Here is a 56,514-nt window from a genome sequence, read left to right on the forward strand (position 1 = left end):
CTCCGCGTCCTGGCGGGAGTTGGCGAGGACGAGGTCGGCTCCGTGCCGCAGGAGCAGACCGTCGGCGAGCTTCTCGTAGACGACGCCGACATAGCCGGTGACGACGACGGGACGCTTCTCGCGGCCCTCCCACACGCGCTTGAGGCCGTGCAGCATCGCCTGGACGCCGCCGCCGACGAGCGCGAGCACGACGATGTCGTACGACTCCTCGGCCATGGCGCGCAGGAACTCGACGGCCGTGACCTCGCGCAGGGAGTCGGCGTGCACCCCCACCTCCGCCAGCTGGCGCGGAGTGGGTGTGGCCCGGCCGCGCAGCAGGAATCCGTCCAGGGCGGGGCCGACTTGCGCGTCGTCGCGCGGTCCGGCTTCCATGGACGGACCGGTCGAGCCGGGAGCGATCCGGCCCGCGGTCAGGGCACCCCATTTCCAGCGGGTGTCGGAGTCCGCGAGGACGGCGATTCGTAGGGGCTTCGTTGTACTTGGCGGCACAACGAAGACGCTAGGAAGCAATTTCTAGGTGCGGCCGAACCGCGAATCAACGAAAAGTTAACAACAGCCCACCGAGAGCCGAACTGGCCCGTGAAAGAGCTGGAAGTACACGTGGTGCACTATTCCGACACATGGAGTTCACCCCCCGTATGTTCACCGGAAAGTTCTCCAGCCGGGCCCGCTCCTAGTGTTTGTCGGGTGCCAAAGCTTTCCGTGATCGTGCCGTTCTACAACGTCCAGCAATACGCACCCGAGACCCTCAGAAGCCTTCGGCGAAACGCCCGGAGCGACTTCGAGTTCATCCTGGTCGACGATAAGTCGACAGATGAAACCCCGGCCATTCTCGAACGGGCTGCCGAGGAACTTTCGGACATCGCCCAGGTGAGACACATTCGCCATGAGAAGAACGGGGGGCTCGCCACCGCGCGCAACACCGGCCTGGACGCGGCGAGCGGGGAGTACCTGACGTTCCTGGACGGCGACGACTGGCTCGCCCCGGGCTACTTCGCCGAACTGGTCTCCTCCATCGAGGAGTTGGGCTGCGACTTCGTCCGTACCGACCACGTACAGGCGACCGCGCGTGCCCGGACCGTGCACCGGGCCCCGGTCGGGCTGCGCGGCCAGGTGCTGAACCCGCGCGAGGCGATCCTGCCCGCCGACCGCACGACCTCCGTGGACTACGCCTACGCCTGGGCCGGCGCCTACCACCGCCGGCTGCTCGACAAGGGCCTGCTGCACTTCACGGACGGGCTGCGGACGGCCGAGGACCGGCCGTGGATCTGGAAGCTGCACCGCGAGGCGGAGTCGTTCGCCGTGGTGAGCCTGCTGGGCGTGTTCTACCGGCGCGGGGTGGCCTCGTCGCTCACCCAGATCGGCGACGCCCGCCAGCTGGACTTCATCCGCGCCTTCGACCAGGTCGTCGAGGAGACGGCGACCGACCCGGACGCCGACAAGCTGCTGCCCAAGGCGGTGCGCACCTACTGCGCGATCATCGCCCACCACCTCGCCGACGAGTCCAAGTGGGAGCCGGCCGTGGCCAAGCAGCTGCGGGCGATGAGCGCGGCGGCCATAAAGCGCATGCCCCAGGAAGCGCTCGGCGACGTCCTGGACACCATGGACTTCAGCCGCTCCTCCAAGCTGCGGCGGCTGCGGCGCCGCGTCACGACAGCGAAGGCGGCCGCCTGATGACCCTTACCAACCCCCGTACCAGCCCTCGTACGACTCAGATCTTCTGCGCCTCGACGCTGTACGGCGCCGCCACCCTCGCCGCCGCGATCGACTCCGACCTCTTCGCGGAGGCGGAGCGCCGGGTGCTGCTGGTGTTCAACAACTCCGCGACGCCGGAGACGACCCCGGCCATCGACGAGATGCCGGGCTTCGAGCCGCTGCGCGACCACTTCGACGCGGTGCTCTCCTGGAACGAGGCCATCCGCCCCTTCCACCCCGGCGCGTGGACCCCCCGCCCCGACGACATCCCGCTCTTCGAGCGCTACCTGCGGCTGCTGTGGGGCCTGGGCGACGACCGCGTCGAACTCGTCCTCGAGTCCATCCAGGTCACCCCGGCCCTGACCGTGGCCCAGCTGTTCACCGGCGCCCCGGTCGACGTCTACGCCGACGGACTGATGAGCTACGGCCCCACCCGCAACAAGCTGGACCCGCTGGTCGGCACGCGCGTCCGCCGCCTGCTGCACCTGGACCTGGTGCCGGGCCTCACGCCGATGCTGCTGACCGAGTTCGAGGTGCCCGCGCAGGTCGTGCCGACGCCGGCGTTCCTGAAGGTGATGGGCGAACTCACCGTATCCGTACCGGAGTTGCCCGTCCTGCCCGACGAATCGGCGCTCCTGCTCGGCCAGTACCTGTCCGCGCTGAACATCCTCTCCGCCAAGGAGGAGGAGGACCTGCACGTGCGGATGATGCGCGGGGCGGTAGAGCGGGGCCACCGCACGATCGTCTTCAAGCCGCACCCCACCGCGCCCGCCCGCTACAGCCGCGCCCTGGAGACCGAGGCCGAGAAGCTCGGCGTCGATCTCACCGTCCTGGACACACCCGTGCTCGCCGAGGTGCTGTTCGAGCAGGCCCGGCCCGCACTGGTCGTCGGCTGCTTCTCGACGGCACTGTTCACGGCTTCCGTGTTCTACGAGCTCCCGGTCGCCCGCATCGGCACGGAGCCGCTCCTGGAGCGTCTGACGCCCTACCAGAACAGCAACCGCGTCCCGGCCGTCCTGGCCGACGCGGTGCTGCCGGACCTGGAGGGGCGCGAGGGCGAGGACACGATCCCCGCAGACGACCTGAACGGCCTGGTCACCGCGGTCGGGTTCACCATGCAGCCGCAGATGCACCACGCCCTGCGCCCGGCGGCGGAACGCTACCTCTCGAAGCACTTCGCCCCGCGCACCCAGCGCTACTTCAAGCGCAAGCGCCTCACCTCGCTCGGCCTGCCCGGCGGGATCCCGGAACGCCTGGCGTTCCTTCCCCGCAACGCGACGGCACGGCGGGTGGTGCGGCGGGCCAAGGCCCTGAAGAAGGCCGTGAAGCGCTGAGGGAAAAGGTCGCCGTGAAACGCTGACCGAAAGGGTCGCCGTGAAGCGCCGAGCGAACCATAAGTGAACACGGCGGGCCTGGAACATGGCCCTCCAGTGGCCCTCCGGAAAAGGCCAGGTCATACCCTGTGATCTGGCCTTTTCAATGTTTTGCAGAGCCTGGGACAAGCCGTGACCGCGGCCCTACCATCGCCGGATGCGTATCCACCAGCTCGATGAAGCCAACGCCCGCATGCTGGCCCACGCACCATCCGTTCGGCCGGTTGCCACCAGCGACATCATCCGCACCCACCGCAAGAAGCACCCGTACCGGGGCTTCGCCGAGATCGACTCCCCCTATTGCCCGCCCTTCGTCATGTTCTGCGTGAACGACGACGCGGTCGCCCTCGACACCCTGTGGAACGGGCAGTTCGGCTACGAGCCCGGCAGCCTCGCCACCTGGGCCCGCCTTGCCGCGAGGAGCGCGACGATCGCCGACGTCGGTGCGCATGTCGGGTACTTCTCGATGATCGCCGCGCTCGCCAACCCGAAGGCGAGGGTCCACGCGTTCGAGCCGGTGGACCAGATCCACGCCCGGCTGTCGGTGAACGTCCGGTCGAACGGCGTCCAGAACGTGAAGCTCTACCAGGCCGGGGTGTCCGGCAAGGCGGGCTGGGCCGACATCAGCGTCCGCTTCTCGGGGAATCTCCTCTCGACGGGATCGTCGTTGGAGCACGCCGCCGACGACGCCCAGCTGAAGCGCATCCAGCTGCTCCCCCTCGACGAGGTGTTCGCCGACAGCAAGCTGGACCTCATGAAGATCGATGTCGAGGGCCACGAGATGTCGGTCCTGGAGGGGGCCCGGCAGGTCCTGAAGCGAGACCGGCCGACCGTGCTGCTCGAGGCACTGGTGGGCGCACCGCTGGACGGGCTCCTCGCCGAGTTCGACCCTCTCGGCTACGACTCCCACTGGGTCACCGAACACGACGGCTCGCTCGTTCCGTCGTCCGCGCCTCGCCCACGCAAGACGCGCAATCTGTTGTTCGTGCCCCGCGGTTAGAACGCGACGGTGTGCCCCGGATCACCCGGCCGGCGAAGGGGACCGTGGACTGGCCGCTATCCGGCCCCTGTCTTCGAACTCCCACCGTCCGCCCGATCACGGGACGTCAGGACACCTAAATGATTCGGACTTGCCCATGAGTCCCCCGAGTTGGTCACGGGTCATGCCCTTGCGAGTACGCAGAATCTGCGGCCGCCGCCCGACACCAACGGGTCGGCGGCGTACGGGTCCGGATTACCCTCTGGAGACATCACGGCCTTGTACTCCTAGCGCTGTTTCATCACTGCCACGGTACGGGGGAAGCCCGCTCCCGCGTGAGGGCATCGGCAGAGATGGGGGCCATACCCGAGGCGGTAGAAGAACGGCCGGTGGTTGACTGCTCCCCTCCCTGAGGGAAGGGATTCCTGGCTCAGGCCGCCTCCCGGAGCAGCGCTCCGGGAGGTCTTACGCCCTCGACACCAGCCGGGTCCAGACCTGCCCGGAGAAGCATCACGCGCGCGGAGTTCTTGTCCCTGGACGAGACGGCTCCGCATGCGGTGCAGGTGTAGGTGCGTTCCGACAGCGGAAGGGCGTGCTTGGTTCTCGCTCCGCACCGTCCGCAGTCCATCGTGGTGTGGGCGGGATGCACCAGACGCACGTCCCGCCCGTGCTTGCGCCCCATCTCCAGTAGGGCCTTCTTCGTCGCGCCGATTGCGGCGTCCGCCGCCTTGCGCGCCATGCTCGTCTTCGCAAGGAACTTCGGCCTGAAGTCCTCCGCCGCGATCACGTCATGATCCCGCACGACGCGTTAGGCCCACTTACCGGCCGTGTCCTGTCGTTGCCGGGCGATCTTCTGGTAGGTCTTCGCCCGCCACCGTTTCGCTTCTCGGTAACCCTTCGACGCCGCCTGCCCCTTCTTCGGCTTGCGGCGGGCCATCATCCGGTCGTAGCGCGACAGCTTCGCCTTGGCCTTCTTGCCATGCTCGGGGTGGGAAAGGTCGTGGGCGTCCGAGGTAGTGGTCGCGATCTCCGCAACACCCCAGTCGACTCCGAGCGCCTGGCCGGTCGTTGGCAGCGGTTCGAGCAGGGCGGGGACGACGAACGAGGCGTACCAGTCACCGGCAGCATCCCGATGCACACGTACGCTCGTCGGTTCGGCGGGCAGGTCACGGGACCATACGACGGTCAGGACGATCCCACCTGCCAGATGCAGCCGCCCGTCTTTGAGCCGGAAACCGCGCCGCGTGTAGTTCAGACTCGGGTCCGCCTCGTGCTTCTTCTTGTAACCAGGCGTCCCCGCCCGTCGTGCGACGGGGAGGCCCTCCTTGATGTCCTTCAGGGCCTTGGCGCGGGACTTGCCGAAGTCGCGGACGAGTTGCTGCTGCGGCACGCTGGCTCCCTCGGTCAGCCAGGGCGTGATCGCACGCGCCTCGGTCAGCATGCGATCCAGCCGAGCCGGACCGCACTCCTCTCCCTCCGCGTGGGCCTTCTTGGAGCGGGCCACGCACTCGTTCCAGACCCACCGGCCCCGCCCCCACTCCCGTAGGAGCATCGCCCGCGCGGTGGACGACACCCGCAGCCGGTACGTGTACCGGACATGTCCCGCTCCATCCGTGTCCTTCGCCACCGTCGCACCGCCCCCTGACGATCGGTCCCGCCTCACCGGAATTACCCGGCCTCCACCGCTGGACCGTATGTGTGACACCCGCACATCCGTCCCAGAATCCGCCACCACCCCAACCAGTGAAAAATGGAACAGGGGTTCACACCCCTCCTGCTCCGCCGCACCGGTGACACGGGAGTATCTGCATACGGGGAACCGGACACGGCGACCCGCGCCCCGCCGTGGCGCGGCTTCGCCTCCGCGGAGGCGTCGCCGGCCACGACGGTCGCCATCGGTCAGCCGCCCAGGATGACCCGCAAGTCGGCCGCGTTCGCCTCGGTGGCCTTCCACAGTTCCTGCTGGCGGCCGTGCACGTCGGCGACCGTCTTGGCGTGGTCGGCGAGGAGGTCCTTCGAGCGCTCCACCAGGCGGGCGGCGAGGTGGCGGTCGTGGACCGAGACACCCCACTCGGGCCGCTCGATGTCGCGCAGGAAGTACGCCATCTTCGGGTGCGAGATCAGGCTGATGATGGGCGTGCCGACGCCGAACGGGATCATGCCGGCGTGGCCGCGCATGCCGATCACCAGCTTGGTGCGGGCGTACAGGTCGCGGATCTCGTCGTTGTCGAAGTCGTACATCGGGATGACGGGCAGCGAGATGCCGTGCACGCGCCGCAGGTCGAAGGCGATCTTCTCGTCGTCGAGGGAGTGCGCCACGCACTTGACCTCGGCGAGCTCGCCCAAGTCCCGTACCGCCTGAGCCATTTGGGCCAGGAAGTAGTCGTAGTCGTGGCCGAAGCGCAGGCCCGCGCGGTCGTAGGCGGCGTTGATGAGGATGGTGTCGTCGCGCACGACCGGGTCCTGCCAGCCGGCCACCAGCTGGCGCATGACGGTGGTGGGGCAGGGCTGGAAGCGCACCTTGTCGTGCAGGCGGGCCGGGAGCATGCCCCGCACCTTCTCGATCGAACCGTGGTTGCGCAGGCCGAAGAAGGCGGAGCGCTCGACGAGTTGCTGCAGCGAGGAGCGGAAACGTCCCGCCCGGTAGGACTGGCCGTCGAAGGCGTTGAAGCCCACGGCGAAGACCGCGATCGGCACGTCGATGCGGTTGAGGAGCTCGTCCGGGACGTTCCACTGCCAGGCGCTGTTGCCGTTGGGCATGGTGTCCGGGATGAACAGGCCGCCGCCGCCGATGACCAGGCCGCGCCGGGCGTTGACGCGCTCCAGGGCCGCCTCGTCGAACAGGCGGTGGGCGTGCACGGAGTGCCAGCGGCGGTTGGTGGTGTCCGGGTTGAAGGCGAGGCGGACGGTCTCCGGGAGGAGCTTGTCGCCCGCGTTGCCCTGCCGGTCCATGTAGAAGGCGACGTGCGCGAGCTGCTCCTCGGCGGCGCCCTGCTCCTGGGCGGGCAGCCCGGAGGCGCGCTGCGCCCACAGGCGGCTGGAGCGGTGCGTGATGTCGACGGAGAGCCCGGCCGAGGCGTACTTGAGCGCCGCGGTGTTGTCGCCGTGCACCCAGGCCATCTGGGCGAGGCGGGCGTAGGCGGTGGCGGCCCGGTTGGGGGCGGCGGTGGCCAGCAGCAGCTGCGTCTTGGCCTCGTCGTAGCGCGAGACGCTCATCAGGGCGTGGCCGAGGACCTCGTGCGGCCAGGCCGCGTCCAGCGGGATGTCCACGCTGCTGAGGACGTCCACGGCGTCCTGGTAGTCGCCGGTCGAGATGTGCGCGGCGGCGACCTTGCGGGCGGCCTCTACGTCACCGGTGCGCCGGACGTGCGGGGTGCCGTAGTGGACGAGCAGGTCGTGGTGCAGGCCGCCCGAGCTGGCAAGGTAGGCCGCGTGGAACTCGGCGTCCTCCAGCTCGAACTCGCGCCAGCGGTCCTCGGCCTGCGTGTAGCCGGCCTCGCCGCCCTGCCAGGGCTTGTGGCGGCCGGTGAAGTGCAGGATCGCGGTGTCCTCGGGGACCGGGAGGTCGCCGGAGAGCCGCCGCTTGACGAAGTTGTAGCGCGGGTCGAGGCGCACGAAGTCGCCGTCCAGGACGGCGTTGAGGATGCCCTGGTCGTGCTTGTCGAGTTCGTAGTCGCCGCTGCGTCCGGTGGCGTCGAGCTTGGCGCAGAACGCGTCGGACAGGTACTCGCGCTGGATGACCAGCAGACCCGAGTTGAGCTTGTGCTGCCCGTAGAAGAACTGCGAGACCGCCGCCAATCCCTCGCGCAGCTCCAGCAGTTCGCTCAGGTCGCCGAGGACCACCATGTCGGTGTCGAGCGTGATGATCGTGTCGTACTCGCGCAGGCGGAAGACGTCGAGGATGAAGTACGCCTTGCGGACCAGGTAGTTGTCCTGGTCGCCCTTCTTGTACGAGTCGTAGTGCGTGTCGCCCACGCGCTTGAGGACGATGCGCGGGTGCAGGGCGCGGATCTTCGCGATCGAGCCGGGGCGCAGGTCGTCGTAGAGGACGACGAAGTCCTCGCACACGCTCGGGTTGGACAGCGCGAGGCTCTTCAGCAGGACGAGGAAGCCGGGGAGGTAGTTCTCGTCGACGTAACTGGCGAAGGCGATACGGCGCTTGCCGGTGAGGGCGTGCGCGCCGGTCGCCGGGGCCTGCGCGGCGGTGGCCTGGGTCAGGGAGGTCGTGGTCATCGCAGGGAGATCCTCATGTCGGTGACGCCCTGGGCCCGTTCCATGACCCATGCCTTCTCGCTGGTGTACTCGTGCACGGACGTGATGGCGAGCTTCATCGCTTCCTGGACGCGGTAGGCGCCGCTCTCGTAGAAGTCGAAGCCGATCAGGTCGAGCGTCGGGCTGACGTCCAGGAAGTCCAGCAGGTAGAGCATGTTGAAGCCGGTGGTCGGGATGCCCGACCAGACGTCGGCGCCGAGCTTGCCGATGTTGCGCACGGGCCAGCGCAGCGACTCGTCGCCGAGGTAGGTCTGGGCGCCGGGCACCAGACGGTTGCGCAGGGAGTACTTCCAGTCGCCGGAGATGCCGCCGAAGACCAGGCGGGTGGTGACCTGCTTCTCCCAGTTGAAGCCGTGCTTGTGGATCGTGGCGTGGATGTCGGTCCTGCTGCCCGTGTTCCTCGGGTCGATCTTGTACGAGTTGAAGCGCACCACGAGGTCGTACGCGTCGATCTCGGCGCCCATCGAACTGGCGCCCACCCGGCCGGAGTTGGCGATCAGACAGACGGACTTGCCGGCGATCTGGTTGCGGAACTCGCCGAGGGTGATCCACTCGACGCCGCCGATGGTCGGCTCGGCGACCGGGCCGCGCATACGGCTGCGGCGCTGCTCGGCGTAGAGCGCGATGGCCTCGGTGAGCGCGGGGAGGTCCGTGCCCTGAGCAGTGCGGAGCTGCAGGTACTGGCTGAGCAGTTCCTGCCGGTCCTGGACCGGGGAGTCGTCGGCGGCGAGGGTGAGGAGCGCACCCACCAGGCGGGGCTCGGCGTACGCCCAGTCGCCGACGGCGTGCGCGGCGAGGCCCTCGGCCCACACGTCGGTGGCGGGGCGGCCGGTGAACTCACGGGCGCCCGGGACCTGCCGCTCGAGCAGGTCGATGAGCTCGCGTTCCTTCTCGCCCGCGACACGCAGGCCGGCGATCCGGGCGCGGACGCCGAAGCCGTCGTCGTCGGTGAGGCCGAGGTACTTCTCGTACGCCTCCAGGGCCTCGGCCTCCTCGCCGAGGGCCTCCAGGAGACGGGCGCGCAGCCGCCAGCCGGCGCGGGAGTTCTTGCGCTGGGCGAGGACGGTGTCGCTTATCACCAGGGCGAGGTTCAGCTCGTCGTCGTAGCCGCACTCAAGTGCCTTGTTGGCGACGGCGAGCAGGGCGTCCAGCAGGTCGCTGCCGATGCCGGCGGCGGGGGTCGCGGCGCCCTTGACGGCCCGCTTGAGCAGGGCGGTCGCGCCGGACGGGGCGGGCGTCGCGGGGGCGGCGGTGGAGCTCGTGCCCCACACCACGAGCAACTTCCGCAGCTGCTCGGAGAGTTCGACGCGGCGGCGGTCGATGCTGCCGACCAGTTTGCCGCTGTGCACCGCGCACGCGCGCAGGCAGTCGTCCAGCTCCCCTCCGCGCACACGCGCCCGTCTGTTCTGGACCCTCGTCATGGCACTCCTGGTATTTGCCGCACCTATGTGGCGCGATATTCGCTCTTTACTAGCACGTGGGGGGAGGTTGATTGAAAATTAGGAACCGAAAGCGAAGTCCAGGTGAATTCGCCGGAACTACCGGGACAACCGTTGGCCAGTTGCCCCATACATCCCTGTGATTAGGACTAATGTCCTGTGGGAGCTCACAGGTTCGCTCGCGCCTCAGCCCGCATCTCAGTCCGCATAGGGGATTTTCGTGACCAGCGTGACCGTCCGGCCGACGGCCGAAACGCCCGAAGCGACCCCGCGTCCGGAGCGGACGGCCCCCCGCGAAACCCGGCTGCGCGCACTCGACGGACTGCGGCTGATCGCCGCGCTGATGGTCGCGGCGTACCACTACGGCGGCCGCGGCGGCGAGATCACCCAGGCCTGGGGAAGTTCCGCGGGGCAGCAGTTCCCCACGCTCCACAACTATTTCGCATACGGCTGTCTCGGCGTCCAGGTCTTTTTCGTGATCAGCGGTTTCGTGATCTGCATGAGCGGCTGGGGCCGGCCGCTGAAGTCGTTCTTCGCCTCCCGCGCTTCCCGGCTGCTACCCGCCTACTGGGCGGCGGTCCTGCTGGTGACGGCGGTGTTCGCGCTGCCGACGGTCGCCTACAAGGCGCTGTCGCCGAGCGACACCCTGGTGAACCTGACGATGCTTCAGTACCCGCTGGGCGTGGACCGGATCCTCGGGGTCTGCTGGACGCTGTGGGCGGAGGTCCGCTTCTACGCGCTGTTCGCACTGTGCGTGGTCCTGCCCGGCGCCTCACGCCGGCGCGTGATCCTGTTCTGCGCGGGCTGGACGCTGGCGGCGGCGATCACGCAGGGCGCCCACATGCCTTTGCTCGACATCGTGTTCATGCCTGAGTACGCCCCCTTCTTCATCGGCGGTGTCGGTCTCTACCTCGTCCACCGCGACCGGCGGGACGTGTACGCGTGGGGCATCGTGGCCGTCAGCTTCCTCATCGGCCAGCACTACGCGGTCCAGTCGCTGTGGAACGCGGGCGACCCGAACGCCTTCGCCCACCGCTCCTCGCTCGGCATCGTCCTCGTCGTCGCCTTCGGCTTCGTCGCGGTCGCGGCGATCGCGCTCGGCTGGCTGAGCTGGGCGAACTGGCGCTGGCTGACGGTGGCCGGGGCGCTGACGTACCCCTTCTACCTCGTCCACGAGCACCTCGGCTGGGTGGTGGTCCACACCCTGCACATCCGCCTAGGCCTGCCCTCGGCGGAGACCTTCGCCCTGACGATCGCGTCGATGCTGCTGCTGGCCTGGCTGCTGAACCGTTACGTCGAGAAGCCGCTGACGCCGCTACTGCGGGCGGCGCTGGCGAAGGCGCGCTGAGCTGTTCACCCAACGTTCAGCCGGTGGCCGGATTGTCCGGGTCTGAGCGAGCAATCTCACCTCATGGTGACTGCACAACCAACCGACAGGAATCCCGGCGAGCTCGATGACGTCCCCGGCTGGTTCCCCCCGCTCGACCAGGTGCTGTTCACATGGCTCCTGGACCGGCAGAAGACGCACGGACTCCACGGCGATCTGCTGGAACTCGGCGCCTACATGGGCAAGAGCGCGATCCTGCTGGGCCGACACCTGGGCGGCGACGAGGAGTTCACGGTCTGCGACCTGTTCGGGAGCGAGGCCCCGGACGGCGCCAACCGGGCGGAGGCGTCGAAGTCGTACGCCTCCCTCACCCGGCAGGCCTTCGAGCGCAACTACCTCTCCTTCCACGACACCCTGCCCAGGGTGATCGAGGGCCCCACCTCGGTGATCTCCAAGGAGGTGGCCGCGGGGACCTGCCGCTTCGTCCACATCGACGCCTCACACCTGTACGAGCACGTGTACGACGACATCGGCGCGGCCCGCGAGATCCTGCTGCCCGAGGGCGTCGTCGTCCTGGACGACTTCCGCTCCGAGCACACCCCCGGCGTCTCCGTCGCCGTATGGGAGGCCGTCCTCAACCGCGGTCTACGGCCGCTCTGCCTCAGCACGCAGAAGCTGTACGGCACCTGGGGTGATCCCGAGCCGCTCCAGGAGGAGCTGCTGGCCATGCTGCGGCAGCGGACCGACGTCGGCCTGAGCGTGCAGTCGGCCGCCGGACACCGGCTGGTGCGGGCGCGGGCCAAGGGGATGCGGCCGCCGCCGTTCCCGCGTTCGCGGCATTACACGGAGCCGGCACCGGAGCCGGCACCGGAGCCGGCACCGGAGCCGGCACCGGAGCCCGCGCCTGCGCCCCGGCGCCGCAGGTCTCCCGCTCGGCGGGTGGTCGTGGATCTGTTGCCGCCGATCGTCACCAGGGCTGTCCGGAAGGTTCGGGCTCGTCAGGTCTGAGTTCGGTGTGCGGGTGCGTGGGGGCTGGTCGCGCCCCGCGGCGGAGCCGCTGGTCGATACAGCCCCGCACCCCTAAAGGGCGTTGCGGTACCGGGTCTCGATTCCATCCAGCACCAGGGCCAGGCCCTCCTCGAAGTGCCGTTCGTAGTCCTCGAAGATCTCCGCGCCCGCCGCGGCCGACAGCGGGAAGTCGGCCATACGGCGGGCGCGCTCCGCCACGTCGAAGCCCTCGCGGCGCTCGCCGGGCAGCGGCTCGACGCCCTGCTCCTCCATGACGAAGCCGAGGGTGTACAGGTACGACGTCGAGGTCGCGCGGACCGCCTGGGTGAGGGTGAAGCCGGCGGCCGTGAAGAGGCTCAGGGTCTCCTCCATCTGCTCCACGTGCACGAGGCCGGTGAAACGCGTGCCGCTGAAGACCTTCGCGCCGTCGCGGTAGCCGAGCAGCGCGGCACGCAGTCCGCGGTTGGCCTTCAGCAGCCGCTCCCGCCAGGTGTCCGCGGGGTCGAGGGCGGACCCGGCGACCATCCGCCGGTACATCTCCGTGGCCATCTCGTCGAGCAGTGCCTGCTTGTCCTTGAAGTGCCAGTACAGGGCGGGCGCCTTGACGTCCAGCTCCTTGGCGATGGCGCGCAGGGTCAGGCCGTCGAGACCGACCTCGTTCAGGAGCCTCAGGGCGGTGTCCGCGACCCGTCGGCGGTCGAGGGGCGCTCGGCGTTCCGTGTTCACGCTTGACAGCTTAACGCCGTTAAGCGCACTCTCGTGGGCGACAGCACTTAACAGCGTTAAGGAGAGTGGTCGTATGGACACCGATGTGTTGATCGTGGGCGCCGGCCCGACCGGACTGGCCCTCGGCATCGACCTGGCCCGGCAGGGCGTGGACGCGCTCGTCGTGGAGAAGGCCGAGGCCCTGTTCCCCGGTTCGCGCGGCAAGGGCATCCAGCCGCGCACGATGGAGGTCTTCGACGACCTGGGCGTGCTGGACGCGATCCGCGCGGCCGGCGGCGACTACCCGGTCGGGATGATCTGGCAGGACGGCGAGCGGGTCGGCGAACACCGGATGTTCGACTCGGCCGGGACGAGCGAGGACTCGCCGTACGGGGAGCCGTGGATGGTGCCGCAGTGGCGGACGCAGGAGGTGCTGTTCGCACGTCTGGAGGAGCTGGGCGGGGAGGTCGCGTTCGGGCGGGAGGTGGTCGGACTCGACCAGGACGACGCGGGGGTGACGGTGCGCTTCGCGACCGGCCCGGACCTCCGCGCCCGGTATCTGGTCGCCGCCGACGGCGGCCGCTCGGCCGTGCGCCGGGCCCTCGGTATCGGCATGACCGGGGAGACGGTCGACCCGAACCCGCTGCTCGTGGCGGACGTACGGATCAGCGGCCTGGACCGCGACAACTGGCACGTCTTCCCGCCGCGCGGGGAGGGCGACGGCTTCCTCGCGATCTGCCCGCTCGCGGGAACGGACGTGTTCCAGGTCGTGGCCCAGTTCCCGGAGGGCACCGAGGTGGACCTCTCCCTCGACGGCATCCGCAAGGTCGTCGCCGCCCGCTCGCACCTCGCCCCCGAGGACGTGACGGAGCTGCGCTGGGCGTCGGACTTCCGCCCTCGTGCCGCCCTCGCGGACCGCTTCCGCTCCGGCCACGTCTTCCTGGCGGGCGACGCGGCCCACGTCCACTCGCCGGCCGGCGGCCAGGGACTGAACACCAGCGTCCAGGACGCGTACAACCTGGGCTGGAAGCTGGGAGCGGTGCTGCGCGCCGGTGCCCCCGCCGCACTCCTGGACACCTACGAGGAGGAACGCCGCCCCATCGCGGCGCACATGCTCGGCCTCTCGACGAGCGTCCACCGGGGCGAGACTCGGCGCGGCGAGGCGACGCGGCAGCTGGGCCTGGGCTACCGGGACTCGTCACTCACGGAGGAGACACGGGCGGCCGGGGGCCAGGTGCGGGCGGGCGACCGCGCCCCCGACGGCAAGCTGGGCGACGTACGCCTCTTCGACGCGTTCCGGGGGCCGCACTGGACGCTGGTGGCGGTGGGGGTGGAGACGCCTCGCGAGCTGCCGGAGTCGGTGCACGTGGTCAGCGGAGAGGAGCAGCCGTCATACGGGAGGGGCCTGTTCCTGGTACGCCCGGACGGCTACGTGGGGTGGGCGGGCGAAACACCGGTCGGCTTGCAGGAGTACGTGGCGGCAGGTTTTTAGGGGCGCGGGGCTGTGTCGATCAGCGGCTCCGCCGCGGGGCGCGACCAGCCCCCACCGGCCCGCAGCCGGGCATCACGCACTGGCCAGAGACAACTTCACCGCAAACCCAAGAAACAACGCCCCGGCAGCCGAAGTAACCCCCGCAGACAACCGCCTACGCCGCCGGAAGGCACCGGCCAACTTCGTCCCACTGAATATCAGCGCACTGAGATACAGGAAGCTGGCCACCTGCGCGAACGCCCCCAGCACCACGAAGGACAGCGCCGGATACGCATACCCCGGATCGACGAACTGCACGAAAAAGGCGACGAAGAACAAGATCGCCTTGGGATTGAACAGGCTGATGACCAGCGCACGACGGTAGGGCCGCTCCCCGGCGACAACAGGCTCGACGGCGTCAGCCACCCGCTCCCGCCGAGTCCGCCACATCCCCCGGGCCGCCCGCAGCATCCCGACCGCCAGCCACGTCAGATACCCGGCCCCGGCGTACTTCACGATCCCGAACAGCACGGCGTTCGCCTGCAGCAGCGAAGCGACCCCCGCGGCCGACAAGGTCATCAGCACGGCGTCCCCGCACCAGACCCCGGCCGCGGCGGTGTACCCGGCGCGAATCCCCTGACGGGCGGCGACGGAAAGGACGTACAGAGAGTTGGGACCGGGCAGCAGGACGATCAGGACGAGGCCTGCCAGATACGTGGGGAGGTCGATGACACCGAACATGGGAACGAGTGTCTCAGAACGCGTCACTCGGGATGTACGTCCCCCAGACCTCCCGAAGGGCGTTGCACACCTCACCCACCGTCGCCCGAGCCCGCAGCGCGTCCTTCATCGGGTACAGGACGTTGTCCGCGCCCTCGGCCGCCTTCTTCAGGGCGTCCAGGGCCGAGTCCACCGCCGCCTGGTCGCGCTCGGCCCGGAGCTTGGCCAGCCGCTCCGCCTGCTGGGCCTCGATGGCCGGGTCCACCCGCAACGGCTCGTACGGCTCCTCCTCGTCGAGCTGGAAACGGTTGACGCCGACGACCACCCGGTCACCGGCGTCGGTCTCCAGGGCGATGCGGTAGGCGGACTGCTCGATCTCGTTCTTCTGGAAGCCGTGCTCGATCGCGGCGACCGCGCCGCCGAGGTCCTCGACCTTCCGCATCAGCTCGACCGCGGCCGCCTCCACATCGTCGGTCATCTTCTCGATGACGTACGAGCCCGCGAAGGGGTCGACGGTGGCGGTGACGTCGGTCTCGTAGGCGAGGACCTGCTGCGTCCGCAGCGCCAGCCGCGCGCTCTTGTCCGTCGGCAGCGCGATCGCCTCGTCGAAGGAGTTGGTGTGGAGGGACTGCGTGCCGCCCAGCACCGCCGACAGGCCCTGCACCGCCACCCGGACCAGGTTCACCTCCGGCTGCTGGGCCGTCAGCTGCACGCCCGCCGTCTGCGTGTGGAAGCGCAGCATCAACGACTTGGGGTTCCGCGCGCCAAACTCCTCCCGCATCACCCGCGCCCAAATACGCCTGGCCGCACGGAACTTGGCGACCTCCTCCAGGATCGTCGTACGGGCGACGAAGAAGAAGGACAGGCGGGGCGCGAAGTCGTCGACGTCCATGCCCGCCGCGACCGCCGTGCGGACGTACTCGATGCCGTCCGCCAGCGTGAACGCGATCTCCTGCGCCGGGGACGCGCCCGCCTCCGCCATGTGGTAACCGGAGATCGAGATCGTGTTCCACTTCGGGATCTCGGCCCTGCAGTACTTGAAGATGTCGGCGATGAGCCGCAGCGACGGCTTCGGCGGGAAGATGTACGTCCCCCGCGCGATGTACTCCTTCAGCACGTCGTTCTGGATCGTGCCCGTCAGCTGGTCCGCGGCCACCCCCTGCTCCTCCGCGACCAGTTGGTACAGCAGAAGCAGCAGAGCCGCCGGCGCGTTGATCGTCATCGACGTGGACACCTTGTCCAGCGGGATCCCGCCGAACAGCACCCGCATGTCGTCGACGGAGTCGATCGCGACTCCCACCTTGCCGACCTCGCCGTGCGCGATCGGGGCGTCGGAGTCGTGGCCCATCTGGGTGGGCAGGTCGAAGGCGACCGACAGGCCCGTGGTGCCGTGGGCGATCAGCTGTTGGTAGCGGGCATTGGACTCCACCGCCGTACCGAAACCGGCGTACTGGCGCATCGTCCACGGCCGGCCGGTGTACATCGACGGGTACACGCCACGGGTGAAGGGATAGGCCCCCGGCTCCCCCAGCTTCTCCACCGGGTCCCAGCCCGCGAGGTCCTCCGGCCCGTAGACCGGCTCGATGGGCAGACCTGACTCCGACTCGCGCGTCATGTCCCCACCATGCCCCTCCGTTCGCAACCAGTCATCCGGGGGCACACATCTCAGGTGACATCGGTGTGCATACGTGAGACGGCGGGGGTCGGCAATGCGTACCAAGGGCATGGGGAGACGGATCGTCGCGGTGCTGGCGCTGGCCGCGCTGAGCGGCTGTACGGTGCAGACCGCGGACGGGAAGCACCGGTCGCCGGTGCGCATAGAGCTGCCCAGCAGGAGTCCGTCCGCGACACCGGACGACGACGGTAAGGGTGACGACAAGCCGAGCCCCACGCCCACCAGGACCTCCGCCCCCGAAGTCCTCTGGTCGCGCGGTGACTCCGGCCGGGACGTGCGTGAGCTCCAGGCCCGGTTGCGGCAGGTCGCGTGGCTCTTCGACGGGCCCACCGGGTCGTACGACGACCTCACGGAGCAGGCGGTCAAGGGCTTCCAGGGCAAGCGCGGGCTGCCGAGGACGGGGAAGACGGACCGCGTCACCTGGCAGCGGCTGCTGAAGATGACGCACGAGCCGGGCAAGTGGGACCTGTACCTGATGGGCGGGCAGCCGGCCGACACGCCGGACGCGCGCTGTATGACCGGTCGCGTGCTGTGCATCAGCAAGACGAGCCGGACCCTGCGCTGGATGATCGACGGGCGGACGGTCAGGACCGTGTCGGTCCGCTTCGGTTCGCAGGGCACTCCGACCCGGGAGGGCGTGTTCCAGGTCTACTGGAAGTCCCGCCACCACGTGTCCACGCTGTACGACTCCCCGATGCCGTACGCGATGTTCTTCAGCGGCGGTCAGGCGGTCCACTACTCGTCCGACTTCGCGGCCAACGGCTATGCCGGCGCCTCGCACGGCTGCGTCAACGTACGGGACGAGGCGGCGATCGCGGATCTGTTCGCGCAGGTGAGCAACGGCGACAAGGTCGTCGTCCACTGGTGAGTCCCGAAAGGGACGAGAGGGAGACGTGCGGGGCGCGGGCGGGACCGGGGGAACGTGTCCCGCCCGCGCCGAGGTGCACGAGCCGTGGGTACGGGGGGAACCCCGGCTCTGTGCGACGGCCGATGACCAGTCGGCTCATTCATTACTGCGCCCCAGCGGCCGAAAACGTCACACCCGCCGCGGAGAGTCCGCAGAAGCGCAGGTCAACGGCGTGATCACCGGGCTGCCAGGCTCGCGCAGACGCCGAGGACGACGGCTGCCGTCGTGAGCAGAACCACGACCAGGCGGGCGGTCGGGTTGTCCCGCTCGATCGCGATCCGGATCGTCCGCCAGAATTCCCGTCCCATGGCGCCTCCTTGGCTTCGCGGGCTTCGAGGCCCGGAGACCAGTCGGCTCACTCATTGCTGCGCGGCACCGGCGGAAAACGTCACACCCGCCGCGGCAAAGGGCACGGCGGGTGCGGAAGCCCTGGATTCGGGGTCAGAGCGCGCTGTACGTCGGGCTCGGCATCGGGCTCTCCGACATCGTTGCCCGGCCGGAGAGCAGGGAGAGCAGCGGGGTGTCGCCGGCGCCGTCGGCGCGGTCGTGGGAGGTGCCGCCGGGGGCCATGAAGCGGCTGTTCTGGCCCGCGCCCTGGGTCCCCTGGTCGTCCTTGTCGCCCTGGCCGTTCTCGTCGGTCTGGCCGCTCTCGCCGTCGGAGTCGCCGGTGTCGCTGCGGTCCCCGCCCCGGTCGTTGGCGTCCTCGCCGGTGGTGTCGGTGTCGGCCAGGACGCCCTTGCAGTACTTCCACACATGCGTGGAGCCGCCCGCCGCACCCTGCAGGTCGCGCATGCGGTCGGCGGTGAGGTCCTTGCCGTCGCGTACGTCGCGGCAGGCCGAGGCGGCTCCGCTCCAGTCGTGGCCGACGTCCTCGCGGGCGGAACCGGTGCCGGGGTCGGTGGCCGTACCGCCGCGTGCCGTGTCGCGCGGGCTGCCCGCGCCGGCGGAGGAGCCGCTGGTGGCGCCGTCGGGCGTGGGCTCGCTCTCGGGGGCCATGGGCGACGGCGAGGCGAGCGGGCGGTCCGGTGTCACGGCGGCCGAGACCGAGGCGACCGGGTCCGGTTCGCCGTCGCCGAAGGGCGTCGGCAGCACTCCGGTTCCGGCCGCGACCGCCACGCCGCCGACCATGCCGACGGCCAGCGTGGCGACCAGTGCGAACCGGGCGGGGCGGCGCCGGCGGGGGCGCGGGTCGTCCGCGTCCGGGCCGCCGGCACGGTCGATACGGACGAGTCCCGCGTCGGAGGAGTGGGGACGGGCGCGGTGCCGACCGCGGGTCCGCTCGCCGGCCCAGTCACCGACCCAGTCGTCCGCACGCTCCGCGCGCACCTTCCGGAACGCGGCCAACGCGGCTGCCTCGCCGGGGAGTTCGCCGCTGGTCGGCGGGGTTTCGGCGGTCAGCGCACCCAGGGTCGTGGCGAGCCGTTCGGCCCGGTCGCGGTCGGCCGCGTCGACAGCTTCGAGTGACTCTCCGCACAGCAAACGCTCCGCTGTTTCGCGGTCCAGCCACTTGTACTGCTCGTCGGCCATCACATGTCCTTCTGCGTCCGCGCGCGCGTATCCGTCACACTCGCGGACGTCACCGCACGGCTGTGCGGTTCTCGCTGGGGCGGCAGGGCTCCGAGCCTGCCCGCCGATTCCGGATCGTCGTCGAGGAGTTCGGCGAGCCGTTTCAGACCCCGGTGCGCGGCCGTCCGTACGGCACCGGGCCGTTTGCCGAGCGTCTCGGCGGCGGTCTTCGCGTCGAGGCCCACGACCACCCGCAGGACGACGGCCTCGGCCTGGTCCTGCGGCAGCCGGGCGATGAGGGAGAGGGTGCGGTCGGTGGCCAGGGCCTCGATGGCCTCGCCCGCGGTGTCCGACTCGGCGGGCTTCCCGGTCAGCTCGGTCTCGTCGCCGCCGATCGCGGGGCGGCGGCCACGCATGCGCAGGTGGTCCAGGGCGCGGTTGCGGGCTATCCGGGCGGCCCAGCCGCGGAAGCGGTCCGCGTCCCCGCTGAACCGGTCCAGGTCACGGGCTATCTGCAGCCAGGACTCGGACGCCACGTCCTCGGCGTCCGGGTCGCCGACCAGCGTCCGGACGTAGCCGAGCAGCCGCGGGTGCACGGCGCGGTACACAGTCCGGAAAGCGGTCTCGTCCCCGTCCTGTGCCGCAAGCACCGCGGCCGTCAGCTCCGCGTCGTCCCCCAGCACCCGTGAATCCTCAATACATGGTCGAGTCGATGGTCGCGGCTTCGGGCCGTAGATGGTTGCGGTGATCATTCAACTTCCGCGCCCGGCGCGAAAGGCACGTTACGACCTGAAACCGCTGCTCGTCCATGTCCGTACAAAACGCAACTACCTTGTGACGCCATGACCGGCCCGGCGAGGTGTGACAGAAAACGCACTCATGGCGCTGAAGAAAGTACGGGCCGCCGCGCGGCCCGTGCCGCGCGACGGCCGGGGCCTCTCCTGTGGGGGGTGGCGGCCCCGGCCGTTGCCTCGGCAACGCGCCCGTGGGGCCCGTGAGCAGACCGGGGCGGACAGGACTACTGCTTCTTTTCCTGGGCCTTGTCGGCTTCTACGGCTTTGTCCTTGCCGTTGTCGGAGCTGTTGCCGGTGTCGCCGCCTGCGGGCTTGGCGGTCTTGTCCGGCTTGCTCCCGGTTGCCGCCGGCCGACCCAGCTGCCCGGCGCAGTAAGCGCTGACCTTCGCCTCGCCGCCCGCGGCCGCGACGAGCCGCTGCCAGGCCGTGGCGTCGAGCGCCCCGCTGCCCTTCGCGGCCTTCTGCTCGTAGGCACGGCAGTGGGCCTCGGTGTCCTTGGCGGTGGCCGGACGGTCCTTCGGGGCGGAGGCGGCGGGGGAGGCCGAGGGCTCCTCGCCGGGCCGGTCCGGGGCACTCGCGGAACCGGGGCGACCGCCCTGGTCACCGGCGTCGTCCTTCGCCGGTCCCGTCGAGCCGATCGCCGCGAACGCGACCCCGCCCAGCGTGAGGCTCGCGACGAACACCGACAGCGTCGCCTTCAGCGAGCGTGCCGTACGCCGCTGCTCCCGGGGCCGCCAGTCGTCCCGCCGCCGGGTACGCGCCCGGTGCGCCCCCGCGTCCCGAGCCGCCCGGAACGCGGCCACCGCCCGCTGCTCCGCCCCGGAGTCGAGACCGTCACCGCGCATGGCGGCGGCCAGCAGCGCTTCCAGCGTTTCGTCCCGCCCGGCCACGGTGTTCTCCGGGCGCACATGCCGACGGTCGGATGTCCCGCCGCCGCTGTGGTGTTCACCCATGCCGTGTCCGTCCCTGTCCCCGTCGCGCCGTCCGCGCCGCCGTCCGTCCTCGCCTGTCATGTCGACTCCCCCAGCGTCCGGGGCCCCTCATCCGTCACACCCTCGCCGCCCAGCTGCCGTGCCAGCCGCTTCAGACCCCGGTGCGCCGCTGTGCGCACCGCGCCGGGCCGCTTGCCGAGAACGCGGGCGGCGCCGGGTCCGTCGAGACCGACGACGACCCGCAGCAGTACGGCCTCGGCCTGGTCGCGCGGCAGCCCTCGGACCAGCTCCAGGGCGTACTCGGTGGAGAGCGACTCCAGCGCCTGGTCGTGGGTGCTGTGCGGGCCGGGCAGGTCCAGCATGTCCTGTTCCAGCGCCGCCGACCGGGGCCGTACCTTCTGCCGGCGCAGATGGTCCAGCGCCCGGTGCCGGGCGATGGTCGCGCTCCAGCCGCGGAACCCGGCCCCGTCGCCCTTGAACCGGCCCAGGTCCCGGGAGATCTCCAGCCAGGCGTCGGACGCCACGTCCTCGGCGTCGTCGCCGACCAGCCCGCGCAGATAACCGAGCAGTCCGGGCTGCACAAGCCGGTAGGCGACCGCGAAGGCGGCCTCGTCACCCTCCTGGGCCCGCGCTACGGCCGCGCCCAGTTCCCCGTCGTACGCCTTGACGCGGCGGGGTTCCCCTCCGTGGCCCAAGAACTGTCCTGTCCGTGCTGGTTCATGGCGATTCCATACCGTTCTGGGCGGTCGCTCTGGCCCAAGCCCCTCCACGACCACCAGCGTCGGACTCCGCGGAAGTGTCACAGCCGGTCAGACCATTACCTGAACATCACCTGTGACGTCTGGTCACTTCCGTACGCTGTGTAAGTGCCACCTGTGGGACAGGTGGTGTTTCTGTGACCAGTTTCCAGGGGTGGGGTAGTGAGTTCACGCAAGTCCCGTGCGTACAGACCGCTGAGCATGAAGAGACGGGCGTGGCTCACGCTCGGCGCGGTGGTGGTGGGAGCCGGCGGCGTGGCGACCTACGCCGCCGCCAGCCCGTCCACCGACGCGTCCGCGGCCGGGCGCGACAAGCGGCCCGTGAAGGTCTACGACCTCACGCTGAAGGCTCCCGAGACCGGCGAGCGTGAGCTGCCGCGCACCGAGACCAAGCAGTTCTCGCTGCTCGGTGTCTCCTGGACGGGGGCGACCAAGCACCTCGACGGCAAGGCCCAGGTGCGCACCCGGAGCCTCGACACCGGCGAGTGGACGGCCTGGCAGGACCTGGAGACGAACGTCGACCCGGTGGAGGACCCCGAGGAGCGTGCCGACGCGCGCGGCGCCTCGGAGCCGCTGTGGGTCGGCGCCTCGGACGGCGTGGAGGTGCAGGTCGTCCACGAGGACGGCTCCACCAGCTCCGGCCTGCCCAAGGGGCTGGAGGTCAACCTGGTCGACCCGGGTGTCGTGACCGCCGCCGAGACGAAGAGCACCGGGACCGAGCCGGCCGCCTACGCGGCGGACGTGACCCCGAGCCCCTCGGCCACCACACCGACCGCGCCGGCGTCCACGGTTCCCGAGCCGCCGATCACCTCGCGGGCCGGCTGGGGCGCCGACGAGTCGATCAGCCCCGACCCGTCGGAGTACAACGCCGACGTGAAGGCGGTCTTCGTCCACCACACGGCCGGGAGCAACGACTACTCCTGCGCCGACTCGGCGTCGATCGTCCGCGGCATCTACGCGTACCACGTGCAGACCAACGGCTGGAACGACATCGGCTACAACTTCCTGGTCGACAAGTGCGGCACGATCTTCGAGGGCCGCAAGGGCGGCGTCGACCTGCCGGTCCTGGGCGCGCACACCTACGGCTGGAACCGCGAGTCCACGGGCATCGCGGTGCTCGGTGAGTACACCTCCGCCGGCGCCTCGAACGCGGCCCTGGCGTCGGTCTCCCGTATCGCGGCCTGGAAGCTGGGCCAGTACGGCGTCGACCCCAACTCGACCGTCCAGCTCAAGGCGGGCGCGACCCAGAAGAACCTCGCCGGTACGAGCTTCACCTCGGGCGAGTCCTACACCTTCAACCGGATCTCCGGCCACCGCGACGGCTACGCCACCGAGTGCCCCGGCAACTCCCTCTACGCCCAGCTGCCGACCATCCGCGCCTGGGCGTCCGGACCGGTGAAGGGCCTGAAGCTCACCTCGCTCGACGGCGCGGCCCTGTCGGGCACGAAGTACTACACCAAGGGCGCGATCACCGCCCACTGGTCGGCCACGACCCCGGCCTCGCTGATCTCCAAGTTCGAACTACTGGTGGACGGCAACGTCGTGGCCACCGCCGCCGGTTCGGCCACCTCGGTCGGCACCACCGTGGCAGCGGGGAGCCACACCGTCGCCGTACGGGCCGTGCACCAGTCGGGCAAGCCGGCGACGACCGCCGCGCTGACCGTCGTGGGGGACACGACCGCGCCGGTCTTCTCGACCACGCCGAAGATATCCATGCGTACCGGCACCGTCAGCACCACCGCCGTCCCGGTCACCCTCGGCTGGAAGGCGACCGACGCCCAGGCCCTGAAGCAGGTGAAGCTGCTCGCCCCGACGACGGCCACCTTCGCCCCGACCACGACCAGCTCCCAGCGCACGGCCAAGTCGGGCACCGCCACCACCTGGAAGATGCGGGCCTACGACTTCGCGGGCAACTACCGCACCTCGGAACCCGCCTACACACCGGTGATCCTGCAGGAGACCTCGGCCACCAAGTCCGGTACCTGGACGAGCCGTTCCTCCTCCAGCTACCTCGGCGGGAAGTCGTACTCCAGCAGTTCGAAGGGCGCGAGCCTCACCTGGACGTTCACCGGCCGGTCCGCCTCCTGGGTGGTCTCGCGGGCGTCCAGCTCGGGGCAGGCGTACGTCTATGTCGACGGCACCAAGGTCGCGACCGTCGACCTGAAGTCCTCGACCACCAAGTACCGCCAGGCGATCTGGACGAAGTCCTGGTCCAGCAGCGCCAAGCACACGGTGAAGATCGTGGTGGTCGGTACCAGCGGCCGCCCGACGATCACGACGGACGGCCTGGTCTACATCAAGTAGCCGTTCACAAAGCGGTATCCACCGGCTCGGGCGTCCGCTCCCCCACACCCTGGGGAGTGGGCGCCCGTTCCGCGTCGATGACGATCCCCGCGACCAGCGCGGCCAGCAGCAGCGCGCCGAACGCCCACCAGGTGGCCACGTTGAAGCCGTGCACCGTGGCCTGCGCGGCGAGCAGTTGCTTGTCCACGCCGGGTCCGGCGTGCGCGGTCAGATAGGTCGAGGTCACGCTCGCAGCGATCGTGTTCAGCAACGCCGTACCGATCGAACCGCCCACCTGCTGGGCGGTGTTGAAGGTCGCCGAGGCCGCCCCCGCGTCCTGCGGCGCGACGCTCCCGGTGGCCAGCGAGACGGACGTCATCATCGCCGTACTCATGCCGAGGCCGAGCATCAGCATGCCGGGCAGGACGTGCGAGGCGTACGCCGGCTCCACGCCCACCTGCGCGATGATCGCCAGCCCGCCGGCGGCCACCAGCAGCCCTGGCACGATCAGGAACCTGGGCTGCACCCTGCCCAGCAGCCGCGCGGCGATCTGCGTCGAGCCGACGATCATCGCGACCGTCATCGGCAGATACGCGCACCCGGTCTTCAGCGGCGACCATCCGAGGACGCCCTGCAGGTAGTACGTCAGGAAGAGGAAGACGCCGAACATGCCGATCGTCACGAGCAGCACGGTCAGGAAAGCGCCGACCCGCTGACGGTCCTTCACGACGGTCATCGGCAGCAACGGCACCCGTGCCCGGGTCTGCCACAGGCCGAAGGCGCCCAGGAGTACGACACCGCCGGCCAGCAGCGTCACCACCAGGCCGTCGCTCCAACCGCGCGACTCCGCCTCGGAGAAGCCGTAGACGATCGACAGCATCCCGGCCGAGCCGAGCAGTGCGCCCGGCACGTCGAGGTGCGCGTCGGGGTGCCGCTCCCCGCGGGCGAGGATGACCCAGGCGCCCGCGAACGCGACCAGCGCGACGGGCACGTTGACGTACAGGCACCAGCGCCAGTCCAGGTACTCGGTGAGCAGTCCGCCCGCGAGCAGGCCGATCGCCGCGCCCGCCCCGACGATCGCCCCGAACACCCCGAAGGCCTTCGCGCGGTCCTTGGGATCGGTGAACGTCGTCGTGAGCAGCGACAGCGCGGAGGGCGCGAGCAGCGCGGCGAAGACGCCCTGCAGGGCCCGTGCCCCGAACAGCATCCCCTCGCCCGTCGCGGCCCCGCCGAGCGCGGAGGCGGCGGCGAAACCGAGGAGCCCGATCATGAAGGTGGTCCGGCGCCCCACAAGGTCCGAGACCCGCCCGCCGAGCAGCAGCAGCCCGCCGAAGGCGAGGGTGTAGGCGGTGATGACCCACTGCCGGTTCCCGTCCGACATGTTCAGGTCGGCCTGGGCGGACGGCAGAGCGATATTGACGATGGTCATGTCCAGCACGACCATCAACTGGGCGAGCGCGATGACTACCAGGGCCCACCAACGACGGTTGTCTGCCATGACTCCATCGTGCTCCCACCCGGCCCGGGTTGGGAACGCAAGCGTCTCTTATTACGGCCTTTTTACCGCCCTCATACCGACCCCGGACCCGGACCCGACCCCGTCGCGTCCCGGCACAGCAACCGCAGCGACCCGTCCCCGGCGAAGCACCGGCGGGCCTCATCGATGGGATCCCACAGCTTGCCGTCGGGCGTGCGCACCCAGTGGTCACCGCCGCCCGCCCACCACTCGGCACCGGTCTGCCGGACGACCACCTCACCGGCGTACGCCCCGAGCCCGCGCAGCACGCTCTCCACGGCGGCGTACGGCGCTCCCTCCCGCCGTATCTCGTCGATCATCCGGTCGACGCGCCACAGGCTCTGCGCCGAGTAGTCGAGTCGCACCCGCGCCCCCTCGCGCAGGGTCGCCACCGCGTCCGCCGCCCACCTCACCGGCTTCGTCGCAGCTGAGGGCCTGGTTTCCTGCTGAGTCGTCACATTCAAGAGAGCGTCACGGCGCGGAGTTTCGTCACCCCTGATCGGGGCGTTTTCCGGGACCGGCGCAGGACCGCCCCGGCTTCCCCGCATCCGCCGCACGACGGTCACAGGACTCCCCCAGTCGCGAGGGTTGACGCGGGAGTGACGGTTCGGCGCTCCCGTGCGCTCCAGTCACTGATGAACACGTACCTCCATCTCCGCGCGGTCCATCCCTCAGCGCTGCGCAACAGCACGACCTGGCTGCAACGGCTGTTCGAGGACGACTGGGACACCGTGCGGCACCGCATCGACCGGCATCGCGAGGAGATGCTGGACGGGCACTACCTCGACCACGAACTCCTCTACGCGGGCGCCCAGGTGGTCCTCGGCGGCCATCCGGTGTCCCATCCGGATCCGAAGACATCGCCGTTTCTGCTGCTCACCGCGGCCCAGGTGACCCGGGTCGCCGAGTTCCTGACGGACGCCGACTTCGAGGCCCTGTGGCAGGAGGCGCGCGAGGAACTGCTCAAGCCGTACGGTGACACGGCGACGGAACCGGAGGTACAGGGTGCCTTCGCGGCCGCGCACCGGGATCTGACCGCGTTCTACGAACGGACGGCGCTGTACGGGGACGCGGTGGTCAAGTGGCTGATCCAGTAAGCCAATGGGCCACTCGGTGGAGAACTCAGTGGACCAGTCAGTGGCTCAGCCAGTGAGTGGCCTAGGTGGATCAGCCAGTGAGCCACTGGCTGACCAGTTGGCCGGGTGGCTCAGCCACCGAACCTCACCCCCGCCGCCGGCTCCGCCGCGACACCACCGCCCGCAGCACCCGCCGCCCCTCCGTCGACACCGCCAGCGCGGGGCGCAGTCCGGCCTCGCCGTGGCCCGCGAGGAGTTCCAGGACGCTGACCTGGCGCCGCAGTTCGGCGGCGACGAGGGGTGACATGCCCTCCGTACGGCCCTCCCGGCGGGCGTCGATCGAGGACGCCCCGTCCTTCTGGTCCGTCAGCGGGTCGAGGATCCGGTGGATCTGCAGTGCGGCGACGGAGCAGGCGTCGGCCCACACGCGCATCTCGCCGGCGGACGGTTCGGCCGGCGCGGCGGCGAGCATCCGGCGGGCAAGCAGTACGGCCTGGTCCTCACCTGAGCCCTCGTCACCGGAGAGCTTGCCGCGCACCTGCTCCAGCCGCTCGCCCCAGTCACCGGCGCAGGCGTCCTCCGCGAGGCCCGCCCACAGCGGCCGCAGGATCTCGTCGTCGCCGCCCAGCAGGGGCACGCACCGATCCAAACAAGCCAACCCGCTGGCGGCCAGTCCGCGTTCGTCGGCCTGCGCGATCAGATCCACCAGGCTCATCCACGCCTCCCTCGCCAGGCGGTCTCCCCTTACGGAACCCGCGCTTCCCCTTACTGCGTGCGACGACCCGGGAGTGTCACAGGGGCACCACACCGAGCCGGTCGAGCATACGGAAGAAGAGGTTTTCGGCCAACGGTTCCGGCTCGGACGTCAGTACGTCGAGGAGCGGCTCCTCGGGCACGGTGTGACCCGCCTCCGCGGCCCAGGCGACGGCCCGCTCGGCGGCGTCCCGGGGCTCGAGGAAGTAGTCCTCGAGGGTGAGCCCCTCCTGGTCGGCCCCCAGGTACTTGGCCATGGCGGCCCGGGCCAGACAGGTCGTCCACGTCCCGCTCTCCGGCGCCGCCGCCTCCACGACCACCGAGGCGCTGTCCATGACGTATCCGAAGAGCGCGGGCGAACCGGTCTCCAGGGCCAGGCCGTTCATGCTCCCGACGTCGCCCTCGCCGCTCGCGTACTCCCAGACCTGCCATCCGTCCGGCGCCGATTCGCGCAGGACCATTCCCTCGGCGCCCGACAGCGCGTCCAGCTCGTTCAGCGGCCGCTCCTCGCGGCCCACGACGAAATACCCCCAGTAGCCCATCCCGTTCCCCCACGACAATCTCGGCTGCGGCTCGGGCCGAATACACCACAGTCGTAAGGAAGTTCGCAGCCGGATGGGCCAACTCGGTCAAGCCCGGTCAGGCCGCGACGGGCACCGGTCCCTGGTGGGCCTTCTCGTCCTGCATCCGGGTCAGCCGCAGCACGACGAGGACGGCGAACAGGGCGGCCCAGAGGTCGAGGGCGTCCGCGAACATCGCCTGAACCGTCGCGTCGTGGATCTCCTGGGCGGTGTCGGCCCGCTGGTACGCGCTGTACCCGACCCGGCCGGCGAAGAGCGCGACAATCCACAGCGTCCACCAGGTGTTGACCAGCCCGTGCCCGCGAGGCTTCCCCCACGGGCTGCTCGCGTCCCAGATGTCGAGGGCGATCCGGCGCGGGAACCAGAGGTTCACGATCGGCACGAACCAGGCCCAGATCGTCCAGCCGCGCTTCTTGCTGTGCCCGGACGAGTCGAACGCCTCGGCGTTGACCCGCACCCGCTGGAACCAGTTCAGGTACACGATGGCGCAGGCGATCAGCGTGACCGACTGGGCTGCGCTGGCCACGGTGTAGAGCACGTCCGCCTGATCGGCCCGCCGCACGACGGCGTCCCCGAAGTCGCCCGCGGCCAGGTCGCCCGAGGCGTCGTACATCAGGGCGCCCGCCCCGAGGGAGAACAGGTCGGCGGCGGCGACCAGTCCCAGCATCACGGCGGCGGCCCGCCCGAGCCCGACCGGCGAGCGCAGCCAGGCGGTCGGCGCGGCACCGGCCGGCAGGGCCTGGAACCCCGTGGGGGCGGCGCACTGGGTGCACAGGACGCCGTCGGGTGCCGCTTCGAAGTGATGGCAGCGCGTGCAGAGCATGACGGACGTCCCCCCGAGGTGTGGATGATCAGCAGACCGCGCCCGGCTCTCCCCAGAACCTCACGCGCGGCATGCGGAACATACGGTTCACCAGCCCCGTACGTCTACTGGGAAACCGTCGCCGGAATCCCTCAGCCCAGCCGGTCCGCCAGCGCCCTGAACTCCGTCCAGGACAGCGCCGGCTTCCCGGGATCCCACAGCTTCTGGACCGTTGCCCTGAGCGGCATCCTGATCCCCGCCGCGACCTGGTTCTGCGTCTGGGAGTCCGCGAGGTCGCACCACACCGCGAAGGACCCACCGAGGATCTGGTCGTCGTACTTCGAGGACACCGCCTGGGTGCCGCGTACGACGAGCGGCGTCCACTGCTCGTAGATCCGCTGTCCGGTCGGGTAGACGAAGGCGTTCGGCTGCCCAAGGACGTAGTACAGGAACTCGTCGTTGTAGTTGACGACCTTCCGCCCCGCGCTCAGGTACTCGACCGGCTGCCGCGCGCCGATCTCCTTGCCCGTCCAGTACCCGACCTGGATGTCCTCGTCGGGCTGCACGGACGTACCGCGGAAGAAGCCGTCGTTCCAGGCGCGGGGGATCTTGTCGTGGTCGCGGACGACGGCGGCGCGGTCGTTGAGCCAGCCCGTCGTCAGGTCGGCGACGCTCGCGCCGGAGCCGTAGGCCTCCCTGGCGGCGGTGGCGAGCTGCGGATAGGACGTCTCGGGGCTGGAGACCATCAGCGCCCGGTACTCGTCGCCGCCGAGGTTCCAGAAGGCGCCGGGGAACAGGTCGGCGTACTCGTTCAGCAGATCGTCGACGATCTCGGCGGACGCGTCCTTGGAGATGTCGACCGCGCCACGGGCGGCGACCCCCTGCGCGTTGCGGAGCTGCAGCTCGGGATGCGCGGCGATGACCGCGCCCAGATGCCCGGGTGAGTCGATCTCCGGCACCACACTGATGTGCCGGCTCTCCGCCAGCGCGACGATCTTCTTCACCTGCGCCTTGGTGAGGTGCTCCTTGGACACGATCTCGGGATGCGAGTCGGACTCGATCCGAAAGCCCTGGTCGTCGGAGAAGTGAAGGCCGATCTGGTTGAACTTGAGATCGCCCAGCTCCCGGACCCGGTCCTCGATCCAGTCGGCCGTGAAGTGCTTGCGCGCGATGTCCAGCATGAACCCGCGCACCGGCTTGGCCGGCTCGTCGCGCACGACGCCCTCCGGCGCCGTACCGCCGCCGTGCACCTCCTGCTTGAGCGTGCGGGTGCCGTAGAACACGCCCGAATCGTCCGGCCCGCTGATGTTCACCCGCCCGCCGCGCACGGTCATGGTGTACGACTCCGAGTCCGCCCCTTCGTCGTCGTTCAGCGCCAGTCGTACGTCCCCGGCGCGCACGTCGTCCTTCTCGCCCGCGTACGTCAGCCCCAGCTCACCGGCGAGCAGCCGCCCCTCGTCGGCGAGGTCGGCGTCGTTCACGACGACGCGCTCACCGGAGGCGGGACGCCAGCCCGGACCGCGCGCGGGGGTGTGCTCGCGCACGGCGGGGATGGTGCGGGGGGTCTTGGAGAGGGCGTAGGAGCGGGTCGGGCTGGGCGTCGGGGTCGGGGAGGGGTCCGGCGAGAGCGCGGACCTGCCACCGGACGGCGACTGCGCCGACCCGGTCGGCTCGCTGTCGTCCCCGGCCCACAGACCGAGTCCCACACCCGCCGCGACGGTCACGGCGACCGCCCCGATGATCAACCCCCGGGTCTGCCCCACCTGCAGCTTCCCCCGGCCCTGCCCCTGGCGCTGTCCCTGCCGTTTCCTGTGCTGGCTCACAGCGTCAACCTAGGGCCTCGAGAGAACGGGCGTTGTCCACCACGCGTTCCGAAACTCTCCCGTGCGGGTGAAATTCGGGCATCCGTCGGACAGGTCATGTCCACTCTCGATAACGTGGCGTCACATCTCTCACAGCTTCCTCTGCCGAAACACACGTGACGCCCACACACCTTCCTGGCCGAGTCGCCATACCCGAGCAGACCCGCGGCACACCGTCCCAGTCCCACCTGGACCGGTTCAACTCCGCATCCGCCGACGACCTCCAGCGCACCCTCCTCGCCTGCCTGCGCAGCCTCCGCTGGTCCCGCCGTATCACCGACCACCGCCCCTACCCGACCCTCGACGCCCTACTCGCGGCATCGGACGAGGCGGCCTACGACCTGACGCCGGTCGACCTGTCGGAGGCACTGGCAGGCGAGACGCTGCCCGCGCTGCCCGACGGCACCTACTCGGCCGCCCACATGGCCATGGATGCAGCACACGCCGCATACGAGGCCAAGTTCGGTCATTCCTTCGTCATCTGCCTGGACGGCCTGCCCCCGGAGGAGGCCCTGGACCAGGTCCTGGCAGGCATCCGGTCACGATTGACGAACGACCCGGAGGAGGAACGGGTGGTTGCGGCGGAGGAGCTCCGGCGCCTCGCAAGGGGACGCTTGGTGGACGCACTCAGGGGCGCGGGGCTGTGACATGTGCGGCTCCGCCGCGGGGCGCGACCAGCCCCAACGGCGCCGCACCCGGCACACAACGGGACACCCCACCCCAGAAGCCGCAACGCTAACCCATACGCGTGCCACTTTGATCACACCAGTAGGCCCCCCGTAAGCATCCCGACAACACGTCGCTACGATGCTGGGGGCCGGTGGACCGTACCCGGCCGGGCCCGACCGACATCCAAAAGCCGGCGCGGCCCTAATCCCCGCTCCCGGAGGGCTTCCGTGCCGGCTGGAACGCTGTACCGCGGCCGGGAAGGAATGTGGTCCTGGGTGGCTCATCGAGTCACCGGCGTCCTCATCTTCTTCTTCCTGTTCGTTCACGTGCTCGACACCGCACTCGTCCGTGTCTCCCCCGAGGACTACGACAAGGTCGTAGCCACGTACAAGACCCCGCTCGTCGCGTGCCTGGAGTACGGCCTCGTCGCCGCCATCCTGTTCCACGCTCTCAACGGCCTTCGGGTCATCGCCGTCGACTTCTGGTCGAAGGGCCCGCGCTACCAGAAGCAGATGCTCTGGTCCGTCGTAGGCCTGTGGGTCGTGCTGATGATCGGGGCGATCTACCCCGTCCTCGGCCACGCCGCTCGTGAACTGTTCGGGAGCTGAGACCGATGGCCACCACTGAATCCACCGCCTCCGGCGTCGGCCCCGTGGAGGGCGAGTCCCTCTACGACGTCGACAACCCGGCCCCCCTCATCGAGGCCCCGCGCCAGCGCACCAAGAAGACCCCGAAGTCCACGCGGGGCAACTTCGAGATGTACGGCTGGCTGTTCATGCGCCTGTCCGGCATCGTCCTGGTCGTCCTGGTCCTCGGCCACCTGCTGATCCAGCTGGTGCTCGACGGCGGCGTGTCGAAGATCGGTTTCGCCTTCGTGGCGGGCCGCTGGGCTTCGCCGTTCTGGCAGGTCTGGGACCTGTTGATGCTCTGGCTGGCGATGCTGCACGGCGCCAACGGCCTGCGCACGGTCATCAACGACTACGCGGAGCGCGCGAACACCAGGCTGTGGCTCAAGGGTCTGCTCTACACCGCCACGGTGTTCACCATCCTGCTGGGCACGCTGGTGATCTTCACCTTCGACCCGAACATCCGCTAGGCCACGGGGCTGAGGAATTCCTGATGAAGATCCACAAGTACGACACCGTCATCGTCGGCGCGGGTGGCGCCGGCATGCGCGCGGCCATCGAGTCGACGAAGCGCAGCCGCACCGCCGTGCTGACCAAGCTCTACCCCACCCGCTCCCACACGGGCGCCGCGCAGGGCGGCATGGCCGCCGCGCTGGCCAACGTGGAGGAGGACAACTGGGAGTGGCACACCTTCGACACGGTCAAGGGCGGTGACTACCTGGTCGACCAGGACGCCGCCGAGATCCTGGCGAAGGAGGCCATCGACTCGGTCCTCGACCTGGAGAAGATGGGCCTGCCGTTCAACCGCACCCCGAACGGCACGATCGACCAGCGCCGCTTCGGCGGTCACTCCCGCAACCACGGCGAGGCCCCGGTCCGCCGGTCCTGCTACGCCGCGGACCGCACCGGCCACATGATCCTCCAGACGCTGTACCAGAACTGCGTCAAGGAGGGCGTGGAGTTCTTCAACGAGTTCTACGTCCTGGACCAGCTGATCACCGAGGTGGATGGTGTGAAGCGGTCCGCAGGCGTCGTCGCCTACGAACTGGCGACCGGCGAGATCCACGTCTTCCAGGCGAAGGCCGTGATCTACGCGTCCGGCGGCACCGGCAAGTTCTTCAAGGTGACGTCCAACGCGCACACGCTGACCGGTGACGGCCAGGCCGCCGTCTACCGTCGCGGCCTGCCGCTGGAGGACATGGAGTTCTTCCAGTTCCACCCGACCGGCATCTGGCGCATGGGCATCCTGCTGACGGAGGGCGCCCGTGGTGAGGGCGGCATCCTCCGCAACAAGGACGGCGAGCGCTTCATGGAGAAGTACGCGCCGGTGATGAAGGACCTGGCGAGCCGGGACGTCGTATCCCGCTCGATCTACACGGAGATCCGCGAGGGCCGTGGTTGCGGCCCCGAGGGCGACCACGTGTACCTGGACCTGACCCACCTTCCCCCGGAGCAGCTGGACGCGAAGCTCCCGGACATCACCGAGTTCGCGCGCACCTACCTCGGTATCGAGCCGTACACGGACCCGATCCCGATCCAGCCCACCGCGCACTACGCGATGGGCGGCATCCCGACGAACGTCGAGGGTGAGGTCCTGAGCGACAACACCACGGTGGTCCCGGGCCTGTACGCGGCCGGCGAGGTCGCGTGTGTCTCGGTGCACGGCGCGAACCGTCTGGGCACGAACTCCCTGCTGGACATCAACGTGTTCGGCAAGCGGGCGGGCATCGCCGCCGCGGAGTACTCGCAGAAGGCGGAGTACGTCGAGCTGCCGGAGGACCCGGCGCAGCAGGTGATCGACCAGGTCGAGCGACTGCGCAACTCCACGGGCACGGAGCGGGTCGCCGCGGTGCGCCTGGAGCTGCAGGAGTGCATGGACGCCAACGTGATGGTGTTCCGCACCGAGCAGACCATCAAGACGGCCGTGGAGAAGATCGCGGAGCTCCGCGAGCGCTACCTGAACGTCTCGATCCAGGACAAGGGCAAGCGGTTCAACACGGACCTGCTGGAGGCCATCGAGCTCGGCAACCTCCTGGACCTCGCCGAGGTCATGGCGGTGTCGGCCCTGGCCCGCAAGGAGTCCCGCGGCGGTCACTACCGCGAGGACTACCCGAACCGCGACGACGTCAACTTCATGCGCCACACGATGGCGTACCGCGAGGTGGGCGACGACGGCGCCGAGTCCATCCGTCTCGACTACAAGCCGGTCGTCCAGACCCGCTACCAGCCGATGGAGCGTAAGTACTGATGGCAACCCCTGTTCTGGACAAGGCGGACGCGGCCGGCGAGCCCGAGCCCGGCTTCGCCGACTCCCCGTACATCACGGTCACCTTCCGCATCCGACGCTTCAACTCCGAGGTCTCGGCGGAAGCCACCTGGGAAGACTTCCAGCTGGAGATCGACCCCAAGGAGCGTGTCCTCGACGCCCTCCACAAGATCAAGTGGGAACAGGACGGCACTCTGACCTTCCGCCGTTCCTGCGCGCACGGCATCTGCGGCTCCGACGCGATGCGGATCAACGGCAAGAACCGCCTTGCGTGCAAGACGTTGATCAAGGACATCAACCCGGAGAAGCCGATCACGGTCGAGGCCATCAAGGGCCTGACGGTCCTGAAGGACCTGGTCGTCGACATGGACCCGTTCTTCCAGGCGTACCGCGACGTCATGCCCTTCCTGATCACGAAGGACACGAACGAGCCGACGCGGGAACGCCTCCAGACGGCGGAGGACCGCGAGCGCTTCGACGACACGACGAAGTGCATCCTCTGCGCGGCCTGCACGTCCTCGTGCCCGGTCTTCTGGAACGACGGCCAGTACTTCGGCCCGGCGGCGATCGTGAACGCCCACCGCTTCATCTTCGACTCGCGCGACGAGGCGGGTGAGCAGCGCCTGGAGATCCTGAACGACCGCGACGGCGTGTGGCGCTGCCGGACGACGTTCAACTGCACGGACGCTTGCCCACGTGGGATTGAGGTCACGAAGGCGATCCAGGAAGTGAAGAGGGCGCTGATCACTCGGCGGTTCTGACGTCGTTTCCCGTACGTCTCCTGTACGTCGTCGAAGGCCCCGTCTCCCGGTTTCGCGCCGGGGGCGGGGCCTTCGCTTCATGGGGTTTGCTGTGGCGAGGGGGAGGCCGCACCGATGCGTGCCGCCGAACTGTCCTGCGTGCGGGCGGCTTTGGCGCCGGAGGTCGTAGCGGAGGGGTTCGACGTGGAGTACGGCTCTCGTCGTGAACATGCGTCAACTACAGCTGACTGAGGATCGACTGGTCCGTGATCTCCGTGTCCCTGGCCAGCATCATCGCCTTGCTCAGAATCACCGCCAGCATCCGGTCCCCCTCATACGGCAGGTAACCGGCCGACGGAGCAGACGTGTTGGGGGTCGGGACGATGCACAGGTACTGGTCGTTCGGGGTGCGGAGGATGTTGCCCGAGCCGAGGTGGATCTTGTATGTGTGGCGGTCGCCCTTCACGTGGAGGAAGCGGCCCTCGAGAGTGCAGCGGTCGGCTATGGCCAGGCGAGGGATCAGGCGTTCCAGCAGGGCCCGGCGGGTCTCCGCACTCTGGTTCAGGTCGCCGAAGCCGTACGACGTCCAGTACTCCCGGAAGCGGCCGTCGGGGCCGCCGTCCTGCCAGGTGGGGTCGTTGCCGATGCTCGCTACGCCGACGAACAGGTCCACGTCTCGCAGGACTTCGGAGAGGACCAGGGGTGGGACGGAGGAGAGAGGGAGCGGGTCCACCGGGTCCGCTCCGTCGCGCAGCCACATGCGGTACTCGCCGCCGCAGCAGTGCGCCGAGTTCTCGGGCGCGTCGATCGGGTAGAAGCGGACCTGGTCGGTGCACAGGCGCAGGAAGCTGCCGGAGTCGGTGATGTCCTGGTAGTGCTCGCCGCCGTCGCCTTCGATCCAGTACTCGGCGCGCAGGCCCCACTGCGGGAGTTCGCGGGTGGCCGGTGGCGCCTCGTCGTCGACGCTCAGGCGGAGCTTGTTGCGCCAGCCCCGCACAGCCGCCAGGGAGTGGAACCGGTGCTGGCGCAGGACGTGGGCCGCGAAGCGGTTGGAGTATGTCGCCGTGGTGCGTTCCGCGTCCGTCAGCAGGTACACCTCTCGGTGGGCCTGCTTGAACGGCTGCGTGATCTCGTGGCGTTCCAGCCAGTCGCGCCAAGCGACGATCTCCGTCGGTTCGCGGCCTGCGGGGTGCCAGAGTTCGACCTCACCGCCGCCGGTCACCGGGGTGTCGGTGAGCGTGCGCAGCTCTCCGTCGGCATACCCGACCGTCGCCCCGTCGACCGTCCACAGCAGGCGGCGGGCCAGTGTGCCGACCAGCGGGTGGTCGACGTAGCGCTCGCGCCAGGTGGCGTACGGCCAGGTGCGGCGGGCCAGGAACTGGCGGTCCAGGCGCTCGCTCTGGGCCGAGAGCATCTTGTCGATGTCCTTGACGGCGGCCTTCAGCTCCTTGAGCTCGTCGGCATGGTCGCGGCGGACGGCGGCGGGCACGCTCCTGACGGCCTTTCCGGCCGCGTTGCGCCAGCTCAGCAGGGCCTTGGTGCCCCGGACTCCGACCAACGCCGTGACCTCGCCGAGCCGGTGCTCGGCTCGTCCGAACTCCGTCAACCCGTAAGCGGGGACGGCCAGTTCCTCGATCTCCTCGCGGCTGAGGCCCATCGCCTCGGCCCGCTCGTCCAGGGCGGTGTTCAGTAGCTTGAGCGTGCCCTTGTACGTGACGCGGGTGGCGAGGCGTGCCAGTTCGGCGAGGGCCGCCTCGCCCCCGATACGGGCGAGGGCGTTGACCGAGGCGTTGGCGACCTTGGGGTTCACCGGTCCGAGGCCCTGCACCTTGCGGAGCGAGGTCTCGACGAGGGCGCCGAGCGTGCGTGCGGTTTCGGCGTGAGCGGGCAGGAAGGACAGCAACCAGGTCAGGCCGCGCAGCGCATCGGCGTTGTACGGGTCGAAGGTCGCGTTGGGATCGGCGCCGTAACCCCGGTCGAGCAGGGGACGTGTGCGCGCCCTGCCCACGAGCCGCAGCCAGGCAGTCGCCCGCTCACGCACCTCTTCGGCACCCAGTGCCTCGACCAGGGCACGTCCGGTTCGCTCCCACCTGGCAGAGGGACGGGCCGAGGAGGCGGTGGCCGCGTGGGCCAGCAGTTGCCGCCAGTTCGGGCCGAGCTCGGCCAGCTCGGCCAGGGCCCGGTCCGCCCAGGCCTCCCCTGGGTTCAGGACGGGCCGGCTGAGCTGGGCGACCAATGGGCCCAGTTGACCCTTGCCGTTCCACAGCGTCAGATACGAGCGGCGGATCACTGCGACGAATTCTCCTGGCAGCTCACGACCATCGGCGAGTTCGAGTTCAGCGAGCCGGATCAGCTGTCCGATGTCGTAGTGCACGTCCTGCTCGGCGGACAGGCGGATCAACGAGGAACGTGTGTCGAGGGGCTGTCCTTCGGCGGGCGGTTGCGTCACCCGAAGGTTGGCGAGCAGGGCCACGATGCTGCGCCGCGCCGGCGTGCCGGGCTCCAGCTCGTGGTACCGGGCTGCGAGGGCATGCACCAGCCGGCCCTGGAACCGGTCGTCCGCGTGACACACCGCGTCGATCACCTTGCGGTGCTCCCAACCCCAGTGGTTGTCGACCATTCCGGCGTGTGCGACCAGTTGGGGAACGAGGCGGTCGGCGTCCTCGGCGGCGACCAGTTCGAGGATGTCCCGGACCAGCCGGGCGTACTCGGAAGGCGAAGTGATCATCAGCCACCCACCAGCGGCACGAGCTTCAGGAACGTGACCTCGGTACCGAGCCCCAGCTCGACCTCCTCGTCGAGCTCCGTGACCTGACGATCCCCCACGAGCACAAGGAAGCCGTTGCCCGCGAAGGCCTTGAGCGCGAGCTCGGTCTGGGTCTCGGGGTCTATCCGGCGAGGCGTCCGCAACGCGTACCCGTTCAGCACCCGCTCCGCGTCCTCCGGCTGCACGAGCCCCTGGAACACGCCCGGCGTGCGTGCGTCGTACTCGGCGACCTCCTGGAACACCCGACGCCGGATCAACTCGCGCACGGTGAGCCGCTCCTCGGCGATCTCCAGCCCCCAGCCGTCGCTGCGGCTCCCGCTTGTCGTCTCGTCGACGAACATCACGATTCCCATGCCGCCGACAGTACGAGCCACCACTGACAATCCCGGGACTGTGCCGATCATCGGCCTACTCTGACGGTATGTCAGATGACGAGTCGTACGACCTGCTCGGTTTCGACAACCTGCTCCTGCCCGTCGGCGACCTCACCGAGGCCGTCGCCTTCTACGAGCGCGCCGGCTTCACCGTGGGCTTCCGCTTCGACGAGGGCGGGCTCGCACTGCTGAAGGTCGGGGGTGAGACGCCCGGGATTCTGTTGCGGGTGGAGGAGGAGCTGGGGCATCGGCCGCCGCCGTGGCACTCGGCGCGGCTGTGGCTGGAGGTGCCGGACGCGCGCGTGGCGGCCGAGAGGCTGACCGGCGCCGGGATCACCTTCCTCGACGCGCCCTTCTCCGTGTCCACCGGCTGGACCGTCGAGATCGCCGACCCCTGGGGGAACGTCGTCGGGTTCACCGACTACACCAAGCGGCCGGAGCTGGCCCGGAGAGCGTGACGCAGGTCCCACGCAAGCCTGTTGAACGCGTTCAAAAGCAGGTCTAGAGTCTCTCCTGTCAGCTTTTTGAACGCGTTCAAGAAGGGGGAGGCGCATGGACCGCACGGTCGTCGCCTACGTCATCTACCTGGTCGTCAGCATCGCGCTCACCGTCTGGGTGGCCCGGACGCTCAGCCGTAACGGGCGGATCTTCCTCGCCGACGTGCTGCGGGGGAACGAGAAGCTCGCCGAGGCTGTGAACCATCTGCTGGTGGTGGGGTTCTACCTCGTGAACCTCGGGTTCGTCGCGCTGTACCTCAGCGGGGACGGGACCATCGTCGACACTCGGGGGGTCTTCGAGGCACTGTCGACGAAGGTGGGTGTGGTGCTGCTGGTGCTCGGGGTCATGCACCTGGCGAATGTGTATGTGCTCAACCGGATCCGGCGGCGCGGGGTCATGGAGCGGGAGCAGGTGCCGCCCGTCGCGCCGCAGGACTGGGTCCAGGCATGAGCACCGGTACGACGGCGGACCGGACTCCGGTCCGCCGGCTCACCGTCCTGTACGACGCCGAGTGCGCGCTGTGCGGCTTCCTGCGCGACTGGCTCGTACGGCAGCCGCAGCTGGTGCCGCTGGAGATGGTGCCGGCGGGGTCGGAGGAGGCGCGGCGGCGGTTTCCCGGGCTCGATCATCGGGCCACGTTCGAGGAGATCACCGTCGTCGGTGACTCCGGGCAGGTCTATCGGGACACCGCCGCCTGGATCGTCACCCTGTGGGCCCTGCGCGAGCACCGGCCGCTCGCGCATCGGCTGAGCACCCCGTCGGGCGCCCGGCTCGCCAAGGGGGCCGTGCTCGCCGCCGCCAAGTGGCGCGGGGCCCAGTGGGGCGGCGGCGGCAGGGTGTACCGCCGTAACGACGGGTGGGCCTACGATCCCAGCCGGGGCTGGATGTACAGCCCACCGGGCTGCGACAGCGGCACCTGCCCCACTCGTTAGGCTCTTGCCGTGCCTGCGAATTCCGAGCCTGCGAACACCGACGGCCCCGACGAGGGCGGTACCCCCGCCAGCAAGTCCGAGCAGACCCGCGCGCTGATCCTGGAGACGGCGATGCGGCTCTTCCAGGAGCGGGGGTACGACAAGACGACGATGCGGGCCATCGCGAACGAGGCCGGCGTCTCCGTCGGCAACGCGTACTACTACTTCGCGGGCAAGGAGCACCTGATCCAGGGCTTCTACGACCGTCTCGCCGCCGAGCACCGGGCGGCGGTCCGGGAGGTCCTGGACCGGGAGACCGACCTGGAGGCGCGGCTCGGGGGTGTGCTGAGGGTGTGGCTGGAGATCGCCACGCCGTACCACGAGTTCGCGGTGCAGTTCTTCAAGAACGCCGCCGATCCCGACAGCCCGCTCAGCCCCTTCTCCCCCGAGTCGGAGCACGCGCGCGTGGAGGCCATCAGCATCCACCGGGAGGTGCTTCACGGTGCCACGAAGACCAAGGTGCCGGAGGAACTGCGGGATGTCCTCCCCGAGTTGATGTGGCTCTCCCAGATGGGGCTCGTGCTGTACTGGATCTTCGACCGGACCGAGGGGCGCGAGCGGAGCTACCGGCTGGCCGAGCGGGGGGCCCGGCTCACCGCGCGCGGGGTGTCACTGGCCCGGTTCCGGGTGCTGCGGCCGCTCGTACGGGAGGTGCACGAGCTGTTCACGGACTTCCTTCCGGGGATGACGAACGCGCTGCCCGACCCGGTGAAAGCGAAGAAAGAGGCGCCCGCCGAAGACGGACGCCCCTGAGCCCTCAGTTGACGGCGTCGACCTCGCCCTCCGAAACCTCCGCCACCTCCACGTCGTACACCAACGGCTCCTCCCCCACGACCACATGCCGCACCCGCGAGCCGTACGCCGAAGCAGTCGTCGACAGCAGATACGTCCCCGGTGCCGGCACCGAGACGATGTACGAGCCGTCCGCCAGCGACACGACCCGGTCCAGTTGACGCCCGCCGGCCGACAGCAGCGTCACGGCCGCGCCCTCCATCGGCTCGCCGTCCGCCGTCCGGACGAAGCCGTGGATCACCGAGGCCGGACCGTCCCCCACCACGTCAGGCAGAGCCGTTTCCTCCTTCGGCTCCACCGCCAGGTGCGGCAGCCGCTTCTCCAGCCCCGCCGGCAGCCACCAGTTGGAGTTGCCGAGCAGGTGCATCGCGGCCGGCACCAGGGCCGTACGCAGGATGAACGCGTCCAGGGCGACCGCGGCCGCGAGGCCTATGCCCGCCATCGCGCCCTCCATGTCGCCGCTCAGGACGAAGGCAGAGAAGACGCAGATCATGATCAGGGCCGCGCAGTTGATGACCCGGCTGGTCTCGGCCAGGCCCACTCGGACCGCTCGCGCGTTGTCCTTCGTGTGCACCCACTCCTCGTGCATCCGGCTCACCAGGAAGACCTGGTAGTCCATCGAGAGGCCGAAGAGGAGCGAGAGCATGATGACCGGCAGGAACGCCGTGATCGGACCCTCCTTGCCGATGCCGAGGAGTTCCGTGCCCCAGCCCCACTGGAAGATCGCGACCAGGACGCCGAAGGACGCGGCCGCCGCGACCAGGTTCATCAGCGCCGCGGTCAGCGGGACCACCAGGGAGCGGAACGCGATGAGCAGAAGCAGGAAGCCCAGCGAGATGATCGCCACGATGAAGTAGGGCAGGCGCTCGCCCGTCACGGACGCGAAGTCCTTGAAGACGGCCGTGACGCCGCCGACATGGGCCTCGGTACCCGACTCGGGGATCACGTCATCGCGCAGGCGGTCGATGAGTTGGTCGGTCGCCTCGGACTGCGGTGACGTGGTCGGGACCACCTGGATCACCGTGATGCCGTTCGCGGGCGGGGCGGCGGCCACCTGCGCCACGCCCTCGGTGGACTCGATACCGGAGACCAGCCCCTGGGCGTCGCCTTGGGAAACGACCACCTGGAGCGGGCCGTTGAAGCCGGGGCCGAAGCCCTCGGCGAGCAGGTCGTAGGCCTGCCGGGTCGTCGTCGACTCCTGGTGGTTGCCCTGGTCGGTGGCGCCGAGCCGGATCGACAGGACGGGCAGCGCCAGGACCAGCATCACCAGCAGGGCCAGTGCGGCCACCGAGCGCGGGCGCCTTTGGACGTACGACGACCAGCGCGCCGCGAGCCCGCTCGTGTGCTCCGGTTCCGGTCCCGTCACGGCGAGCCGGCGCCGCTGGCGGCGACTGAGGACGCGCATGCCGAGCAGCCCGAGGAGCGCGGGCAGCAGAGTGGTCGCGGCCAGCACGCTCAGGACGACGGTCAGCGAGGTCGCGATGACCACGCCGTCCAGGAAGCGCATGTTCATCACCAGCATTCCGGCGAGCGCGATGCACACCGTGCCACCCGCGAACAGCACCGCGCGGCCGGACGTGTTGAGGGCCGTGACCGCCGACTCCTCGGGCTTCATGCCGCGCAGGATGCCCTTCCGGTGCCGGGTCACGATGAACAGGGCGTAGTCGATGCCGACGCCGAGGCCGATCAACGAGCCGAGCAACGGGGCGACTTCGGGCACGTCGGTGACATGGCTGAGCAGCGAGGTCGCCATCAGGCCGGTGCCGAGGGCCGCGACCGCCACCACGAGGGGCAGCAGCATCGCGAAGAGCGAGCCGAAGGCCAGGAAGAGCACGACCGCCGCGGCGACGATGCCGACCATCTCGGCGACGCCGGTCGGCGGCTCCTGGGTCCGGGTGATCGCCTGGCCGCCCAGCTCGACCTGGAGTCCGCCCTGTTCGGCGGCCTGTGCGGTGTCGACGACGTCCTCGACCAGCGCCTTGGGTACGGCGTTGGCCTGGTCGGTGAAGGTGACCTGGGCGTACGCGATCCGCCCGTTCTCACTGATCTGCGCCGCGCCGTCCGCCGTGTACGGGCCGGTGACCTCGCCGACCCCCTTCATCGCCCCGATCTCCTCGAGTGCGGGCTCGATCCGGGACCGTACGGACTGGTCCCGTACCGATCCCTCGTCGACCTTCCACACCACCGTGTCGATGTCGCCCGAGCTCTGCGGGAAGGCCTTCTCCATCAGGTCGTACGCGCGCTTGGAGTCCGTGTTCGGGAGGGAGAAGGTGTTCGCGTAGTCCGTGCCCGCGGCGGAACCCGCGAAGCCCAGACCGAACACGGTCCCCACCCACAGCAACAGGACCACCAGCCGGTGCCGATAGCACCACCGTGCCAATGCCGCCACGCTCAACACTCCCCAGTCGGTCGTCGGTTGGTCCCCCAGGTCCTGGGCAACAGAATTGGCGGCGGCACGCACGCGTGGACACCGCGAGCGCATGACTCTCAAGGAACTCCAAAGCGCGAACCGGCCCGACTGTCAGTGGGCGCGCCGATACTGGGGGCATGACGACGGGTCCAGGCACCGCGGGTCCAGGCACCGTGCTGGTCGTGGAGGACGAGGAGAGCATCGCGGACGTCCTCGCCATCGCCCTGCGCTACCACCGCTTCGAGGTGATGGTCGCGGGCAGCGTCCGCGAGGCGCTCGCGCTGGCCGAGCGCACCCGCCCGGACGCCGCCCTCCTCGACGTGATGCTCCCCGACGGGGACGGCCGGGCCCTGGGGCGTGAACTGCGCGACAGGCGGCCCGACTTGGCGCTCGTGTTCCTGACCGCGCGAGACGCGCCCGGCGAGGTCGTCGGCGCCCTCGGCTTCGGCGACGACTACATCACCAAGCCGTTCAACATCGACGAGGTGGTCGCGAGGATCACGGCGGTGCTGCGCCGCACCCGCCCGGCCGACGTCCTCCCGCAACGGCCACCGCTCAGATACGGCGACCTGGAGCTGGACGAGACGACGTACTCGGTGCACCGCGACGGCCGCACGGTCCAGCTCACCCCCACCGAGTACGCCCTGCTGCGCTTCCTGGTGCGCAACGGCGGTCGGATCGTGCCCAAGGAGCAACTCCTGCGCCACGTCTGGCAGTACGAGCACACACCGCCCGAGTCGACCGTCGTGGAGACCTACATCAGCTATCTGCGGCGCAAGCTGGACGCACTGGGGGCGCCGGTCATCACCACCCGGCGGGGTGTGGGATACGGGCTCGCATGAGGATTCCGTGCACCCGCTCCATCCACTCGCTGCGCGCCAAACTCACGCTGGCGAACGTGGCGCTGCTGGCGCTCGGCATCGTCGCGGCGACCGCCGTGAGCGTGATGGGCATGCGGTACTACCTGCTCGACCAGATCGACTCCGAGCTGACCAAGACCCGCGAGTCGCTGGGCGGTTCACAGCTGACGATGCAGATGATCGACGGGCTGAGCGACCTGGCGATCGTGCGTGAACGATTCCTGCAGCAGGACCAGGGGCAGGCGCGGCCGGAACAAATCCTCGCCGCCGTCGACGTGCGGGGCGGGACGGTCTCCCTGGCCGGTTTCAGCCCGAGCGACGTCCAGCGGGACCTCGCGGCCGCCGTGGACGACCCGCGGGCGCTGGCCGCCGGCACCGAGCCGCGTGACATCCGGGTGCGCGGCGACGCCTACCGGGCGACCGCGACCCGCCTGGCCGACGGCACGTACATCCTGCTCGCCACCTCCACCGAGGCCGTCCACAGAGGAATCGCCAAGGCCGTCAAGCTCGATCTCGCCATCGGCACCCTGCTGCTGGCGCTGCTGGCCTGTCTGACGATGCTCAGCGTCCGGCGCCGGATGCAGCCGCTGGAGGACATGGTGGAGACCTCGTCGGCGATCGCCGAGGGGGACCTGACCCGGCGCGTCCCCTCCAGCAGCGAGGCCACCCTGGAGGTCGAGCAGCTCCGGGTCGCCCTCAACTCCATGCTCCAGCAGGTCGAGTCGGCGTACCGCACGCGCGAGCGCAGCGCGGCCCAGCTGCGCAGCTTCGTCGCCGACGCCTCGCACGAACTGCGCACCCCGCTGTCCGCGATACGCGGCTACCTCCAGCTCTATGACAAGGGGATGCTGCAGGACCCGGACGAACGCAAGCGCGCCTGGGCGCGGGTGCTGGCGGAGACCGACCGCATGGGGCGGCTCGTCGACGAGCTGCTCACCCTCGCCCGCCTCGACCAGCAGCCCGAACTCCGCTTCCGCAACGTCGACCTGAGCCGACTGGTGCGGGACGCGGCCGAGGATCTGCGGGTGCAGCAGCCGGAGCGGCCCATCGCGGTCGGCGCCGACGGCTCCCTGCTCGTGCACGCCGACGAGTCGGGCCTCAGACAGGTCCTCGGCAACCTGGTGGGCAACGTCCGCACGCACACACCCGCCGACGTGCCGGTGCACCTCGGTGTGGAGCGCGAGGACGGCGTCGTACGGCTGTGTGTCGCCGACGAGGGGCCGGGGCTCGGCGAGGAGGACGCGGCGCGTATCTTCGACCGGTTCTTCCGGTGCGGCGGGGGTGCGGGCAGCGGGCTCGGCATGGCGATCGTGCAGGGGGTCGTGCGGGCGCACGGCGGCGAGGTGGCGGTGCGCACGGCGCCGGGCGCGGGGCTGGCGGTGACGGTCACGCTGCCGGCGCGGGCGGTCGTACGGCCGTAGCGCGGGGCGTCCGTACGGTCGTGACTCCACTGGTACGTCTCATGTGTGGGCGATCACCAGGGCCCACACGGTCTTCCCGTGCCGCCCCCTGCTCCACACCCCCCAGGCCTCGGCGATGTTCTCCACCAGATGGAGGCCGCGGCCGGTCTCCTCCCACTCGCCGACCACCCGCAGCCGGGGCTCCATCCGGCCCTCGTCGGAGACCTCTATGAGGCAGGAGCCGTCGGCGAGAGCGGTCACCGCGACCTCGAACTCCCGCTCCAGGAGCGGGCCGTGGCGTACGACATTGGTCGCCAGCTCGGACACCAGCAGCACCGCGTCCGCCAGCGCCTGATCGTCCGGTCCGTGTCCCCAGTCGGCCAAGTGGTCCCTGACCCGGCGCCTGGCAAGACCGACGGAAGCCGGATGCCGGGGCAGCCGGAAGGAGTTGCGTCTCAACACGTTTGCTCCTCACCCCGCCCACACCTCCGTCACATGGTGCTGCGTTGAGTGGCTGCCCGGCGTCACTCGGGCGAATGCCGATCCGCGGAAACCCGTCAGATACGGCGCAATCGCGTCGGGATCAGATCCGGTTGAGGCGCCAGAGCCGGAAGACACCGGTGCCGTCCGACAGATACTGGCCGCCGCCCACGTCCTCGCTGGCCACGACGTACTCCTTGGCCTGCGTCAGCGGGATGACCGGAACGTCGCGGGCGATCGCCGCCTGCAGATCACGGAAGTCCTGGTCGGCCTCGCCGCGGTCGGCGTACTGCTGACTGGCTTGAATCAGCCGGTCGACCTCGGTGCTGCTGTAACCGGTGTTCATGGTGCCGTCCGTGCCGACGAGCGGGGCGCCGAAGGTGTCCGGGTCGGGATAGTCGGCCACCCAGCCGACCGCGTACGCGTCCAGCTTCCCGGTCGCCCAGCGCTGCTGGAAGTCGGACCACTCGTAGCCCTTGAGCGTCACCTTGAACAGGCCGCCCGCCTCCAGCTGCCGCTTGAGCTCCTTGGCCTCCGCGCCGGCCGCGCCGCGGCCCTCGGCGTAGCCGTAGGTGAAGCTGACCGGGAGGGTCACTCCGGCCTCCTCGAGCAGGGCGCGCGCCTTCTTGGCGTTCGGCTCGGGGTAGGCGTCGAAGAACGACGTGGTGTGGCCGGTGATGCCCGTCGGGATCAGCGAGTACAGCGGGTCCTGCGTCCCCTCGTACACCGAGGCGACCAGTTGCTCGCGGCTGATCAGCCAGGCCATGGCCTGGCGCACCCTGACGTCGTGCAGGGGCGTGTCGGCCCGGGTGTTGAGGTAGAGGTTGCGGGTCTCGGCGCTGTCGGCCTCGGAGAGGCGCTGGCCGGGGTCACTCGCGTTGAGCCCGGCGAGGATCTTGGGCGGCAGCTGGCGGGTGGCGACGTCGACCTGCTTCGCCTTCCAGGCGCTGTCGAGCTTCTCCGGGGTGGCGTAGTAGCGCAGTTCGATGGGCCGGCCGGTGTCCTTCTCGGCGCCCTCGTAGTTCCCGTTGGGCGCGAGGACCGCCTTCTTCTCCTTCGTATACGCCGTCAGCTCGTACGGTCCGGTGCCGTCGACGCCGTTGTCCGTGCGCAGGGAGTTCGCCGGGTACTTGGTGCGGTCGACGATCGCGCCGGCCCCCGTGGCGACCTTGAACGGGAAGGTGGCGTCGGGCGAGGACAGCCGGAAGGTGACGGTGAGATCCTTCGCGCTGACCGACTTGAGGGTGTCGAGGAGGGACGACGGGCCGACGTCGGACTTGATCTTCTTGACCCGGTCGAAGGAGTACTTCACATCCTCGGCGGTCATCTCCCGGCCGCTCGGGAAGGTGAGGCCCTTGCGCAGCTCACAGCGGTAGGTAACCAGGTCGCCGCCCGTGAACTTGCAGCTCTCGGCCGCGTCGGGCACGGGCGCCACGGTGCCCGGCTCGAAGGTCAGCAGTGACTGGAAGACGTTGCTGAACAGCGCCCAGGAACCGGCGTCGTAGGCGCCGGCCGGGTCCAGCGAGGTGACGGCGTCCGTCGTCCCCACCGTGATCGTCTTGCCCGCGTCCTCCTGCGACGGCAGCAGTTGCCAGCCGCCCACTGCCACGACTCCCAGTACGAGCAGCGTCGCGAGAACCCGCATGCGAACCGAACGCATCGGTTTGCCCTCCCCAGACCCCTATGAGTCCCAGCGCATATGCCACTCCCCTAGTGGCGCGGATCACCTAAGCACAGGTGTTTCACCTGGGGGAAGAGGGATTTGTTGAGTTGGGGAAACAGTTACCGCAAGGGGTTTCCGGCAGGTTTCACAGGGCCCGCACAGCATGTCCGGTCGATCGCCCCGGACCTGGCCTCAGTAGGCCACCGCGAACACGAAACCGCCGACGCACACCGCGATCGACGCGACCCCGCGCACCAGAATGACCTTGTCCACGAACCGCCGCAGCGGCGGGACGGGAACGCATCGCAGCGCCCAGGTGACCGGCAGCGAGAGGGCGGCGACGTACGACATCAGAAAGTAGGGTCCGGCGGGCGGATAGTCGGGCTCCCACTCCGCCTCGGACTGGCTCTCCAGGTACAGAAGTCCCGCGAACGCGTACCAGACCAGCGCGCAGACACCGGTGAGCAGCGTCTCGAACAGGGCGAACTGCACGGGTCTGGTGCGCGCGAGGCGCAGCAGGGACACATCGGTCATGGCGTGCGCTCCTCGGGCTCGGTGTGGGCCGAGTATCGCCGTGGCGCTGCGGAACCCGCCAGGGTCGAGGGGGACCTCAGGCCTGCTTCGACGCCAGTTCGATCACCGTGATGTCCGACGGCGCTCCCACGCGCGTGGGCGGCCCCCACGCGCCCGCGCCCCTGGTGACGTACAGCTGAGTGTCGTCGTAGCGCTCCAGGCCCGCCAGGGTCGGATTCGCCGCCGCCGTGACGAAGTTGCCGGGCCAGAGCTGGCCGCCGTGGGTGTGGCCGGAGAGCTGGAGGTCGACGCCGTGCTCGACGGCGTCGTGGATCTGGGCGGGCTGGTGGGCGAGGAGCACGCACGCGCGTGCCGTGTCCCGGTCGCCGAGGGCCCGGGTGAAGTCGGGGCCCTGGCCCTCGCTCTCACCCGCGATGTCGTTGACGCCGGCGAGGTCGAAGTACGCCAGTTCCTCACGGGCGTTCTCCAGCGGGAGCAGGCCGAGCCGGCGCACCTCCTCGACCCACTGTTCGGCGCCGGAGAAGTACTCGTGGTTGCCGGTGACGAAGAACGCGCCGTGCCGGGCCCGGAGTTGGGCGAGTGGCGCCGCAGCGGGGCCGAGGTCCTTCACGCTGCCGTCGACCAGGTCGCCGACGACCGCGATCACGTCGGGCTGCGTGGAGTTGATGGTGTCGACGACCGTCTGGGCGAAGCCGCGGCCCAGGACCGGGCCCAGGTGGATGTCGCTGACCACCGCGATCCGGTAACCGTGTGCCGCGCGCGGGAGCTTGGCCAGCGGGACGGTGACCCGCTTGACCTTCGGTCCGCGCAGCACGCCGTACGTGCCGTAGCCGACGGTCCCGAGCGCGGCCGCGGCGGCGGCACCGCCGACGACGCGCGAGACGAAGAGGCGGCGGGAGGGGGCGGCCACGAGGCGGGGCGAGTCGGGGGCCTGGGACTCTTCGGGCTCCTGCGGCTCTTTGTGCGGCGCCCCTGTCGGCACGGACTCCGGATGCGGTACGGCGGCGGCCGGGGCGGGTGCGCGTCGCCCGTCCCGCCGTTCGAGGAGACGTCGCAGCAGCGGTCGTACGGCCTCACCCGCCACCACGGCGAGCAGCAGGTAGATCGACAGCGCCATCCACAGGTAACCCGGCCAGCCCAGCACGCGCTGCAGCCAGAAAGGGGCCCCGGCCCGCTCCGCGGCGACGGCGCCGACCACCAGCACCCAACCGCCGGCGACGACCACCGCGCCCGTACGGCGGACCCACCCGGGACCGCTGGTGGTGTCGCGGAACAGGCGGCGCCACACGTACCAGTTGGCCGTCACCAGGACGGCCAGGGTCAGCAGGACGATCAGGACAAAGACGATGATCACGGCGTGGATTCCCCCTGGTCTGCGGTCATGACATCCGGCGCTGTGCGCGGCTTATGAGGTCCGGCGCAATGCGCGCACTCCGCGCAACCCGATGCCCCCGACGACCGTCCCCAGTACGAAGGAAACGACAGCCAGCGTCAGGTGCACCCAGAAGTACGCCGTAGGGTCGCCCGCGTCGTCGAACGCGAGTCCGCTGGCGTCCTTGACGAGGTTCTTGACGAAAGTGATCCAGATGATCCAGCTCCACACCCCGAAGGCGAGCAGGAACCAGGAGACGGGGCGGCTGAGCTTCATACGTCCAGTATCGCCGCCGGGTGGCCGGTCCCACGGCCGGGGTGGGGAGGGGGGCGGGACTTCACGCTCCGCGGCATGTACGTTCCTGACCGTGCCCGCACCCAAGAAGACCGCCAGGCGATCCCTGCTGGTCACCTCTGCCTCAGTTCTGTCGTCCCTCGCGCTGACGGCCGCGCCCGCCTTCGCGGCGCCTTCGCCGTCGCCTTCGTCTTCGTCGTCTTCGGCGTCGTCGTCTTCGGCTTCGCCGAGTACGAGTCCGTCGGCCACTCCCCCGGCGAAGATGTCGACCGTGGGCGGCGCCCGCCTCGGCCAGGCCGGGACACAGGTCAATCTGGCGAGCGGGGTCCCGGTGCTGCCCAAGGGCCTGACCGCGCGCTCCTGGATCGTCACCGACGCCGAGTCCGGCGACGTACTCGCCTCGAACAACGCGCACTGGCGGCTGCCCCCGGCGAGCACCCTGAAGATGCTGTTCGCGGACACGCTGCTGCCGAAGTTCGCCAAGACCGAGAAGCACAAGGTCGTCCCCTCGGACCTCGCGGACATCGGCGCCGGCTCCAGCCTGGTCGGGATAAAGGAGGGCGAGACCTACACGGTCCACGACCTCTGGCTCGGCGTCTTCCTTCGCTCCGGCAACGACGCCGTGCACGTGCTGTCCGCGATGAACGACGGCGTCGACAACACCGTCAAGCAGATGAACGAGCAGGCCGAGGAGCTCCAGGCCCTCGACACCGACGTCGTCAGCCCCGACGGCTACGACCAGCCCGGCCAGGTCTCCTCCGCCTACGACCTGACGCTGTTCGCCCGCTCCGGACTGCAGAACCCGGACTTCCGCGAGTACTGCTCGACGGTCACCGCGAAGTTCCCGGGCGAGACGAAGAAGAACAAGAAGGGCAAGACCGTCCGCAAGTCCTTCGAGATCCAGAACACCAACCGGCTGCTCAGCGGCGACTACGACATCTCGCAGTACCAGGGCATCGCGGGCGTCAAGAACGGCAACACCACCAACGCCGGCGCCACCTTCACCGGCGTTGCCGAACGCAACGGCAAAGTGCTGCTCGTCACCGTCATGAACCCGTCGAAGAACGAGCACAACGAGGTCTACAAGGAGACCGCGAAGCTCTTCGACTGGGGCTTCAAGGCGGCCGGCAAGGTGGAGCCCGTGGGTGAGCTGGTGCCGCCGAAGAGCGCGGCGCAGGCGAGCGCCCAGCCCGGGGCCTCCGGAGAGGCCGGGGAGGCCGGGGGTGCCGACTCCTCCGCCAAGCCGGTCGCGGGCGCCACCGCCGAGGGCGGCTCCGGCGGCATCGGGATCGCGCTCGCGATCACCGGCGGGCTGCTGGTGCTGCTCGCGGGTGCCGCGTTCCTGGTCAACCGCCGCTGGCCGCTGCCGGATCTGGTACGTCGTCGCTCTCGTCCGTGACGGCTGCAGCTTCTGTGGATTCGGCCTCCTTGCTCTGCGTCGCCGTCCAGGCGGCGCAGAACAGCACCAGTTTCGACGTGAAGTTGATCCACAGCAGCAGGGCGACGGGCACGCCGAACGCGCCGTACATGCTCTTCGCCGCCACACCCTGCATATAGCCGCTCAGCAGCAGCTTCAGCAGCTCGAAGCCGATCGCGCCGGTCAAGGCGGCCACGAACAGGCGGTGGCGCGTGGGCTCGACGCCGGGCAGCAGCGTCAGGACGTACAGCAGGAGCAGGAAGTCGGCCAGTACGGCGACGACGAAGGCGATGATCTGCAGCAGGACGCTGCCCCAGCCTTCCCGGTCGATACCGAGCTCGTCGGTGATCCAGCCCACCATCGCGGAGGCGACGGTGGAGGTGGCGAGGGTGACGAGGACGGCGCCGCCGAGCCCGACGAGGATGCCCAGGTCCTTGGCCTTGCGCAGGACCGGGTTCTCCTCGTCGTCGGGCAGCTCCCACACCGCGCGCAGACACTCGCGCATCGAGCCGGCCCAGCCGATGCCGGTGAACAGCAGGACGACGCCGGCGATGAGGCCGATGGCGCCGGCGTTCTGGACCAGTCCGTCGATGTTCAGCTGGTCGGCGATGCCGGGCACCTGCTCGGCGATCTTGTCCTGCAGCTTGTCCTGCTGCTCCTTGCTGAGTGTGGCGGCGGCGACCGCGGCACCCACGGTGAGCAGCGGGAAGAGCGCGACGAAGCTCGTGAACGTCATCGCGGCGGCCAGCCGGGTCCACTTCACCCGGTCCAGCCGCTCGTACGACCGCCACGCGTGCGTGGCCGTCAGGCGCACCCACAGGGGCCCGACCACGGGGAGTTTCTTCAGCCAGTCCATGATCCGACTCTGCCCTCATCAGTCCAAGATCCAACTCTGGCCCCCGTACGGAAGACCAGTGTCCGAGTGCCCCAAAAGCGCAGGACAGTGGCGAGCGCCATGCCGATTCCGGCGCCGGAGACGGTGTCCGCGCGCTGCGAGGTGAGGCCGAGGCCGTAGTGACTCACGGTGAGGCACAGCAGCTGGACGAAAGCACCGGCGATGTTCACCGCGAAGAAGACGGCGTACGGCTTGAGGCCCTTCGGCCGTGTGTGCCGGTACGTGCCGAGCGCGTTGCCCGCGTACGCCACCGAGCAGCCCGCGACGAAGGAGAGCGCCTTCGCGGTGAGGGGCTCGAGGCCGGCCGGGCCACGCAGGTAGGTGAAGAGGGCCAGGTCGGCAGCGTAGGCGAGGAGGCCTGCGGCGGCGAAGCCGAGCAGTTCCCTGCGGGTGGCTGTCGGTTGCTGGTGGGTGGCTGTCGGTTGCTGGTGGGTGCACGCCGGTTGCTGACGGCTGCCTGCCGATTGCCGGTGGGTGCCTGGCGGTTGCTGGTGAGTGTCTGCCGGTTGCTGGTGAGTGTCTGCCGATTCTCGGCGGCTGCCTGCCGGTTGCTGGCGGCTGCCTGCCGATTCCCGGTCGTTGCCTGCCGGTTGCCGGTGGGTCCCTGCCGATTCCCGGTCGCTGCCTGCCGGTTGCCGGTGGGTCCCTGCCGATTCCCGGTCGTTGCCTGCTGGTTTCTGTCTGGTGCCTACCATTTGGCCACGGCCAAGCCGTACATCGCGAGCCAGGTCAGGCCGATGACGGCGAGGGCGCGGTCGCGCAGGACGACGTCCTCGGGCTCGCCGGCCGTGCCGCGGTCGGCGAAGACGGCGTATCTGAGGATCGCGAGGATGAAGGCGACCATGGAGAGCTGCCGCCAGGGGAGGAGGCCGGTGTGCTGGACGCCGGGGTGCGGCACGGTGCCTTCTCCCAACGCCCACAGGCAGTAGCCGAGCACGGCGACGCCGGCCGCCAACTGCCAGACGAAGCGCAGGTATCCGGTCGTGTACTCGGTGAGCAACGCGCGCGTGGCGCCCGCCTGCCCCGACATCTGGACCGCTTCGGAGTACCGCTTGGCCGACACCATGAACAGCGCGCCGAACCCCGTCGTGATCAGGAACCAGCGCGACAGCGGGATGCCGAGCGCGAGCCCTCCGATCATCGCCCGCATCAGGAACCCGGTCGTGACGACGACGAGGTCGACGACAAGGACGTGCTTCAGGCTGACGCAGTAGGCCAGTTGCATGCCGAGGTACGCGGTGAGCAGGGCCGGTACGAGGGGCGGGCACAGCCACACCGCGGCGGCCGGCGCGAGGACGGCGAGGGCGCCGCCGACGGCGTACGCGAGGGGGACCGGGACCTGTCCGGCGGCGACCGGGCGGTGCCGCTTGGTGGGGTGCGCGCGGTCGGCCTCGGCGTCGCGCGCGTCGTTGATCAGGTAGACCGCGGCGGCGCAGGCGGTGAAGAGGACGAAGACGAGGGCGAGTTGGGTGAGGGCGTGGGTGGAGAAGAGCCGGCCTGCGGCGGCGGGGGCGGCGACGACCAGGACGTTCTTCACCCACTGTTTGGGGCGCGCTGTCTTGAGGAGGCCTTGTAGGAGGGCGCCTCCTGGAAGGTTGCGGAGGGGGTGGAAGGAGCGGAAGGGGCGGAAAGCGCCTGTTCGGAGTGGTGAGGCGTGTGGTGGGGGCGTGTGTTGTTCGGGCAGCGCCGCGTCTTGGGTGCGCGCGCCGTTCGCGAGGGGCGCTGTCTCAGTCATGAGCGCTCCCTGTCATCCAGCGCGACCCGATGCGCGCCGTGAGCGCCCCCAGGGCCACGCCCGCCGCCACGTCCGAGGGGTAGTGGACGCCGACGACCAGGCGCGAGACACACATCGCGGCGGCGAGCGGCGGGATCACGCGCGCGCCGCGCGCCCCCAGCGCGCTGTAGGCGACGGCGGCGGCCGCGGCGGAGGTCGCGTGGGAGCTCGGGAAGGAGTGCCGGCCCGCCGTGCGCACCAGGGGCTCGACGTGCGCCGGGCGCGGGCGGCGCACCACCCTCTTCACGCCCATGCTGACGAGGTGCGCGCCCGCTGTGAGCGCCGTGCCGCGCAACCAGGCGCCGCGTCGCGCGCCGTCCACGGCGGCCCCGGCGAGGCCCACCGCGAGCCACAGCGCACCGTGCTCCCCGGCCCGGGACAGGGCGCGCGCTGCGAAGGCGACGCGCGGGTCGCTGCCGTGAGCCCGGAGCGCCGAAAGGGTGCGGTGGTCGAGGCGGTCGTCGAGTCGGCGGTCGAAGTGGTCCATGTGGACTCACTGTTCACGTCGACGCGGCGGGAACTCCGGCAATATTGAGCGACATCCCATTAATCACCCATTTCGGGGAGAGTTGGTATGTTTCAAAAGCAATCGCTCACTCATGGGCGATACGGTCACCGGCATGCCTGCCGACACCGTTTCCGTCACGGGATGGGGCCGCACCGCTCCCACCGCCGCCCGTCTGATCCGCCCAGGGACGTACGAGGAGGCCGTGGCGGCCGTCAGGGACTGCGGGGCCCGAGGAGGCATCCCGAGGGGCCTGGGGCGGGCGTACGGGGACGCGGCGCAGAACGCCGGCGGCTCTGTTCTCGACATGACCGGTCTCGACCGCGTCCACGTGATCGACGCCGCCGGCGGGATCGTGCTGTGCGACGCGGGTGTCTCCCTGCACCGGCTGATGGAGGTGCTGCTGCCGCTCGGCTGGTTCGTGCCGGTGACGCCGGGCACGCGCCAGGTCACCGTCGGCGGCGCGATCGGCGCGGACATCCACGGCAAGAACCACCATGGGTCGGGCTCCTTCTCCCGCCACGTCCTGTCCCTGGAGCTGCTCACCGCCGACGGCGGGATCCGCACCGTCGGCCGCGGCACGCCCCTGTTCGACGCAACCACGGGCGGCATGGGCCTGACCGGTGTGATCCTGACCGCGACGATCCAGCTCCAGCCGGTCGAGACCTCGCTGATGTCGGTCGACACGGAACGCGCGCGGGACCTCGACGAACTGATGGCGCGTCTGACGGCCGGCGACCACCGCTACCGCTACTCGGTCGCGTGGATCGACCTGCTGGCGCGGGGCGCGGCGACGGGCCGCGGGGTACTGACCCGCGGCGACCACGCGCCGCTCGAATCGGTGTCCACGCGCGCGCGTAGGAACCCACTGGCCTTCCGTACCTCCCGGTTCCCGGCCGCCCCCGCCTTCCTCCCGGAGGGCCTGCTGACCCGGACGACAGTGGGCGCGTTCAACGAGCTCTGGTACCGGACGGCGCCACGCGCGCGTACCGGCGAACTGCAGCGGATCTCCACGTTCTTCCACCCGCTGGACGGGGTGCCGCACTGGAACCGGATCTACGGGCGCGGGGGGTTCGTGCAGTACCAGTTCGTCGTCGGGCACGACCAGGAGGACGCCGTACGCCGGATCGTGCGCCGTATCTCCGAGCGCCGGTGCCCGTCCTTCCTCGCCGTCCTCAAGCGCTTCGGGGACGCCGACCCGGGCTGGCTCTCCTTCCCCGTGCCGGGCTGGACGCTCGCCCTGGACATCCCGACGGGCCTGCCCGGCCTCGGTGCCCTCCTCGACGAACTGGACGAGGAGGTCGCCACGGCCGGCGGGCGTGTCTACCTCGCCAAGGACTCCCGGCTGCGGCCCGAGCTGCTCGCCGCGATGTATCCGCGCCTCGACGACTTCCGGGCGCTGCGTGCGGAGTTGGACCCGCGCGGGGTGTTCGTGTCCGACCTGTCACGCCGCCTCAACCTCTAGGAGCTGCTGCCGTGAAGGACGCCTTCGGCCTCCCCCAGTCCCTGCTCGTCCTCGGCGGTACGTCCGAGATCGCGCTGGCCACCGCGCGCCGTCTGGTCGCCCGTCGCACCCGTACGGTGTGGCTGGCGGGACGGCCCTCCCCCGCCCTGGAGGCGGCCGCTTCGCAATTGCGTGCGCTGGGCGCCGACGTGCACACCGTCGCCTTCGACGCCCTCGATCCCCGGTCCCACGAGACGGTGCTCGGCAAGGTCTTCTCGGAGGGCGACATCGACATGGTGCTGCTCGCCTTCGGGATCCTCGGCGACCAGGCACAGGACGAGCGCGAGCCGGTCGCCGCGGTGCGGGTCGCGCAGACCAACTACACGGGCGCCGTGTCGGCGGGACTGGTCTCCGCGCGCGCGTTGCAGTCCCAGGGGCACGGCTCGCTCGTCGTGCTCTCCTCCGTCGCCGGCGAGCGGGCCCGCCGCGCCAACTTCATCTACGGCTCCAGCAAGGCCGGTCTGGACGCCTTCGCGCAGGGGCTGGGCGACGCGCTGCACGGCACGGGCGTGCACGTCATGGTCGTACGCCCCGGGTTCGTACGGTCGAAGATGACCGCCGGCCTGGAGGAGGCACCGCTCGCGACGACGCCGGAGGCGGTCGCGACGGCGATCGAACTGGGCCTCAGGCGCCGTTCGGAGACGGTGTGGGTGCCGGGGGCGCTGCGGGTGGTGATGTCGGCGCTGCGGCACGTGCCGCGGGCGGTGTTCCGGCGGCTGCCGATCTAGTCGGCCGGTGGCTGCCGACCGATCTGGTCGTCCGGCGGCTGCCGGTCCAGTCGGGTAGCGGGCCGGTCAGACGGTGGGCAGGGAGCCGCGGTCGGCATGGGCCGCCTGCGGCGGCACCACCGTCCCGCCGAAGACGAACTCGCGCAGCTTGCGCCACACGCCGTCGGCGCCCTGTTCGTAGAGCGCGAAGCCGCGGCAGGGCCACTCGGCCGCGTAGTCGGCAAGCGCCTCGAAGGCACGGTCCATGGACTCGTCGTCGATGCTGTGCGCCACGGTGACGTGCGGGTGGTACGGGAACTGCAGTTCGCGGGCCACCGGCCCGGAGGCGTCGCGGACCTGCTTCTGCAGCCAGGTGCAGGCCTCGGCGCCCTCGGCGACCTGCACGTACACGACCGGGGACAGGGGCCGGAAGGTACCGGTGCCGGACAGCCGCATGGGGAACGGCCGGCCCGCCGCGGCGACCTCGGTGAGGTGCGCCTCGATCGCCGGCAGCTTGCTGTCGTCGACCTCTGTCGGCGGCAGCAGCGTGACGTGCGTGGGG

At 70.0% G+C, this 56,514-nt stretch carries 53 protein-coding genes and 1 pseudogene (2 of these 54 running past the window's edge); 23 read left to right on the forward strand and 31 right to left on the reverse strand.

Translation table 11 applies throughout. The features are described from left to right. A protein-coding gene (locus tag IG08_RS0106525; RefSeq protein ID WP_030597360.1) for a DUF6716 putative glycosyltransferase crosses the window boundary here: on the reverse strand, positions 1-489 show its beginning. 882 nt of this gene lie to the left of the window's left edge; the window shows 489 of its 1,371 coding nt (coding positions 1-489); the start codon lies at positions 487-489; its stop codon lies off the left edge, out of view. Between the two features lie 198 nt (positions 490-687). Between IG08_RS0106525 and IG08_RS0106530 the strand changes: the two genes are divergently transcribed. The 3 genes from IG08_RS0106530 to IG08_RS0106540 all read left to right on the forward strand — a co-directional run bounded on the left by IG08_RS0106530 (position 688) and on the right by IG08_RS0106540 (position 4,068). After that, entirely contained in the window at positions 688-1,674 is a 987-nt protein-coding gene (locus IG08_RS0106530; RefSeq protein WP_030597362.1) for a glycosyltransferase family 2 protein, read from the forward strand. Continuing rightward, positions 1,674-3,029, forward strand: a complete 1,356-nt coding sequence (locus IG08_RS0106535) for an alpha-2,8-polysialyltransferase family protein (RefSeq protein WP_030597364.1) — start codon at positions 1,674-1,676, stop codon at positions 3,027-3,029. The genes IG08_RS0106530 and IG08_RS0106535 overlap by 1 nt, the downstream gene beginning before the upstream one ends. A gap of 196 nt (positions 3,030-3,225) precedes the next feature. Further along, on the forward strand, positions 3,226-4,068 hold the full coding sequence (locus IG08_RS0106540) for an FkbM family methyltransferase (protein WP_030597365.1): 843 nt from the start codon (positions 3,226-3,228) through the stop codon (positions 4,066-4,068). Between the two features lie 409 nt (positions 4,069-4,477). Here IG08_RS0106540 and IG08_RS53945 read toward each other — a convergent pair. From IG08_RS53945 to IG08_RS0106555, 3 genes and pseudogenes are all read right to left on the reverse strand, one after another. After that, positions 4,478-5,599: pseudogene (locus IG08_RS53945) on the reverse strand (RNA-guided endonuclease InsQ/TnpB family protein). A 347-nt stretch (positions 5,600-5,946) separates the two neighbouring features. Beyond that, positions 5,947-8,280: a glycosyltransferase gene (locus tag IG08_RS0106550; RefSeq protein WP_030597367.1), complete on the reverse strand. Its 2,334-nt coding sequence runs from the start codon at positions 8,278-8,280 to the stop codon at positions 5,947-5,949. Next, positions 8,277-9,740: a glycosyltransferase family 29 protein gene (locus IG08_RS0106555; protein ID WP_030597370.1), complete on the reverse strand. Its 1,464-nt coding sequence runs from the start codon at positions 9,738-9,740 to the stop codon at positions 8,277-8,279. The genes IG08_RS0106550 and IG08_RS0106555 overlap by 4 nt, the downstream gene beginning before the upstream one ends. A gap of 247 nt (positions 9,741-9,987) precedes the next feature. Between IG08_RS0106555 and IG08_RS0106560 the strand changes: the two genes are divergently transcribed. After that, positions 9,988-11,106, forward strand: a complete 1,119-nt coding sequence (locus IG08_RS0106560; protein ID WP_106980890.1) for an acyltransferase family protein — start codon at positions 9,988-9,990, stop codon at positions 11,104-11,106. 63 nt (positions 11,107-11,169) lie between these two features. Then, entirely contained in the window at positions 11,170-12,093 is a 924-nt protein-coding gene (locus IG08_RS0106565; RefSeq protein ID WP_030597375.1) for a class I SAM-dependent methyltransferase, read from the forward strand. 72 nt (positions 12,094-12,165) lie between these two features. Here IG08_RS0106565 and IG08_RS0106570 read toward each other — a convergent pair whose 3' ends face one another. Next, positions 12,166-12,819 (reverse strand): TetR/AcrR family transcriptional regulator C-terminal domain-containing protein, encoded by a 654-nt coding sequence (locus IG08_RS0106570; protein ID WP_030597377.1) that lies wholly within the window; start codon positions 12,817-12,819, stop codon positions 12,166-12,168. A gap of 73 nt (positions 12,820-12,892) precedes the next feature. Here IG08_RS0106570 and IG08_RS0106575 point away from each other — a divergent pair, with 73 nt between their 5' ends. Then, positions 12,893-14,290 carry an FAD-dependent oxidoreductase gene (locus IG08_RS0106575; protein ID WP_030597380.1) on the forward strand — a complete coding sequence of 466 codons (1,398 nt, stop codon included), beginning with the start codon at positions 12,893-12,895 and terminating at the stop codon, positions 14,288-14,290. A 72-nt stretch (positions 14,291-14,362) separates the two neighbouring features. On the opposite strand, the gene leuE is transcribed toward IG08_RS0106575, so the two are convergent. Together leuE and IG08_RS0106585 are read right to left on the reverse strand one after the other, a co-directional pair. Then, positions 14,363-15,010, reverse strand: coding sequence for a leucine efflux protein LeuE (gene leuE / locus IG08_RS0106580; RefSeq protein ID WP_030597382.1), 648 nt, complete (start codon positions 15,008-15,010; stop codon positions 14,363-14,365). A gap of 13 nt (positions 15,011-15,023) precedes the next feature. After that, complete coding sequence (locus IG08_RS0106585; RefSeq protein ID WP_030597384.1) at positions 15,024-16,604, reverse strand: acyl-CoA mutase large subunit family protein; 1,581 nt, start codon at positions 16,602-16,604, stop codon at positions 15,024-15,026. Positions 16,605-16,698: 94 nt separating this feature from the next. Between IG08_RS0106585 and IG08_RS0106590 the strand changes: the two genes are divergently transcribed. Further along, positions 16,699-17,532, forward strand: a complete 834-nt coding sequence (locus IG08_RS0106590) for a L,D-transpeptidase family protein (protein WP_420823280.1) — start codon at positions 16,699-16,701, stop codon at positions 17,530-17,532. A gap of 215 nt (positions 17,533-17,747) precedes the next feature. On the opposite strand, the gene IG08_RS62415 is transcribed toward IG08_RS0106590, so the two are convergent. The 5 genes from IG08_RS62415 to IG08_RS0106615 form a co-directional block, all read right to left on the reverse strand. Beyond that, positions 17,748-17,879, reverse strand: a complete 132-nt coding sequence (locus IG08_RS62415; RefSeq protein WP_261723367.1) for a hypothetical protein — start codon at positions 17,877-17,879, stop codon at positions 17,748-17,750. A gap of 133 nt (positions 17,880-18,012) precedes the next feature. Beyond that, the gene (locus tag IG08_RS0106600; protein WP_043453423.1) at positions 18,013-19,098 is read right to left on the reverse strand and encodes a hypothetical protein; all 1,086 of its coding nucleotides are present in this window, start codon (positions 19,096-19,098) and stop codon (positions 18,013-18,015) included. Continuing rightward, positions 19,098-19,760, reverse strand: coding sequence for an RNA polymerase sigma factor (locus tag IG08_RS0106605; RefSeq protein ID WP_030597390.1), 663 nt, complete (start codon positions 19,758-19,760; stop codon positions 19,098-19,100). The genes IG08_RS0106600 and IG08_RS0106605 overlap by 1 nt, the downstream gene beginning before the upstream one ends. 335 nt (positions 19,761-20,095) lie before the next feature. Beyond that, the gene (locus IG08_RS0106610; protein WP_052424506.1) at positions 20,096-20,884 is read right to left on the reverse strand and encodes a hypothetical protein; all 789 of its coding nucleotides are present in this window, start codon (positions 20,882-20,884) and stop codon (positions 20,096-20,098) included. Further along, a complete protein-coding gene (locus IG08_RS0106615; RefSeq protein WP_030597395.1) occupies positions 20,881-21,498 on the reverse strand; it encodes an RNA polymerase sigma factor in 618 nt (205 codons plus the stop codon). Before IG08_RS0106615 ends, IG08_RS0106610 begins: the two co-directional genes overlap by 4 nt. Before the next feature lie 264 nt (positions 21,499-21,762). Between IG08_RS0106615 and IG08_RS0106620 the strand changes: the two genes are divergently transcribed. Beyond that, complete coding sequence (locus tag IG08_RS0106620; RefSeq protein WP_030597397.1) at positions 21,763-23,865, forward strand: peptidoglycan recognition protein family protein; 2,103 nt, start codon at positions 21,763-21,765, stop codon at positions 23,863-23,865. 4 nt (positions 23,866-23,869) lie between these two features. Here the strand turns inward: IG08_RS0106620 and IG08_RS0106625 are convergent, their stop codons facing one another. Together IG08_RS0106625 and IG08_RS0106630 are read right to left on the reverse strand one after the other, a co-directional pair. After that, a complete protein-coding gene (locus tag IG08_RS0106625; RefSeq protein ID WP_030597400.1) occupies positions 23,870-25,342 on the reverse strand; it encodes an MFS transporter in 1,473 nt (490 codons plus the stop codon). Positions 25,343-25,413: 71 nt separating this feature from the next. After that, positions 25,414-25,818, reverse strand: a complete 405-nt coding sequence (locus IG08_RS0106630; protein WP_078655472.1) for a hypothetical protein — start codon at positions 25,816-25,818, stop codon at positions 25,414-25,416. Positions 25,819-25,995: 177 nt separating this feature from the next. Here IG08_RS0106630 and IG08_RS0106635 point away from each other — a divergent pair, with 177 nt between their 5' ends. After that, positions 25,996-26,457 carry a DUF1877 family protein gene (locus tag IG08_RS0106635; RefSeq protein ID WP_030597405.1) on the forward strand — a complete coding sequence of 154 codons (462 nt, stop codon included), beginning with the start codon at positions 25,996-25,998 and terminating at the stop codon, positions 26,455-26,457. 124 nt (positions 26,458-26,581) lie between these two features. Here IG08_RS0106635 and IG08_RS0106640 read toward each other — a convergent pair whose 3' ends face one another. From IG08_RS0106640 to IG08_RS0106655, 4 genes are all read right to left on the reverse strand, one after another. After that, positions 26,582-27,151, reverse strand: a complete 570-nt coding sequence (locus tag IG08_RS0106640) for a hypothetical protein (protein ID WP_030597408.1) — start codon at positions 27,149-27,151, stop codon at positions 26,582-26,584. A 76-nt stretch (positions 27,152-27,227) separates the two neighbouring features. Continuing rightward, positions 27,228-27,731, reverse strand: coding sequence for a hypothetical protein (locus IG08_RS0106645; RefSeq protein WP_030597411.1), 504 nt, complete (start codon positions 27,729-27,731; stop codon positions 27,228-27,230). A 97-nt stretch (positions 27,732-27,828) separates the two neighbouring features. After that, positions 27,829-28,593, reverse strand: a complete 765-nt coding sequence (locus IG08_RS0106650; RefSeq protein WP_030597414.1) for a DUF4328 domain-containing protein — start codon at positions 28,591-28,593, stop codon at positions 27,829-27,831. Between the two features lie 131 nt (positions 28,594-28,724). Further along, entirely contained in the window at positions 28,725-30,335 is a 1,611-nt protein-coding gene (locus IG08_RS0106655) for a beta-N-acetylhexosaminidase (RefSeq protein ID WP_420823281.1), read from the reverse strand. A 215-nt stretch (positions 30,336-30,550) separates the two neighbouring features. On the opposite strand from IG08_RS0106655, the gene IG08_RS0106660 reads away from it, so the two are divergent. Genes IG08_RS0106660 through IG08_RS0106680 form a run of 5 tightly spaced genes read left to right on the forward strand, consistent with a single transcriptional unit; the run spans position 30,551 to position 34,756 of the window. Further along, a complete protein-coding gene (locus IG08_RS0106660) occupies positions 30,551-31,081 on the forward strand; it encodes a 2-oxo-4-hydroxy-4-carboxy-5-ureidoimidazoline decarboxylase (RefSeq protein ID WP_030597419.1) in 531 nt (176 codons plus the stop codon). 3 nt (positions 31,082-31,084) lie between these two features. Next, on the forward strand, positions 31,085-31,711 hold the full coding sequence (gene sdhC, locus IG08_RS62420; protein WP_267964957.1) for a succinate dehydrogenase, cytochrome b556 subunit: 627 nt from the start codon (positions 31,085-31,087) through the stop codon (positions 31,709-31,711). A 5-nt stretch (positions 31,712-31,716) separates the two neighbouring features. Beyond that, positions 31,717-32,199, forward strand: coding sequence for a succinate dehydrogenase hydrophobic membrane anchor subunit (locus tag IG08_RS0106670; protein WP_030597425.1), 483 nt, complete (start codon positions 31,717-31,719; stop codon positions 32,197-32,199). A gap of 23 nt (positions 32,200-32,222) precedes the next feature. Beyond that, a complete protein-coding gene (sdhA, locus tag IG08_RS0106675; RefSeq protein WP_030597428.1) occupies positions 32,223-33,977 on the forward strand; it encodes a succinate dehydrogenase flavoprotein subunit in 1,755 nt (584 codons plus the stop codon). Continuing rightward, positions 33,977-34,756, forward strand: coding sequence for a succinate dehydrogenase iron-sulfur subunit (locus IG08_RS0106680; protein WP_030597430.1), 780 nt, complete (start codon positions 33,977-33,979; stop codon positions 34,754-34,756). Before sdhA ends, IG08_RS0106680 begins: the two co-directional genes overlap by 1 nt. A gap of 217 nt (positions 34,757-34,973) precedes the next feature. Here the strand turns inward: IG08_RS0106680 and IG08_RS0106685 are convergent, their stop codons facing one another. Together IG08_RS0106685 and IG08_RS0106690 are read right to left on the reverse strand one after the other, a co-directional pair. Continuing rightward, the gene (locus tag IG08_RS0106685; RefSeq protein ID WP_030597432.1) at positions 34,974-37,463 is read right to left on the reverse strand and encodes a DUF4132 domain-containing protein; all 2,490 of its coding nucleotides are present in this window, start codon (positions 37,461-37,463) and stop codon (positions 34,974-34,976) included. Next, entirely contained in the window at positions 37,463-37,855 is a 393-nt protein-coding gene (locus IG08_RS0106690; RefSeq protein WP_030597434.1) for a hypothetical protein, read from the reverse strand. The genes IG08_RS0106685 and IG08_RS0106690 overlap by 1 nt, the downstream gene beginning before the upstream one ends. A gap of 68 nt (positions 37,856-37,923) precedes the next feature. On the opposite strand from IG08_RS0106690, the gene IG08_RS0106695 reads away from it, so the two are divergent. The 4 genes from IG08_RS0106695 to IG08_RS0106710 all read left to right on the forward strand — a co-directional run bounded on the left by IG08_RS0106695 (position 37,924) and on the right by IG08_RS0106710 (position 40,098). Continuing rightward, on the forward strand, positions 37,924-38,334 hold the full coding sequence (locus IG08_RS0106695) for a VOC family protein (RefSeq protein ID WP_030597435.1): 411 nt from the start codon (positions 37,924-37,926) through the stop codon (positions 38,332-38,334). A 94-nt stretch (positions 38,335-38,428) separates the two neighbouring features. Then, a complete protein-coding gene (locus tag IG08_RS0106700) occupies positions 38,429-38,824 on the forward strand; it encodes a hypothetical protein (RefSeq protein WP_030597436.1) in 396 nt (131 codons plus the stop codon). Next, positions 38,821-39,306: a thiol-disulfide oxidoreductase DCC family protein gene (locus tag IG08_RS0106705; protein ID WP_030597438.1), complete on the forward strand. Its 486-nt coding sequence runs from the start codon at positions 38,821-38,823 to the stop codon at positions 39,304-39,306. The genes IG08_RS0106700 and IG08_RS0106705 overlap by 4 nt, the downstream gene beginning before the upstream one ends. A 9-nt stretch (positions 39,307-39,315) precedes the next feature. Continuing rightward, a complete protein-coding gene (locus IG08_RS0106710) occupies positions 39,316-40,098 on the forward strand; it encodes a TetR/AcrR family transcriptional regulator (protein ID WP_030597441.1) in 783 nt (260 codons plus the stop codon). A 4-nt stretch (positions 40,099-40,102) separates the two neighbouring features. Here IG08_RS0106710 and IG08_RS0106715 read toward each other — a convergent pair whose 3' ends face one another. Beyond that, complete coding sequence (locus tag IG08_RS0106715; protein WP_030597443.1) at positions 40,103-42,517, reverse strand: MMPL family transporter; 2,415 nt, start codon at positions 42,515-42,517, stop codon at positions 40,103-40,105. 167 nt (positions 42,518-42,684) lie between these two features. On the opposite strand from IG08_RS0106715, the gene IG08_RS0106720 reads away from it, so the two are divergent. Then, a complete protein-coding gene (locus IG08_RS0106720; protein ID WP_043453434.1) occupies positions 42,685-43,389 on the forward strand; it encodes a response regulator transcription factor in 705 nt (234 codons plus the stop codon). Further along, entirely contained in the window at positions 43,386-44,828 is a 1,443-nt protein-coding gene (locus IG08_RS0106725) for a sensor histidine kinase (protein WP_030597447.1), read from the forward strand. The genes IG08_RS0106720 and IG08_RS0106725 overlap by 4 nt, the downstream gene beginning before the upstream one ends. Positions 44,829-44,867: 39 nt before the next feature. Here the strand turns inward: IG08_RS0106725 and IG08_RS0106730 are convergent, their stop codons facing one another. From IG08_RS0106730 to IG08_RS0106750, 5 genes are all read right to left on the reverse strand, one after another. Next, entirely contained in the window at positions 44,868-45,269 is a 402-nt protein-coding gene (locus IG08_RS0106730) for an ATP-binding protein (protein WP_030597449.1), read from the reverse strand. A 121-nt stretch (positions 45,270-45,390) separates the two neighbouring features. Further along, the gene (locus tag IG08_RS0106735; RefSeq protein WP_043453438.1) at positions 45,391-46,947 is read right to left on the reverse strand and encodes an ABC transporter substrate-binding protein; all 1,557 of its coding nucleotides are present in this window, start codon (positions 46,945-46,947) and stop codon (positions 45,391-45,393) included. A 195-nt stretch (positions 46,948-47,142) separates the two neighbouring features. Continuing rightward, a complete protein-coding gene (locus IG08_RS0106740) occupies positions 47,143-47,484 on the reverse strand; it encodes a hypothetical protein (protein ID WP_030597454.1) in 342 nt (113 codons plus the stop codon). A 76-nt stretch (positions 47,485-47,560) separates the two neighbouring features. Beyond that, complete coding sequence (locus IG08_RS0106745; protein ID WP_030597458.1) at positions 47,561-48,838, reverse strand: metallophosphoesterase; 1,278 nt, start codon at positions 48,836-48,838, stop codon at positions 47,561-47,563. A gap of 51 nt (positions 48,839-48,889) precedes the next feature. After that, positions 48,890-49,132, reverse strand: a complete 243-nt coding sequence (locus IG08_RS0106750) for an SCO4848 family membrane protein (RefSeq protein WP_030597461.1) — start codon at positions 49,130-49,132, stop codon at positions 48,890-48,892. Positions 49,133-49,223: 91 nt separating this feature from the next. Between IG08_RS0106750 and IG08_RS0106755 the strand changes: the two genes are divergently transcribed. Next, a complete protein-coding gene (locus IG08_RS0106755; RefSeq protein ID WP_030597466.1) occupies positions 49,224-50,549 on the forward strand; it encodes a D-alanyl-D-alanine carboxypeptidase family protein in 1,326 nt (441 codons plus the stop codon). Here the strand turns inward: IG08_RS0106755 and IG08_RS0106760 are convergent. From IG08_RS0106760 to IG08_RS0106775, 4 genes are all read right to left on the reverse strand, one after another. Next, positions 50,497-51,423 carry a YihY/virulence factor BrkB family protein gene (locus tag IG08_RS0106760; RefSeq protein ID WP_030597470.1) on the reverse strand — a complete coding sequence of 309 codons (927 nt, stop codon included), beginning with the start codon at positions 51,421-51,423 and terminating at the stop codon, positions 50,497-50,499. The two genes, IG08_RS0106755 and IG08_RS0106760, sit on opposite strands and share 53 nt — an antisense overlap. Continuing rightward, on the reverse strand, positions 51,411-51,842 hold the full coding sequence (locus tag IG08_RS56805; protein WP_078655481.1) for a GtrA family protein: 432 nt from the start codon (positions 51,840-51,842) through the stop codon (positions 51,411-51,413). Before IG08_RS56805 ends, IG08_RS0106760 begins: the two co-directional genes overlap by 13 nt. A gap of 308 nt (positions 51,843-52,150) precedes the next feature. Further along, complete coding sequence (locus IG08_RS0106770; protein WP_030597473.1) at positions 52,151-53,197, reverse strand: decaprenyl-phosphate phosphoribosyltransferase; 1,047 nt, start codon at positions 53,195-53,197, stop codon at positions 52,151-52,153. Then, positions 53,190-53,723, reverse strand: coding sequence for a phosphatase PAP2 family protein (locus IG08_RS0106775; RefSeq protein ID WP_030597476.1), 534 nt, complete (start codon positions 53,721-53,723; stop codon positions 53,190-53,192). The genes IG08_RS0106770 and IG08_RS0106775 overlap by 8 nt, the downstream gene beginning before the upstream one ends. A 133-nt stretch (positions 53,724-53,856) precedes the next feature. Between IG08_RS0106775 and IG08_RS0106780 the strand changes: the two genes are divergently transcribed. Next, positions 53,857-55,206, forward strand: a complete 1,350-nt coding sequence (locus IG08_RS0106780) for a decaprenylphosphoryl-beta-D-ribose oxidase (protein WP_030597478.1) — start codon at positions 53,857-53,859, stop codon at positions 55,204-55,206. An 11-nt stretch (positions 55,207-55,217) separates the two neighbouring features. Beyond that, on the forward strand, positions 55,218-55,973 hold the full coding sequence (locus tag IG08_RS0106785) for a decaprenylphospho-beta-D-erythro-pentofuranosid-2-ulose 2-reductase (protein ID WP_030597481.1): 756 nt from the start codon (positions 55,218-55,220) through the stop codon (positions 55,971-55,973). Positions 55,974-56,039: 66 nt separating this feature from the next. Here the strand turns inward: IG08_RS0106785 and IG08_RS0106790 are convergent, their stop codons facing one another. Beyond that, on the reverse strand, positions 56,040-56,514 hold the 3' portion of the coding sequence (locus IG08_RS0106790) for a 2'-5' RNA ligase family protein (RefSeq protein ID WP_030597485.1). 104 nt of this gene lie beyond the right edge of the window; the window shows 475 of its 579 coding nt (coding positions 105-579); its start codon lies beyond the right edge, outside the window; it ends in the stop codon at positions 56,040-56,042.

Origin of the sequence: Streptomyces fulvoviolaceus, from assembly GCF_000718165.1 — a bacterium.
GTDB classification, from domain to species: domain Bacteria; phylum Actinomycetota; class Actinomycetes; order Streptomycetales; family Streptomycetaceae; genus Streptomyces; species Streptomyces fulvoviolaceus.

Bases quoted from the DNA above. Each gene is read 5' to 3' on its own strand.
- IG08_RS0106705 (WP_030597438.1), top strand. From the start codon at position 38,821: ATGAGCACCGGTACGACGGCGGACCGGACTCCGGTCCGCCGGCTCACC.
- IG08_RS0106700 (WP_030597436.1), top strand. From the start codon at position 38,429: ATGGACCGCACGGTCGTCGCCTACGTCATCTACCTGGTCGTCAGCATC.
- IG08_RS0106535 (WP_030597364.1), top strand. From the start codon at position 1,674: ATGACCCTTACCAACCCCCGTACCAGCCCTCGTACGACTCAGATCTTC.
- IG08_RS0106640 (WP_030597408.1), bottom strand. From the start codon at position 27,151: ATGAGCCTGGTGGATCTGATCGCGCAGGCCGACGAACGCGGACTGGCC.
- IG08_RS0106610 (WP_052424506.1), bottom strand. From the start codon at position 20,884: ATGACAGGCGAGGACGGACGGCGGCGCGGACGGCGCGACGGGGACAGG.
- IG08_RS0106770 (WP_030597473.1), bottom strand. From the start codon at position 53,197: ATGACTGAGACAGCGCCCCTCGCGAACGGCGCGCGCACCCAAGACGCG.
- IG08_RS0106590 (WP_420823280.1), top strand. From the start codon at position 16,699: ATGCGTACCAAGGGCATGGGGAGACGGATCGTCGCGGTGCTGGCGCTG.
- IG08_RS0106690 (WP_030597434.1), bottom strand. From the start codon at position 37,855: ATGGGAATCGTGATGTTCGTCGACGAGACGACAAGCGGGAGCCGCAGC.
- IG08_RS0106585 (WP_030597384.1), bottom strand. From the start codon at position 16,604: ATGACGCGCGAGTCGGAGTCAGGTCTGCCCATCGAGCCGGTCTACGGG.
- IG08_RS0106670 (WP_030597425.1), top strand. From the start codon at position 31,717: ATGGCCACCACTGAATCCACCGCCTCCGGCGTCGGCCCCGTGGAGGGC.
- IG08_RS0106685 (WP_030597432.1), bottom strand. From the start codon at position 37,463: ATGATCACTTCGCCTTCCGAGTACGCCCGGCTGGTCCGGGACATCCTC.
- IG08_RS0106680 (WP_030597430.1), top strand. From the start codon at position 33,977: ATGGCAACCCCTGTTCTGGACAAGGCGGACGCGGCCGGCGAGCCCGAG.
- IG08_RS0106780 (WP_030597478.1), top strand. From the start codon at position 53,857: ATGCCTGCCGACACCGTTTCCGTCACGGGATGGGGCCGCACCGCTCCC.
- IG08_RS0106645 (WP_030597411.1), bottom strand. From the start codon at position 27,731: ATGGGCTACTGGGGGTATTTCGTCGTGGGCCGCGAGGAGCGGCCGCTG.
- IG08_RS0106635 (WP_030597405.1), top strand. From the start codon at position 25,996: ATGAACACGTACCTCCATCTCCGCGCGGTCCATCCCTCAGCGCTGCGC.
- IG08_RS0106540 (WP_030597365.1), top strand. From the start codon at position 3,226: ATGCGTATCCACCAGCTCGATGAAGCCAACGCCCGCATGCTGGCCCAC.
- IG08_RS0106695 (WP_030597435.1), top strand. From the start codon at position 37,924: ATGTCAGATGACGAGTCGTACGACCTGCTCGGTTTCGACAACCTGCTC.
- IG08_RS0106650 (WP_030597414.1), bottom strand. From the start codon at position 28,593: ATGCTCTGCACGCGCTGCCATCACTTCGAAGCGGCACCCGACGGCGTC.
- leuE (WP_030597382.1), bottom strand. From the start codon at position 15,010: ATGTTCGGTGTCATCGACCTCCCCACGTATCTGGCAGGCCTCGTCCTG.
- IG08_RS0106760 (WP_030597470.1), bottom strand. From the start codon at position 51,423: ATGGACTGGCTGAAGAAACTCCCCGTGGTCGGGCCCCTGTGGGTGCGC.
- IG08_RS0106550 (WP_030597367.1), bottom strand. From the start codon at position 8,280: ATGACCACGACCTCCCTGACCCAGGCCACCGCCGCGCAGGCCCCGGCG.
- IG08_RS0106555 (WP_030597370.1), bottom strand. From the start codon at position 9,740: ATGACGAGGGTCCAGAACAGACGGGCGCGTGTGCGCGGAGGGGAGCTG.
- IG08_RS0106735 (WP_043453438.1), bottom strand. From the start codon at position 46,947: ATGCGTTCGGTTCGCATGCGGGTTCTCGCGACGCTGCTCGTACTGGGA.
- IG08_RS0106575 (WP_030597380.1), top strand. From the start codon at position 12,893: ATGGACACCGATGTGTTGATCGTGGGCGCCGGCCCGACCGGACTGGCC.
- sdhA (WP_030597428.1), top strand. From the start codon at position 32,223: ATGAAGATCCACAAGTACGACACCGTCATCGTCGGCGCGGGTGGCGCC.
- IG08_RS0106620 (WP_030597397.1), top strand. From the start codon at position 21,763: ATGAAGAGACGGGCGTGGCTCACGCTCGGCGCGGTGGTGGTGGGAGCC.
- IG08_RS0106565 (WP_030597375.1), top strand. From the start codon at position 11,170: ATGGTGACTGCACAACCAACCGACAGGAATCCCGGCGAGCTCGATGAC.
- IG08_RS62415 (WP_261723367.1), bottom strand. From the start codon at position 17,879: ATGGGACGGGAATTCTGGCGGACGATCCGGATCGCGATCGAGCGGGAC.
- IG08_RS0106725 (WP_030597447.1), top strand. From the start codon at position 43,386: ATGAGGATTCCGTGCACCCGCTCCATCCACTCGCTGCGCGCCAAACTC.
- IG08_RS0106775 (WP_030597476.1), bottom strand. From the start codon at position 53,723: ATGGACCACTTCGACCGCCGACTCGACGACCGCCTCGACCACCGCACC.
- IG08_RS0106720 (WP_043453434.1), top strand. From the start codon at position 42,685: ATGACGACGGGTCCAGGCACCGCGGGTCCAGGCACCGTGCTGGTCGTG.
- IG08_RS0106600 (WP_043453423.1), bottom strand. From the start codon at position 19,098: ATGGCCGACGAGCAGTACAAGTGGCTGGACCGCGAAACAGCGGAGCGT.
- IG08_RS0106750 (WP_030597461.1), bottom strand. From the start codon at position 49,132: ATGAAGCTCAGCCGCCCCGTCTCCTGGTTCCTGCTCGCCTTCGGGGTG.
- IG08_RS0106625 (WP_030597400.1), bottom strand. From the start codon at position 25,342: ATGGCAGACAACCGTCGTTGGTGGGCCCTGGTAGTCATCGCGCTCGCC.
- IG08_RS0106740 (WP_030597454.1), bottom strand. From the start codon at position 47,484: ATGACCGATGTGTCCCTGCTGCGCCTCGCGCGCACCAGACCCGTGCAG.